The 53,975-nt window shown below is 56.4% G+C and carries 65 protein-coding genes (1 of these 65 cut by a window edge); 26 read left to right on the plus strand and 39 right to left on the minus strand.

All coding sequences use genetic code 11. The annotated features are described in order from the left end of the window. Positions 1 to 53: 53 nt before the first annotated feature. The 7 genes from ACR0K5_RS11050 to rplO form a co-directional block, all read right to left on the minus strand. Complete coding sequence (locus ACR0K5_RS11050; RefSeq protein ID WP_117870179.1) at positions 54 to 1,070, minus strand: DNA-directed RNA polymerase subunit alpha; 1,017 nt, start codon at positions 1,068 to 1,070, stop codon at positions 54 to 56. 115 nt (positions 1,071 to 1,185) lie between these two features. Beyond that, positions 1,186 to 1,575, minus strand: a complete 390-nt coding sequence (gene rpsK / locus ACR0K5_RS11055; protein WP_008757289.1) for a 30S ribosomal protein S11 — start codon at positions 1,573 to 1,575, stop codon at positions 1,186 to 1,188. Positions 1,576 to 1,590: 15 nt separating this feature from the next. Beyond that, entirely contained in the window at positions 1,591 to 1,959 is a 369-nt protein-coding gene (gene rpsM / locus ACR0K5_RS11060; RefSeq protein WP_008757392.1) for a 30S ribosomal protein S13, read from the minus strand. Between the two features lie 240 nt (positions 1,960 to 2,199). Then, positions 2,200 to 3,312 carry a glycosyltransferase family 87 protein gene (locus ACR0K5_RS11065; protein ID WP_480629729.1) on the minus strand — a complete coding sequence of 371 codons (1,113 nt, stop codon included), beginning with the start codon at positions 3,310 to 3,312 and terminating at the stop codon, positions 2,200 to 2,202. Positions 3,313 to 3,540: 228 nt separating this feature from the next. Further along, positions 3,541 to 4,185: an adenylate kinase gene (locus ACR0K5_RS11070; RefSeq protein ID WP_480629730.1), complete on the minus strand. Its 645-nt coding sequence runs from the start codon at positions 4,183 to 4,185 to the stop codon at positions 3,541 to 3,543. Then, positions 4,182 to 5,546: a preprotein translocase subunit SecY gene (gene secY, locus ACR0K5_RS11075; protein WP_480629731.1), complete on the minus strand. Its 1,365-nt coding sequence runs from the start codon at positions 5,544 to 5,546 to the stop codon at positions 4,182 to 4,184. The genes ACR0K5_RS11070 and secY overlap by 4 nt, the downstream gene beginning before the upstream one ends. A 109-nt stretch (positions 5,547 to 5,655) precedes the next feature. Beyond that, the gene (gene rplO, locus ACR0K5_RS11080; RefSeq protein WP_480629732.1) at positions 5,656 to 6,129 is read right to left on the minus strand and encodes a 50S ribosomal protein L15; all 474 of its coding nucleotides are present in this window, start codon (positions 6,127 to 6,129) and stop codon (positions 5,656 to 5,658) included. Positions 6,130 to 6,446: 317 nt separating this feature from the next. On the opposite strand from rplO, the gene ACR0K5_RS11085 reads away from it, so the two are divergent. From ACR0K5_RS11085 to rplP, 7 genes are all read left to right on the plus strand, one after another. Next, positions 6,447 to 7,481 carry a fatty acid desaturase gene (locus ACR0K5_RS11085; protein WP_480629733.1) on the plus strand — a complete coding sequence of 345 codons (1,035 nt, stop codon included), beginning with the start codon at positions 6,447 to 6,449 and terminating at the stop codon, positions 7,479 to 7,481. A 313-nt stretch (positions 7,482 to 7,794) separates the two neighbouring features. Further along, complete coding sequence (locus ACR0K5_RS11090; RefSeq protein WP_480629734.1) at positions 7,795 to 8,883, plus strand: hypothetical protein; 1,089 nt, start codon at positions 7,795 to 7,797, stop codon at positions 8,881 to 8,883. 213 nt (positions 8,884 to 9,096) lie between these two features. Next, on the plus strand, positions 9,097 to 9,939 hold the full coding sequence (rplB, locus tag ACR0K5_RS11095; RefSeq protein WP_170356688.1) for a 50S ribosomal protein L2: 843 nt from the start codon (positions 9,097 to 9,099) through the stop codon (positions 9,937 to 9,939). A gap of 3 nt (positions 9,940 to 9,942) precedes the next feature. Continuing rightward, entirely contained in the window at positions 9,943 to 10,221 is a 279-nt protein-coding gene (rpsS, locus tag ACR0K5_RS11100) for a 30S ribosomal protein S19 (RefSeq protein ID WP_010437056.1), read from the plus strand. Between the two features lie 3 nt (positions 10,222 to 10,224). Continuing rightward, positions 10,225 to 10,605, plus strand: coding sequence for a 50S ribosomal protein L22 (gene rplV, locus ACR0K5_RS11105; protein ID WP_039538267.1), 381 nt, complete (start codon positions 10,225 to 10,227; stop codon positions 10,603 to 10,605). After that, the gene (gene rpsC / locus ACR0K5_RS11110; protein ID WP_117872244.1) at positions 10,605 to 11,315 is read left to right on the plus strand and encodes a 30S ribosomal protein S3; all 711 of its coding nucleotides are present in this window, start codon (positions 10,605 to 10,607) and stop codon (positions 11,313 to 11,315) included. The genes rplV and rpsC overlap by 1 nt, the downstream gene beginning before the upstream one ends. Before the next feature lie 12 nt (positions 11,316 to 11,327). Beyond that, complete coding sequence (gene rplP / locus ACR0K5_RS11115) at positions 11,328 to 11,741, plus strand: 50S ribosomal protein L16 (RefSeq protein ID WP_117872242.1); 414 nt, start codon at positions 11,328 to 11,330, stop codon at positions 11,739 to 11,741. A 74-nt stretch (positions 11,742 to 11,815) separates the two neighbouring features. Here the strand turns inward: rplP and ACR0K5_RS11120 are convergent, their stop codons facing one another. After that, the gene (locus tag ACR0K5_RS11120) at positions 11,816 to 12,361 is read right to left on the minus strand and encodes a peptidoglycan-binding domain-containing protein (protein ID WP_480629735.1); all 546 of its coding nucleotides are present in this window, start codon (positions 12,359 to 12,361) and stop codon (positions 11,816 to 11,818) included. Between the two features lie 146 nt (positions 12,362 to 12,507). On the opposite strand from ACR0K5_RS11120, the gene ACR0K5_RS11125 reads away from it, so the two are divergent. Then, entirely contained in the window at positions 12,508 to 13,128 is a 621-nt protein-coding gene (locus ACR0K5_RS11125; protein WP_480629736.1) for a 2OG-Fe(II) oxygenase family protein, read from the plus strand. An 84-nt stretch (positions 13,129 to 13,212) separates the two neighbouring features. On the opposite strand, the gene ACR0K5_RS11130 is transcribed toward ACR0K5_RS11125, so the two are convergent. Beyond that, a complete protein-coding gene (locus ACR0K5_RS11130; RefSeq protein WP_480629737.1) occupies positions 13,213 to 13,467 on the minus strand; it encodes a hypothetical protein in 255 nt (84 codons plus the stop codon). Between the two features lie 447 nt (positions 13,468 to 13,914). On the opposite strand from ACR0K5_RS11130, the gene rpmC reads away from it, so the two are divergent. From rpmC to ACR0K5_RS11190, 12 genes are all read left to right on the plus strand, one after another. Beyond that, entirely contained in the window at positions 13,915 to 14,121 is a 207-nt protein-coding gene (rpmC, locus tag ACR0K5_RS11135) for a 50S ribosomal protein L29 (protein ID WP_010437082.1), read from the plus strand. A 4-nt stretch (positions 14,122 to 14,125) separates the two neighbouring features. Continuing rightward, positions 14,126 to 14,356 (plus strand): 30S ribosomal protein S17, encoded by a 231-nt coding sequence (rpsQ, locus tag ACR0K5_RS11140; RefSeq protein WP_039538279.1) that lies wholly within the window; start codon positions 14,126 to 14,128, stop codon positions 14,354 to 14,356. A gap of 75 nt (positions 14,357 to 14,431) precedes the next feature. After that, on the plus strand, positions 14,432 to 14,800 hold the full coding sequence (gene rplN / locus ACR0K5_RS11145; RefSeq protein ID WP_008757934.1) for a 50S ribosomal protein L14: 369 nt from the start codon (positions 14,432 to 14,434) through the stop codon (positions 14,798 to 14,800). Positions 14,801 to 14,802: 2 nt separating this feature from the next. Continuing rightward, entirely contained in the window at positions 14,803 to 15,114 is a 312-nt protein-coding gene (rplX, locus tag ACR0K5_RS11150) for a 50S ribosomal protein L24 (protein WP_170456139.1), read from the plus strand. Then, the gene (rplE, locus tag ACR0K5_RS11155; RefSeq protein ID WP_170555198.1) at positions 15,107 to 15,667 is read left to right on the plus strand and encodes a 50S ribosomal protein L5; all 561 of its coding nucleotides are present in this window, start codon (positions 15,107 to 15,109) and stop codon (positions 15,665 to 15,667) included. The genes rplX and rplE overlap by 8 nt, the downstream gene beginning before the upstream one ends. A 19-nt stretch (positions 15,668 to 15,686) precedes the next feature. After that, on the plus strand, positions 15,687 to 15,992 hold the full coding sequence (rpsN, locus tag ACR0K5_RS11160; protein WP_010437098.1) for a 30S ribosomal protein S14: 306 nt from the start codon (positions 15,687 to 15,689) through the stop codon (positions 15,990 to 15,992). 13 nt (positions 15,993 to 16,005) lie between these two features. Beyond that, complete coding sequence (gene rpsH / locus ACR0K5_RS11165; RefSeq protein WP_010437099.1) at positions 16,006 to 16,398, plus strand: 30S ribosomal protein S8; 393 nt, start codon at positions 16,006 to 16,008, stop codon at positions 16,396 to 16,398. Positions 16,399 to 16,409: 11 nt separating this feature from the next. Then, positions 16,410 to 16,943 carry a 50S ribosomal protein L6 gene (rplF, locus tag ACR0K5_RS11170; protein WP_170467582.1) on the plus strand — a complete coding sequence of 178 codons (534 nt, stop codon included), beginning with the start codon at positions 16,410 to 16,412 and terminating at the stop codon, positions 16,941 to 16,943. 11 nt (positions 16,944 to 16,954) lie between these two features. Further along, positions 16,955 to 17,314, plus strand: a complete 360-nt coding sequence (gene rplR / locus ACR0K5_RS11175) for a 50S ribosomal protein L18 (protein WP_170356678.1) — start codon at positions 16,955 to 16,957, stop codon at positions 17,312 to 17,314. Positions 17,315 to 17,428: 114 nt separating this feature from the next. Further along, a complete protein-coding gene (rpsE, locus tag ACR0K5_RS11180) occupies positions 17,429 to 17,998 on the plus strand; it encodes a 30S ribosomal protein S5 (protein WP_039538294.1) in 570 nt (189 codons plus the stop codon). Positions 17,999 to 18,010: 12 nt separating this feature from the next. Beyond that, on the plus strand, positions 18,011 to 18,199 hold the full coding sequence (gene rpmD / locus ACR0K5_RS11185; RefSeq protein ID WP_050605831.1) for a 50S ribosomal protein L30: 189 nt from the start codon (positions 18,011 to 18,013) through the stop codon (positions 18,197 to 18,199). Positions 18,200 to 18,315: 116 nt separating this feature from the next. Beyond that, positions 18,316 to 18,699 (plus strand): hypothetical protein, encoded by a 384-nt coding sequence (locus tag ACR0K5_RS11190; RefSeq protein ID WP_480629738.1) that lies wholly within the window; start codon positions 18,316 to 18,318, stop codon positions 18,697 to 18,699. Positions 18,700 to 18,832: 133 nt separating this feature from the next. Here ACR0K5_RS11190 and ACR0K5_RS11195 read toward each other — a convergent pair whose 3' ends face one another. Further along, positions 18,833 to 19,264 carry a MarR family winged helix-turn-helix transcriptional regulator gene (locus ACR0K5_RS11195; protein WP_480629739.1) on the minus strand — a complete coding sequence of 144 codons (432 nt, stop codon included), beginning with the start codon at positions 19,262 to 19,264 and terminating at the stop codon, positions 18,833 to 18,835. Positions 19,265 to 19,339: 75 nt separating this feature from the next. Between ACR0K5_RS11195 and ACR0K5_RS11200 the strand changes: the two genes are divergently transcribed. From ACR0K5_RS11200 to ACR0K5_RS11210, 3 genes are all read left to right on the plus strand, one after another. Beyond that, positions 19,340 to 19,708, plus strand: a complete 369-nt coding sequence (locus ACR0K5_RS11200) for an antibiotic biosynthesis monooxygenase family protein (protein WP_480629740.1) — start codon at positions 19,340 to 19,342, stop codon at positions 19,706 to 19,708. Between the two features lie 21 nt (positions 19,709 to 19,729). Next, positions 19,730 to 20,179, plus strand: coding sequence for a hypothetical protein (locus ACR0K5_RS11205; RefSeq protein ID WP_480629741.1), 450 nt, complete (start codon positions 19,730 to 19,732; stop codon positions 20,177 to 20,179). 179 nt (positions 20,180 to 20,358) lie between these two features. Beyond that, positions 20,359 to 20,571, plus strand: a complete 213-nt coding sequence (locus ACR0K5_RS11210) for a DUF1127 domain-containing protein (protein ID WP_480629742.1) — start codon at positions 20,359 to 20,361, stop codon at positions 20,569 to 20,571. A 551-nt stretch (positions 20,572 to 21,122) separates the two neighbouring features. Here ACR0K5_RS11210 and ACR0K5_RS11215 read toward each other — a convergent pair. The 9 genes from ACR0K5_RS11215 to rpsL form a co-directional block, all read right to left on the minus strand. Continuing rightward, on the minus strand, positions 21,123 to 21,419 hold the full coding sequence (locus tag ACR0K5_RS11215; RefSeq protein ID WP_008757532.1) for a 50S ribosomal protein L23: 297 nt from the start codon (positions 21,417 to 21,419) through the stop codon (positions 21,123 to 21,125). Then, on the minus strand, positions 21,416 to 22,033 hold the full coding sequence (gene rplD, locus ACR0K5_RS11220; RefSeq protein ID WP_010437039.1) for a 50S ribosomal protein L4: 618 nt from the start codon (positions 22,031 to 22,033) through the stop codon (positions 21,416 to 21,418). The genes ACR0K5_RS11215 and rplD overlap by 4 nt, the downstream gene beginning before the upstream one ends. Then, the gene (gene rplC / locus ACR0K5_RS11225) at positions 22,030 to 22,755 is read right to left on the minus strand and encodes a 50S ribosomal protein L3 (protein ID WP_170334115.1); all 726 of its coding nucleotides are present in this window, start codon (positions 22,753 to 22,755) and stop codon (positions 22,030 to 22,032) included. Before rplC ends, rplD begins: the two co-directional genes overlap by 4 nt. Positions 22,756 to 22,773: 18 nt before the next feature. After that, the gene (gene rpsJ, locus ACR0K5_RS11230) at positions 22,774 to 23,088 is read right to left on the minus strand and encodes a 30S ribosomal protein S10 (RefSeq protein ID WP_008756422.1); all 315 of its coding nucleotides are present in this window, start codon (positions 23,086 to 23,088) and stop codon (positions 22,774 to 22,776) included. Positions 23,089 to 23,317: 229 nt separating this feature from the next. Then, on the minus strand, positions 23,318 to 24,001 hold the full coding sequence (locus tag ACR0K5_RS11235; RefSeq protein ID WP_480629743.1) for a hypothetical protein: 684 nt from the start codon (positions 23,999 to 24,001) through the stop codon (positions 23,318 to 23,320). Between the two features lie 187 nt (positions 24,002 to 24,188). Beyond that, on the minus strand, positions 24,189 to 25,364 hold the full coding sequence (gene tuf / locus ACR0K5_RS11240) for an elongation factor Tu (RefSeq protein ID WP_480629502.1): 1,176 nt from the start codon (positions 25,362 to 25,364) through the stop codon (positions 24,189 to 24,191). A gap of 60 nt (positions 25,365 to 25,424) precedes the next feature. Beyond that, positions 25,425 to 27,542, minus strand: coding sequence for an elongation factor G (gene fusA, locus ACR0K5_RS11245; RefSeq protein ID WP_480629744.1), 2,118 nt, complete (start codon positions 27,540 to 27,542; stop codon positions 25,425 to 25,427). A gap of 18 nt (positions 27,543 to 27,560) precedes the next feature. Beyond that, positions 27,561 to 28,031, minus strand: coding sequence for a 30S ribosomal protein S7 (gene rpsG / locus ACR0K5_RS11250; protein WP_010441203.1), 471 nt, complete (start codon positions 28,029 to 28,031; stop codon positions 27,561 to 27,563). 15 nt (positions 28,032 to 28,046) lie between these two features. Then, positions 28,047 to 28,418 (minus strand): 30S ribosomal protein S12, encoded by a 372-nt coding sequence (gene rpsL, locus ACR0K5_RS11255; protein ID WP_005621086.1) that lies wholly within the window; start codon positions 28,416 to 28,418, stop codon positions 28,047 to 28,049. Positions 28,419 to 28,807: 389 nt separating this feature from the next. On the opposite strand from rpsL, the gene ACR0K5_RS11260 reads away from it, so the two are divergent. Beyond that, the gene (locus ACR0K5_RS11260) at positions 28,808 to 29,614 is read left to right on the plus strand and encodes a putative rhamnosyl transferase (RefSeq protein WP_480629745.1); all 807 of its coding nucleotides are present in this window, start codon (positions 28,808 to 28,810) and stop codon (positions 29,612 to 29,614) included. A gap of 4 nt (positions 29,615 to 29,618) precedes the next feature. Beyond that, entirely contained in the window at positions 29,619 to 30,425 is an 807-nt protein-coding gene (locus ACR0K5_RS11265) for a putative rhamnosyl transferase (protein ID WP_480629797.1), read from the plus strand. Here the strand turns inward: ACR0K5_RS11265 and ACR0K5_RS11270 are convergent. The 10 genes from ACR0K5_RS11270 to rplK form a co-directional block, all read right to left on the minus strand. Then, entirely contained in the window at positions 30,410 to 31,279 is an 870-nt protein-coding gene (locus ACR0K5_RS11270) for a DMT family transporter (RefSeq protein WP_480629746.1), read from the minus strand. The two genes, ACR0K5_RS11265 and ACR0K5_RS11270, sit on opposite strands and share 16 nt — an antisense overlap. Positions 31,280 to 31,367: 88 nt before the next feature. Beyond that, positions 31,368 to 31,850, minus strand: a complete 483-nt coding sequence (locus ACR0K5_RS11275) for a hypothetical protein (protein WP_480629747.1) — start codon at positions 31,848 to 31,850, stop codon at positions 31,368 to 31,370. A 190-nt stretch (positions 31,851 to 32,040) separates the two neighbouring features. Further along, positions 32,041 to 36,282, minus strand: a complete 4,242-nt coding sequence (rpoC, locus tag ACR0K5_RS11280) for a DNA-directed RNA polymerase subunit beta' (RefSeq protein WP_480629748.1) — start codon at positions 36,280 to 36,282, stop codon at positions 32,041 to 32,043. After that, on the minus strand, positions 36,282 to 36,590 hold the full coding sequence (locus ACR0K5_RS11285; protein ID WP_480629749.1) for a hypothetical protein: 309 nt from the start codon (positions 36,588 to 36,590) through the stop codon (positions 36,282 to 36,284). Before ACR0K5_RS11285 ends, rpoC begins: the two co-directional genes overlap by 1 nt. Beyond that, a complete protein-coding gene (gene rpoB / locus ACR0K5_RS11290; protein ID WP_480629750.1) occupies positions 36,587 to 40,723 on the minus strand; it encodes a DNA-directed RNA polymerase subunit beta in 4,137 nt (1,378 codons plus the stop codon). The genes ACR0K5_RS11285 and rpoB overlap by 4 nt, the downstream gene beginning before the upstream one ends. A gap of 250 nt (positions 40,724 to 40,973) precedes the next feature. Continuing rightward, positions 40,974 to 41,348, minus strand: a complete 375-nt coding sequence (rplL, locus tag ACR0K5_RS11295) for a 50S ribosomal protein L7/L12 (protein WP_170446876.1) — start codon at positions 41,346 to 41,348, stop codon at positions 40,974 to 40,976. A 79-nt stretch (positions 41,349 to 41,427) separates the two neighbouring features. Next, positions 41,428 to 41,946: a 50S ribosomal protein L10 gene (rplJ, locus tag ACR0K5_RS11300; protein ID WP_010441181.1), complete on the minus strand. Its 519-nt coding sequence runs from the start codon at positions 41,944 to 41,946 to the stop codon at positions 41,428 to 41,430. A 381-nt stretch (positions 41,947 to 42,327) separates the two neighbouring features. Next, a complete protein-coding gene (locus tag ACR0K5_RS11305; protein WP_480629751.1) occupies positions 42,328 to 43,314 on the minus strand; it encodes a sulfotransferase in 987 nt (328 codons plus the stop codon). A 183-nt stretch (positions 43,315 to 43,497) separates the two neighbouring features. Next, positions 43,498 to 44,196, minus strand: a complete 699-nt coding sequence (gene rplA / locus ACR0K5_RS11310; protein WP_480629752.1) for a 50S ribosomal protein L1 — start codon at positions 44,194 to 44,196, stop codon at positions 43,498 to 43,500. Between the two features lies 1 nt (position 44,197). Then, positions 44,198 to 44,647, minus strand: coding sequence for a 50S ribosomal protein L11 (gene rplK, locus ACR0K5_RS11315; RefSeq protein WP_010440985.1), 450 nt, complete (start codon positions 44,645 to 44,647; stop codon positions 44,198 to 44,200). 389 nt (positions 44,648 to 45,036) lie between these two features. On the opposite strand from rplK, the gene ACR0K5_RS11320 reads away from it, so the two are divergent. Then, positions 45,037 to 46,263 (plus strand): peptidoglycan-binding domain-containing protein, encoded by a 1,227-nt coding sequence (locus ACR0K5_RS11320; RefSeq protein ID WP_480629753.1) that lies wholly within the window; start codon positions 45,037 to 45,039, stop codon positions 46,261 to 46,263. A 95-nt stretch (positions 46,264 to 46,358) separates the two neighbouring features. On the opposite strand, the gene nusG is transcribed toward ACR0K5_RS11320, so the two are convergent. The 10 genes from nusG to ccoN all read right to left on the minus strand — a co-directional run. Then, complete coding sequence (gene nusG / locus ACR0K5_RS11325) at positions 46,359 to 46,892, minus strand: transcription termination/antitermination protein NusG (protein ID WP_117872965.1); 534 nt, start codon at positions 46,890 to 46,892, stop codon at positions 46,359 to 46,361. Between the two features lie 200 nt (positions 46,893 to 47,092). Next, a complete protein-coding gene (gene secE / locus ACR0K5_RS11330) occupies positions 47,093 to 47,290 on the minus strand; it encodes a preprotein translocase subunit SecE (protein ID WP_480629754.1) in 198 nt (65 codons plus the stop codon). Between the two features lie 99 nt (positions 47,291 to 47,389). Then, entirely contained in the window at positions 47,390 to 47,548 is a 159-nt protein-coding gene (gene ccoS / locus ACR0K5_RS11335) for a cbb3-type cytochrome oxidase assembly protein CcoS (protein ID WP_170417043.1), read from the minus strand. Positions 47,549 to 47,553: 5 nt separating this feature from the next. Continuing rightward, a complete protein-coding gene (locus ACR0K5_RS11340) occupies positions 47,554 to 49,731 on the minus strand; it encodes a heavy metal translocating P-type ATPase (RefSeq protein WP_480629755.1) in 2,178 nt (725 codons plus the stop codon). A 3-nt stretch (positions 49,732 to 49,734) separates the two neighbouring features. Then, positions 49,735 to 50,193 (minus strand): FixH family protein, encoded by a 459-nt coding sequence (locus tag ACR0K5_RS11345; RefSeq protein WP_480629756.1) that lies wholly within the window; start codon positions 50,191 to 50,193, stop codon positions 49,735 to 49,737. A gap of 2 nt (positions 50,194 to 50,195) precedes the next feature. Then, entirely contained in the window at positions 50,196 to 51,623 is a 1,428-nt protein-coding gene (ccoG, locus tag ACR0K5_RS11350) for a cytochrome c oxidase accessory protein CcoG (protein ID WP_480629757.1), read from the minus strand. A 421-nt stretch (positions 51,624 to 52,044) separates the two neighbouring features. Continuing rightward, a complete protein-coding gene (gene ccoP, locus ACR0K5_RS11355; protein WP_480629758.1) occupies positions 52,045 to 52,908 on the minus strand; it encodes a cytochrome-c oxidase, cbb3-type subunit III in 864 nt (287 codons plus the stop codon). Then, positions 52,905 to 53,090: a CcoQ/FixQ family Cbb3-type cytochrome c oxidase assembly chaperone gene (locus ACR0K5_RS11360; RefSeq protein WP_050605006.1), complete on the minus strand. Its 186-nt coding sequence runs from the start codon at positions 53,088 to 53,090 to the stop codon at positions 52,905 to 52,907. The genes ccoP and ACR0K5_RS11360 overlap by 4 nt, the downstream gene beginning before the upstream one ends. Positions 53,091 to 53,102: 12 nt before the next feature. Further along, a complete protein-coding gene (ccoO, locus tag ACR0K5_RS11365; RefSeq protein WP_480629759.1) occupies positions 53,103 to 53,831 on the minus strand; it encodes a cytochrome-c oxidase, cbb3-type subunit II in 729 nt (242 codons plus the stop codon). A 14-nt stretch (positions 53,832 to 53,845) separates the two neighbouring features. Next, positions 53,846 to 53,975 carry the 3' portion of a cytochrome-c oxidase, cbb3-type subunit I gene (gene ccoN / locus ACR0K5_RS11370; protein ID WP_480629798.1) on the minus strand. It continues 1,478 nt past the right edge of the window, so only the last 130 of its 1,608 coding nucleotides appear in the window; the start codon falls outside the window, past its right edge — the gene reads right to left on this strand; the stop codon is at positions 53,846 to 53,848.

Consider the following 53,975-nt stretch of genomic DNA (forward strand, 5'->3'; position numbering starts at 1 on the left):
GGGCGGAAGTGCCCATATAGTCCCCGGCAGCCCGGGCATTTGGGAAGACGCGCTTAGAACGCGTCTTCGAATTTCTTGGCCAGATCTTCGATGTTGTCGGGCGGCCAGTCCTCGACATCCATGCCGAGGTGCAGACCCATGCCGGACAGCACTTCCTTGATCTCGTTCAGCGACTTGCGGCCGAAGTTTGGAGTGCGCAGCATCTCGGCTTCGGTTTTCTGGATCAGATCGCCGATGTAAACGATGTTGTCGTTCTTCAGGCAGTTTGCCGAACGGACCGACAGTTCCAGCTCGTCCACTTTCTTCAGCAGCAGCGGGTTGAACTCCAGACCATCGTCTTCGTCCTGACGGCTTGCCGATTCCGGTTCGTCGAAGTTGACGAAGATCGACAGCTGATCCTGCAGGATGCGCGCGGCAAAAGCCAGCGCGTCTTCCGGCGTGATCGAACCATCGGTTTCGATCTTCAGAGTCAGCTTGTCGTAGTCCAGAACCTGACCTTCGCGGGTCGGCTGAACGTCATAAGCGACCTTTTTGACCGGCGAATAGATCGCGTCGATCGGGATCAGGCCGATAGGCGCATCTTCCGGCTTGTTCTTTTCAGCCGAGACATAGCCCTTGCCGGTGTTGACGGTCAGTTCCATGAACAGGTCAGCGCCATCGTCCAGGTGACAGATGACGTGATCGCGGTTCAGAACCTCGATACCAGCGCTTTCGCTGATGTCGCCCGCAGTGACGACCGCGGGGCCTTTCGCATTGATCGACAGGCGCTTGGGGCCTTCGACTTCCATGCGCAAGGCAACCTGCTTGAGGTTCAGGATGATGTCGGTGACGTCTTCACGCACGCCTGCTACGCTCGAAAACTCGTGCAGGACGTTGTCAATCTGGACGCTGGTGATGGCCGCACCTTGCAGCGAGCTCATCAGGACGCGGCGCAGGGCGTTGCCCAGCGTCAGACCAAAGCCACGCTCCAGCGGTTCGGCAACCAGGGTCGCCTGACGCGCAGGATCATTGCCCGGCTTGGCTTCCAGCTGGGTCGGCTTGATCAATTCTGCCCAATTCTTGTGGATCATGTAATCCCTCCATTCCTGTCCGCGCCCCATGACCAACAAGGTGCAGACGCCCGAGGTTCAAAATGACGTGCTGGGGCCGTGCGAAAACACTGGCCCCAGCTCAATTCAAAATCGCTTAGACGCGGCGGCGCTTCGGCGGGCGGCAGCCGTTGTGAGCAATCGGTGTCACGTCACGGATCGACGTGATGTTGAAGCCCACTGCAGCCAGCGCACGCAGAGCCGATTCACGGCCCGAACCGGGACCCTGAACTTCGACTTCCAGCGTCTTGACGCCGTGTTCCTGCGCCTTCTTGCCTGCATCTTCTGCAGCCATCTGAGCGGCGTAGGGAGTCGATTTCCGCGATCCCTTGAAGCCCATGGTACCGGCAGACGACCACGAGATGGCGTTGCCCTGTACGTCCGAGATCAGGATCTTGGTGTTGTTGAAGGTCGAGTTCACATGGGCAACGCCCGATGCGATGTTCTTGCGCTCTTTGCGCTTAACGCGAGTCTTGTCACGTGCCATCAGTCAGACCCTCCCTTATTTCTTCTTACCAGCGATGGCCTTTGCGGGGCCTTTGCGGGTACGAGCGTTGGTGTGGGTGCGCTGACCGCGAACCGGCAGGTTGCGGCGGTGACGCAGACCGCGATAGCAGCCCAGGTCCATCAGGCGCTTGACGTTCATCTGAACTTCACGACGCAGGTCACCTTCAACGGTGAAGTTTGCGTCGATGTGTTCACGAATGGCCAGAACTTCGGCGTCGGACAGCTCGTTGACGCGACGGTGCGCTTCAATGCCCACGGCTTCGCAGATCGCTTTGGCCGAAGTGTTGCCGATTCCGGTGATATATGTGAGGGCGATAGGTACCCGTTTGGCAGTCGGGATGTTTACGCCGGCAATACGTGCCACGTGTCACTTTCCTTTTCGTTGCGGTTCCGTAACTCCAGAACCTTTTTTCACAACGCTTGACCGTGGCAGTGAGGCCAGTGGGTCCAGCATTTTGCGAGGTGATAATCACGTACCGGGCGAATCCTGCACGCAATTGTGATTCCCATAGGGATGTGGGTCGATATGGGCTTTTCTGGACAACGTCAAGCCTATATCTGACCGGCCGTTGTTTGGTTGGCTGCCAGCAGGCGCTCTTGCCATTCAAATCTCTGCTTCGGTGGCGCCCCGTCTCTCACTTTTTGACCTCGCCATCTGATACAGGATGAAGAGCAATATGATTGGAGCAAGCTGAAGTTTGAAGAGCGCTGCCACCAGAGGAGCCAACCATGCCAACGTCCATGCAACGGCGATCATCGGCATTTCTCTTTGCCTAAGCCGTTCAGGAAAAATGCCACGACCGCTTTCAAACCATAGCGCCACCGCAAATTGAAGCATGACGAAATCGTAAACGAAGCTGTATGGCAAAATCACTAAAGTCCCGGTGACAAGCCATAACGCCCAGTCATGAAGATGCCCGTCTTTGCCCGGCCAACACAAAACTAACAGAAGTACCGCGGCCAAAGCGATCAGGACGTGAAGAAGATATGAAGAAGAGAGCGGCAGATCCAAATTGCGTCCCTGCATGAAGCCGCTTGGCACCATCCACTCGATCGCGCCTTTCCAATTCTCAATCACAAAAACCTGCTGTTTCGAGGTTACGTCAAAAAACAGAACCCACGGCTCCACCCCGTAGGCAAACAGAGTGAACGAAATCGCCAAACCCAAAAAGACAGCGCCCCAGATCATGGTTTTGATCTGACCTTGCCCAACAAGCATCGGCACGACACACACACCCAAATGAGGCTTCACGGCAAGGATGGCCCATCCAAGGCCCGCTGCCACAGCTTTGCGCCTAAGAGTGAGCCCAAGCGCCATCATCATCAAAGAAGACAAGATGAAACCGTTTTGACCTGCCAAAAAGTTCAATAGTCCTGCGGGTGACAAATAGATGAACACGCCCCAATACCAGCTGAGTCCCAACGTTCGTACGGCAGCAAAGACCATTGCCAGCCCCAGAATGCACCAGACCGTATACGCCGCAAAATATGAGAAGTGACTGAGAAGCTGCGAAAGCGGCCACAATAGCGGTGGATAGGACCAGCTATGAATCGGATAATCCGGGCCATGCAGCGCCTTGATTTCGGCCCAGTACTCTTCTGCTTGGTACAGAACCTCCCATCGACCGCCCGAAATCAGAAGACCACCCGTGTGAGTATTCAGAAAATCGCGCCCGATAAGCTGCCCGGAAAAGTCGTACCCGCCATTGGTCGCCATGAAATACGCACATAACAGGAAAACAGAAATCACACTTGTAAGGACGAAGATCAGGTATCGTTTGATCCAGTTCATCTCGGTTTGGTCCGTTTCAATTCGGTAAGGATACATCAAAAGACACATACCTGCATATCAGGTGGTGTCGTAAAGCTATAATTTTAATGAAAAAGCCCCTCGATGAAGATCAAGGGGCTTCAATTTCGTACATCAGGTGAGAACAGATGTCATCTATTTGAGGACAGACGCTATCGCTCCCTGAACCTCTTCGATCTCGCCCAGACCGTTGATCTTGGTCAGCTTACCTTTGGCATAATAATAGCCAATCAACGGTGAGGTTTTCTTGTAATACTCCATCAGACGGGTCTTGAGGCTTTCCTCATTGTCATCCGCGCGGCGCTTGAAGTCATTTTCCTTGCCGCAATTGGTGCACTTGCTGTCTGTCGGAATCGGTTTGGTGATGTCGTTGTAAACTTCACCGCAACCACCGCAGGTCGACCGGGCTGTTATGCGCTGGACGAGTGCCGCGTCATCGACTTCCATCTCGATCACGGCATCCAGGGTTTCACCCGTGCTGTCCAGCAGGTCGCCCAGAGCATCCGCTTGTGCCAGCGTGCGCGGGAAGCCGTCAAAGATGAACCCACCCTCGGCTCCGGCTTCCAACTTTTCACGGATCAGACCAATCACGATCTCATCAGTGACCAGTTCGCCCTTGGCCATCACTTCGGCGACACGGTTGCCCATTTCTGTGCCACTGTCCTTGGCTTCGCGCAGCATGTCTCCGGTGCTCAGCTGCACCATGCCGCGTGTCTCGACCAGATGGCGCGCTTGCGTGCCCTTGCCCGCCCCCGGCGGGCCCAAAAGAATGATGTTCATCGACGAGCGGGCCCCTTCCTGCCGCGTTTCTTTCCCTTGCCACGCAGTTGAGACTTTTCAATAAGCCCTTCGTATTGATGCGCCAGCAAGTGGCTCTGGACCTGTTGGATCGTGTCCATGGTCACAGAAACGATAATCAGAACCGACGTACCGCCGAAATAGAACGGAATGGCAAACTGGTTCCGCAATATCTCGGGCAGCAGACAGACCAGTGCCAGATAGGCCGAACCGAGAACCAGTACGCGGTTAACCACATACTCCAGGTACTCAGCGGTCTTTTTACCCGGGCGGATACCCGGCACAAAACCATTCTGCTTTTTCAGATTGTCTGCCACATCATCCGGTTTGAACGACACGTTGAACGTATAGAAATAAGCGAAGAACACGATCATCGAGGCGAAGAACAGCAGGTAAAGCGGCTGTCCCGGACCAAAGTTGGCCAACAGCCACGACATGATCGGCCCGTTGGCAGCACCGGACGAGAAGGTCGAGATCGTCACCGGCAGCAGCAGCAACGAGCTTGCAAAGATCGCGGGAATAACGCCTGCCGGGTTCACTTTGACCGGCAGATGGCTGGAGCCACCTTCGTAGATCTTCATACCGGCCTGACGGCGCGGGTATTGGATGTGGATCTTGCGCAGCGCGCGTTCCATGAAGACCACGAAGGTGATCACGGCGATCACCATGATGATCACACCAACGATAACGGCAGGGCTGATCGCTCCTGAACGGCCAGACGCAAAGAATTGCGCCAGTGCAGCCGGAACCTCGGCGATGATGCCAACAAAGATGATCAGAGAAATACCGTTGCCGATGCCGCGCGCGGTGATCTGTTCACCCAGCCACATCAGGAACATGGTGCCGCCAACCAGCGTGATCATGGTCGACATGCGGAAATAGAGACCAGGGTCGGTCGCCAGATCACCCGATTCCAATGAAACGGCCAAACCATAAGCCTGAACAGTGGCCAGCGCCACGGTGCCGAACCGGGTGTATTGGTTGATTTTCTTACGGCCCTGCTCGCCCTCTTTCTTGAGCTGTTCGAGCGCCGGAACCATCGATGTCAGCAGCTGCACGATGATCGAGGCGGAAATATAGGGCATGATACCGAGGGCAAAGATACCCATCCGTCCCAGCGCCCCGCCGGTGAACATCGAAACCATGCCGCCGATGCCCTGCCCCGCCTGCTCCATGAACTCGCGCAAGGCTGCACCGTCGATCCCAGGCACCGGAATGAAGGTGCCCAGACGATAGACGATCAGCAAACCCAGCGTGAACAGGATGCGGTTGCGCAGATCGGTGGCTTTGCCCAAAGCAGCCCAGCTTGTATTGGCTGCCATTTGTTCTGCTGCTGATACCATAAATCGGTCTCTCTTATGCAAACGCCGCCCGGAACCGTTTTCCGGCTCGGACGGCGTCTTGGAAAACTCTGAAGTCTATGTAAGCGGGTCTTCGCCCGCTCACAAGCGCTTACTCTGCCGCAGCAGCTTTTGTGACTTTCAGTGAACCGCCCGCTTTTTCAACCGCTTCAACAGCAGCTTTCGAAGCACCGGTGACTTCCAGGTTCACTTTCGTGCTGATTTCACCTTTGGCCAGAACGCGGATACCGTCCAGCTTGCGGCGCACCAGACCGGACGCAACCAGAGCGTCCTCGGTGATCGCAGCCTTGGCGTCCAATTTACCGGCTTCGACGAATTTCTGGATCAGGCCCAGGTTGATAACGGCGAATTCCTTGCGGTTCGGCTTGCTGAAGCCGCGCTTGGGAAGACGCTGGTACAATGGCATCTGACCGCCTTCGTAGCCATTGATGGCCACACCCGAGCGAGATTTTTGGCCTTTGATACCACGGCCACCCATTTTACCTTTGCCGGAACCCGGACCACGGCCAACGCGGGTGCGTTTAGGTGCTGCGCCGGGATTGTCGCGCAATTCGTTCAGTTTCATGTCGCTTCTCCTAAGCCGGATATGACCCCGAAGCGTGATGGGCCAAACACGGCATTTCTTGGTTTTGATTCTCGTGGCAGAAAGCCACCGCAGGCGTATAGGCCCGATGACCGCACTTGACAAGCCTGTAGATTGCCATCTGCTCTGAGATACCTACAAAGGGTCCGGGACCAGATTTCCAAAGTGATACCCAAAGGGCACCCCATCGGCCTCTAACCGAAATTTGACCACGAAATGCAGCGACTTTAACAAATACCCCTTGCCATGCCGGGGTGGTAGTCTATCCGGTTGCCTGCAAACACTAGACTGGCAGGCGTATGACTGAACCCTCTCTCTCGCTCCGGGCAAAGCCGGAGAAAACCGCCGCACGTGACTGGGTAACAACGCTTGCCAAATATCGCGAACCGGACCAATTGCGCAGCTCCTTCGAGCTGGGTGTCAGTATTATCCCCTTCTTCGCGCTATGGGCTTTGTCCTGGATGTCGCTGTCGGTCAGTTATTGGCTGGCATTTGCGATTTCAGTTCTCAACGCCGCCTTTCTTTTGCGCCTGTTTGCCATCCAACATGATTGCGGGCACGGGGCGTTCTTCAAGAACCGGACAGTCAGCGACTGGATCGGGCGGGGAATCGGAGTTCTGACGCTGACACCTTATGACGTCTGGCGCCGCACGCATTCCACACATCACAACAGTTCAGGCAATCTGGGCAAGCGCGGGATGGGTGATATACACACCCTGACTGTGGCCGAGTATCAGGCGAAAAGCCCGATGAGCCGCTTCTGGTACCGTGTTTACCGGAATCCGATCACCCTGTTTGTGTTTGGCCCCGGCTACCTGTTCCTGTTTCAGAACCGCCTTCCACTGGGTCTTACTGACAGCGTCAGGTTCTGGGTCAGCGCTATGGCGACCAATCTTGCAATTCTGGTTGCGCTTGTGGCCATCTACTATTTTGGCGGCCTGATGCCGATGTTGCTGATCTTTCTGCCCTCAACCCTGATTGCCGCAACGGCCGGAGTTTGGCTGTTCTACGTCCAGCACCAGTTCGAGGACACACATTGGGACTCCGATGAGAACTGGCAACTGCACGAAGCGGCGCTGCACGGAAGCTCCCATTATATATTGCCGTCAGTGCTGCAGTGGTTCACGGCCAATATCGGCATCCACCACGTGCATCACCTGTACAGCCGTATCCCGTTCTACCGTCTGACCGAAGTGCTGCGCGATCATGATGAGCTGGCAAACAGCAACCGGATGACCATCCGCGAAAGCCTCGCCAACGCGCGGCTGCACCTGTGGGATGAAAAGAGCCGCAGGTTGTTGTCCTTTGCCGAGGCCAAGGCGCTGTATGGGTAGGGGATACCCCGCTCCCTGTTCCGACCTGCCCGTACAACGCGATGAGCCGCGCCAGCGACTGCCCGCCGGGACGGGTAGTCGCCTGAGCGGCAGCCTCCGGATTTCTCTCGCGCTTGGTTACGTAGAGGTTTGGATGTAAAAAACCAAATGTAACCCTGGAAGAGGGTAACACCATCGACGTGAGCACCGGTCTCTGATCAGGCCCGTCTTTAGAAAGCAATAAAGGCACCCTCGAAAGCGAGGTTTTTTTGTCTAGGGGTTCTGCTAGGAAACTAGTGTTTCTGAGAATGCAGGCCTAATGCGGAGAAATATTTTGAAGTCTGTTTGTTCAGTTTTTCTGATTTTGATATCAGGTTTGGTTAACAGTGCATTCGCGCAGGAAAATCTGCCGAACTTTGCGTCTCGAAACGAACTTTCAATTGCAGCGAACGAGGCCGCCGCGTTTGCGTCACTTCTGGAAGAACAACTGTTTAGTAGAATCCCGATCGCCGAGGGTTGGACGTGCGAAAGGAGTTCTCAAAATGAAGAGTTTGATGTCCCCTTACTCCGCGCAGTACCCGCTGTTTTCCTGAAGTGCAGCAAAAGCCACGAGGTTGTTTCGGTAAATTTCATTCTCGAAACTGCTCATGCTGAGCTACTCTGCAATTCTGTTGATTTGAAGAAAGCGGAGATAACCGACGGGCGCGTTAAGCCGGACCTTTTTCGTTTTTTTGAGACCGACTCTTGGAGTTTGATGCGCGCTTCGGTGGATTTACGCGGGTGCTCTCAGAATGCCCTTGCTTTTTCGGTAAACGGTTCGCGCAGCCAAAGCTCCATAGACGCGACGTTCGAGTTTATTGACGAGTACGGCCAAGCAATACTTGGTATGACGATTGATGATCTCATCAGTTCTGAAACTTACGCGCAGCACCAAGATGTCACGCGCAGACTTGTTGCGTTGCTGAAAGCGCAATCCGAAGCACTGGCCGCCATTATCCCATCGCAAGTAATGAATGGGACAAATCATGTTCGGCTAACGCCATCTGATTTTATACCATGGCAAGTGTTTCCGTTGGCAATTGAGCTGGGGTCCAGCCCGTCGGCGCGTACGACACTTGATGTTGAAGGTTGCAGAGTTTTGATTGTCTTGTCTGCTGGAGAAAGGACTATTCGAGAAGCAAAGTGGATTGAATCTGGGGGGGCAGACGGGCGAAAAACCGGCTCATATGTACGACGAAAAACTGAGAGATTCGTTGGTAGAGAACATGTAGAAGGAACCGGTATCGAAGTTCTTGTGGATGGCAGGGTATTGGTGAGGGTTCTTCTTTCAGGGGGCGATGCTTGTGAGAACAATCCCGATATTGTAGGTGAACTTTTTGAAGAAATTTCCAAAAGTGATTTTAGCTCGTTTGGTGTTGATTGAACGACAATCTATCTTGCTCGGGTTTGCTCATAAACCCTATAGACACCCACCCCCAACCCTGTTACACGCTCCCAATCTTGCGGCCTCGGATTCGTTCCGGGGCCTCTGATATTTGTAACCGGGGACCTTCGGGGCCCTATACCCTTGGCACCTACGGGGGCCTATCACATAGCGGGGAAACCCCCTGCACTTGCTAAACGGAAGACAGAAAGCATGGCACTTAAGTCGTACAAGCCGACGACGCCGGGCCAGCGCGGGCTGGTGCTGATCGACCGTTCGGAGCTTTGGAAAGGACGTCCGGTCAAGTCTCTCACTGAGGGTTTGACCAAATCGGGCGGCCGGAACAACACCGGACGGATCACTTCACGCCGCCGCGGCGGTGGCGCAAAGCGTCTCTACCGGATCGTTGACTTCAAACGGAATAAATTTGATGTCGCGGCAACCGTCGAACGGATCGAATATGACCCGAACCGGACCGCATTCATCGCACTGGTAAAATACGAAGACGGCGAGCAGGCATATATCCTGGCTCCGCAGCGTCTGGCTGTTGGTGACAAAGTCATCGCGTCGGCAAAAGCTGACATCAAGCCGGGCAATGCAATGCCGTTCTCGGGCATGCCAATCGGTACCATCGTCCACAACATCGAGATGAAGCCTGGTAAAGGCGGTCAGATCGCACGTGCGGCCGGTACTTACGCTCAGTTCGTTGGTCGCGATGGCGGCTACGCTCAGATCCGTCTGAGCTCGGGCGAGCTGCGCATGGTCCGTCAGGAATGCATGGCCACCGTCGGTGCCGTGTCCAACCCCGACAACTCGAACCAGAACCTCGGTAAAGCCGGTCGTATGCGCCACAAAGGCGTTCGTCCGTCGGTTCGTGGTGTTGCAATGAACCCGATCGATCACCCGCACGGTGGTGGTGAAGGTCGTACCTCGGGTGGCCGTACGCCGGTTACGCCGTGGGGTAAGGACACCAAGGGTAAGCGTACCCGCAACAAGAACAAAGCGTCCCAGAAGCTGATCATCCGCTCGCGGCACGCCAAGAAGAAGGGACGTTAATCTATGTCTCGCTCTGTTTGGAAGGGTCCTTTCGTCGATGCTTACGTGCTGAAAAAAGCCGAAGCAGCGCGCGAGTCGGGCCGCAACGAAGTCATCAAAATCTGGTCGCGTCGTTCCACCATTCTGCCCCAGTTCGTGGGTCTGACCTTTGGTGTGTACAACGGCCATAAACATATCCCCGTCAACGTCTCGGAAGACATGATCGGTCAGAAGTTCGGTGAATACTCGCCGACCCGTACCTATTATGGCCACGCCGCTGACAAAAAAGCGAAGCGGAAGTAAGTCATGGGCAAGGAAAAGAACCCCCGCCGCGTGGCTGAAAACGAAGCAATGGCGAAAACGCGCATGCTTCGCACCAGCCCGCAGAAACTGAACCTGGTTGCGCAAATGATCCGCGGCAAGAAAGTCGAGAAGGCTCTGACCGACCTGACTTTCTCGAACAAGCGTGTCGCGCAGGACGTCAAGAAGTGCCTGCAGTCCGCAATCGCGAACGCCGAAAACAATCACAACCTGGACGTTGACGAACTGATCGTCGCCGAAGCATGGGTTGGCAAGAACCTGGTCATGAAGCGCGGTCGTCCGCGTGCCCGTGGCCGTTTCGGCAAGATCATGAAGCCGTTCTCGGAGATCACCATCAAGGTGCGTCAAGTTGAGGAGCAAGCCTAATGGGACATAAAGTCAATCCGATCGGCATGCGCCTTCAGGTCAACCGCACCTGGGACAGCCGCTGGTACGCTGACACCAAGGATTACGGTGATCTTCTGCTGGAAGACATCAAGATCCGTGAGTTCATCCAGAAAGAGTGCAAGCAGGCCGGTGTTGCCCGTGTGATCATCGAGCGTCCGCACAAGAAGTGCCGCGTCACGATCCATACAGCACGCCCCGGTGTCATCATCGGCAAGAAAGGTGCAGACATTGAAGTTCTGCGCAAAAAGCTTGCTGGCATGACCGACAGCGAACTGCACCTGAACATCGTCGAAGTGCGCAAGCCTGAGCTTGACGCGCAGCTGGTTGCCGAGTCCATCGCTCAGCAGCTGGAGCGTCGTGTTTCGTTCCGTCGCGCGATGAAGCGCTCGGTTCAGAACGCCATGCGCATGGGCGCCCTGGGTATCCGGGTGAACGTCGCTGGTCGTCTGGGCGGTGCCGAAATCGCACGGACCGAGTGGTACCGCGAAGGCCGCGTGCCTCTGCACACCCTGCGTGCCGACATCGATTACGCACATGCCGAAGCGATGACTCCTTACGGGATCATCGGGATCAAGGTCTGGATCTTCAAAGGTGAGATCATGGAGCACGATCCGCAGGCACGTGACCGTAAAGCACAGGAACTCCAGGACGGCCCTGCACCTCGTGGTGCTGGTGGCGGTCGTCGCTAAGGAGGGAAAGATATGCTTCAACCAAAGCGTACAAAATTCCGCAAGATGCACAAAGGCCGGATCAAGGGCGAAGCCAAAGGCGGCTCTGATCTGAACTTTGGCACCTACGGTCTGAAAGCTCTGCAGCCTGAGCGCGTCACCGCGCGTCAGATCGAAGCTGCACGTCGTGCCATGACCCGTCACATGAAACGTCAGGGTCGTGTCTGGATCCGTATCTTCCCCGACACTCCGGTCACTGCAAAGCCGATCGAAGTTCGTATGGGTAAAGGTAAGGGTTCGGTGGACCGCTGGGTTTGCAAGGTCAAGCCTGGTCGCGTGATGTTCGAGATCGACGGCGTCAATGACGACATCGCACGCGAGGCCCTGCGCCTGGCAGCGATGAAGCTGCCGATCAAGACTCGCGTCGTAGTTCGCGAAGACTGGTAAGCGATCCGGGGGCACCCCCGTTCGTGACAAAATTGACCCCCGTCGGGTAACCGGCGGGGGTTTTTCGTTGCTTGTTAAGAGAACCATCCTTTGACTTTGCCCCAAACGGATTTCTCGTCCGGAACATCTACGGCGGTTCCGGCGACAGCTTCGCTGCCCTGGACTTCAGGAAGAGGCTCGCCTTCGAAATGCGCTTCATCCGGCTGAACGGCAGCCTTCCGGACCGTTTCGACGGTCATCTCGGTAAAACCACTCAACTTGGCCAGCGTCTCCGGGCCGGCCAACCCGTCAGCATCAAGACCGATTGAAGATTGAAACTCTTTGACGGCGACGGCTGTTCCTGCACCGAAAATCCCGTCGGCGCCAATTCCAAGGCCTTCCTGTAACTTCTTTACCGCCGCTCCGCGCGAGCCTTGGCGCAACAGCACCAGTTCGTGCAAACCAAGAGCGGTAAAGGTGTCAGGCCCCGCAATGCCATCTACGGCCAGTCCTGCAGATTGCTGAAAGTCCCTAACGGCTTGTTCCGTTCCCGACCCGAATATTCCGTCGGCACCAATTCCAAGCTTTTCCTGCAACCGTTTTACGGGCGCGCCCGTCAGACCCTTTTTCAAAATGGACATCTAGTTTCTCTCACCTTTCAACCCGGAGCTTTCGCGCCCCGCAAAAGAACTAACAGATGACCTGCTTCCGCCCGAAGGGGAAAGATTTTGAAATGAAAACCTACCCGCTCTCGCATCCGGAAATAAGCTGAGGTAAGACAACGCCCATGCCACAGATTGAATCGCTTTTCGTCACCCGCCTCTACCGTGCCTCTCTGTCCGAGTTCGATCCCAGGATCGACGCGGAAGAGCTGGAAAACTCATGCCTTGTCATCGCCGAAGATGACGAGGCCGGACAGGGCTGGTGCGAAGAAAACGGCTATCCCGGCTATACCAGCTATGCCTCGCTGACCGACCTGCCCTGGCGGTTCCCGATCTTCGCCGATCTGGTCAAGGCGCTGGATCAACACGTCGCTGCTTTTGCGAAGGATCTTGAATTTGATCTGGGTGAAGGCGAACTTAAGCTGGAAGACCTGTGGATCAACATCTTGCCCGAGGGTGGGATGCATTCCAGCCACCTGCACCCGCACAGCGTGATCTCGGGGACCACCTATGTCGCGATGCCCGAAGGGGCGAGCGCGTTGAAGCTGGAAGACCCCCGTTCAGGCCGCATGATGGCTGCGCCGACGCGAATCAAGGACGGGCGACGCGATTTGCAACCGTTCATCTATATGAAGCCACAGGTTGGTGACGTCCTGCTGTGGGAAAGTTGGCTGCGCCATGAGGTACCGATGAACATGGCTGAGGACGAACGGATTTCGGTTAGCTTTAATTATAAGTGGGAGTGATCCCGGGTCTGCGAAGCGGCAATCGCTCCGGTGGAGCGATTGAGGGGCGAACGGGCGGAGCCCAACAGCAAAGAAGTCGCGTTGCTATTTTGCGCTGACCCGCGCGCGAAACTTGGGAAACCCAATGCAATTTCCATTCACAGAGCCGGATCTATAGGCACCATTTTTGAATTTGAGATCAAATTTCATCACGCTTCCCGATGAGCAGCTGCCGTGTTTGGATATTGTAGCATCGAATTGAAGCCGATCATCCGTGACCTTTCTGACTTTGATCCCTTCCGGTGTTATGCCATGAGCGGTAAGCACCTGCGGTGTGTTGTTGTTGACCGCAATATCCATCTGCCATGGTCGGCTGGAGTTGATCGTCAAGGTCCATTTGCCGTCGGGGGCGGCTATGGCACCGGATGCAGACATCAGGGCCACGAATGTGAATGCTGCTAATGTGGAACTTTGCATAAAACACCTCACTTATTAATGGTCGCAAAAATCACAGACCGATGTTAAGTCGGCAAACCTGCTGTGGGAAACACTTATTATTTTCGCTTCTGACTTCGCCAAGTTTCCGAGGTTCATTCCAGAGACCAAAGTGTTTTGATGCTGGTTTAATTCACCACTGAAAACGGTATGGAAACTTTCCCTTGCCACCCACCCCCTAAACCCTTATACGGCGGCATCCTGCGTGTCCCCCGGCTGAGTCGGGGGATTCGTATGTCTATCATTCATCCACCAGGTCAAAGGTGACCCGTGTACGGGGCCTTCTGGTGTTTTGAGCAAAGGAAAAAGGCGATGAACGCCCAAGAACTGCGTGACAAGACCCCGGACCAGCTCCGCGAGGAACTGGCCAACCTGAAGAAAGAAAGCTTTAACCTGCGCTTTCAACAGGCAACCGGTCAGCTGGAAAATACAGCTGGTATCAAAGCGGCCCGCCGCAATGCTGCCCGCGTCAAAACCATTCTGAACGAAAAGGCCGCTGCTGCGGCATCGGAGGAGTAATCCTATGCCCAAGCGTATCCTGTCCGGAATCGTAACCAGCGACGCCAACGAGCAGACCGTGACTGTTTCGGTTGAACGCCGTTTCAAGCACCCGCTGCTGCACAAAACCGTTCGTAAGTCCAAGAAATACCGGGCTCACGACGAAAAGAACGCCTTCAAGGTCGGCGACACCGTACGCATCATCGAATGCGCGCCGAAATCGAAGACGAAACGTTGGGAAGTTCTGGAAGCGTAAGCTTCCGGGATTTTTCATTTGTCGAAACCCTGGGGGATCTAACGAGACCAGCCCCCACAGGTCGGGAGAAACCACATGATCCAGATGCAGACCAATCTGGATGTCGCTGACAACTCCGGCGCACGCCGAGTTCAGTGCATCAAGGTCCTGGGTGGTTCCAAGCGTAAATACGCCTCCGTCGGCGACATCATTGTCGTCTCGGTGAAGGAAGCCATCCCGCGCGGCCGCGTAAAGAAAGGTGACGTCCGCAAGGCCGTCGTCGTACGCACCGCCAAGGAAGTCCGTCGCGAAGACGGCACCGCGATCCGTTTCGATCGCAACGCCGCCGTCATCCTGAACAACAACAACGAGCCCGTAGGTACCCGTATCTTTGGCCCCGTTGTTCGCGAACTGCGCGGCAAGAACTTCATGAAAATCATCTCGCTGGCTCCGGAGGTGCTGTAATCATGGCTGCTAAACTCCGCAAAGGCGACAAGGTCGTCGTGCTGGCCGGCAAGGACAAGGGCAAAGAGGGAACCATTTCCTCGGTTGACCCGAAAGCCGGTAAAGCTGTTGTCGATGGCATCAACATCGCCATCCGCCACACCCGTCAGTCGCAAAACTCGCAAGGTGGTCGCCTGCCTCAGGCAAACCCGATCGAGCTGTCGAATCTGGCACTGCTGGACAAGAACGGCAAAGCAACCCGCGTTGGCTTCCGCATGGAAGGTGACAAGAAGGTCCGCTTCGCCAAGACCACAGGGGACGTGATCGATGCTTGATAACGCAACCTACACCCCGCGTCTGAAAGCTCAGTACGCCGAAACCATCCGTGCCGCTCTGAAAGAAGAGTTCGGCTACAAGAACGACATGCAGCTGCCCAAGCTGGAAAAAATCGTTCTGAACATCGGTTGTGGTGCTGAAGCCGTCAAAGACTCGAAGAAAGCGAAAGCTGCCGTCGAGGATCTGACTGCGATTGCCGGTCAAAAGGCCGTTGCAACCAAGGCGAAGAAGTCGATCGCGGGTTTCCGCGTCCGTGAAGACATGCCGCTGGGCGCGAAAGTGACCCTGCGCGGTGACCGGATGTACGAATTCCTGGATCGTCTGATCACCATCGCGCTGCCGCGCGTTCGTGACTTCCGCGGTGTGAAGCCTTCTTTCGATGGTCAGGGCAACTTTGCCATGGGCATGAAAGAGCACATCGTGTTCCCGGAAATCGACTTCGACAAGGTCGACGAGGTCTGGGGCCTGGATATCGTAATTGCCACCACAGCGAAAACCGACGCTGAAGCGAAGAGCCTGTTGAAAGCATTCAACATGCCGTTCAACGCGTAAGCGCCGGGAGGATTGAGACATGGCTAAGAAAGCAATGATCGAACGCGAGAAGAAGCGCGAACGCCTGGTGGCCAAATATGCCGCAAAGCGTGCCGAGCTGAAAGAAATCGCGAATGACGAGAGCAAGCCGATGGAAGAGCGCTTCAAAGCGCGTCTGAAACTGGCGAAACTGCCGCGCAACAGCTCGGCAACCCGTCTGCACAACCGTTGTCAGCTGACCGGTCGTCCTCACGCTTACTACCGTAAGCTGAAGGTCAGCCGTATCGCGCTGCGCGAGCTGGGTTCTGCTGGTCAGATCCCCGGCATGGTGAAATCGAGCTGGTAAGGGAGACATAGATATGAACGATCCTATCGGCGATATGCTCACCCGTATCCGCAACGCGCAAATGCGCGGCAAGTCCACCGTTTCCACCCCGGCTTCCAAGCTGCGCGGTTGGGTTCTGGACGTGCTGGCGGACGAAGGTTACATCCGTGGCTATGAGGCGACGACCGGCGAAAACGGTCATCCGGCCATCGAAATCAGCCTGAAATACTACGAAGGCACCCCTGTCATTCGCGAACTGAAGCGGGTCTCGAAGCCCGGTCGTCGTGTATACATGGGCGTCAATGACATTCCGCAGGTCCGTCAGGGTCTGGGTGTGTCGATTGTCAGCACTCCGAAAGGTGTGATGTCGGACGCAAACGCTCGCTCCAACAATGTTGGTGGCGAAGTGCTCTGCACCGTCTTCTAAGGAGGTCTGCAATGTCTCGTATTGGTAAAAAACCGGTCGAGCTGCCCAGCGGCGTTACCGCCTCTGTGTCTGGCCAGACCATCGAAGTCAAAGGTCCGAAAGGCACCCGCAGCTTCACCGCCACCGACGACGTGACGCTGTCGGTTGAAGACAACGTGGTCAAGATCGACCCCCGTGGCATGTCCAAGCGTGCCCGCCAGCAGTGGGGCATGAGCCGCACCATGGTTGCCAATCTGGTAACAGGTGTGACCACAGGCTTCAAAAAAGAGCTGGAGATCCAGGGTGTTGGTTACCGGGCACAGATGCAGGGCAACACCCTGAAGCTGAACCTGGGCTACAGCCACGATGTTGATTTCACTGCTCCGGAAGGTGTCACCATCACCGCGCCGAAGCAGACCGAGATCGTTGTGGAAGGTATCGACCAGCAGCTGGTGGGCGAAACTGCGGCCAAAATCCGCGAGTGGCGCCGTCCCGAGCCGTACAAAGGCAAGGGCATCCGCTATAAGGGCGAGTTCATCTTCCGCAAGGAAGGCAAGAAGAAGTAAGGACGCAAACAATGGCAAACAGCAAAAGAACCCTGTTTCTGAAGCGCCGCCTGCGCGTTCGGAACAAACTTCGCAAAGTCAACGCGGGCCGTGTACGCCTGTCGGTTCACCGTTCGAACAAGAACATCAGCGTTCAGCTGATCGACGACGTTCGTGGCGTGACCCTGGCTGCAGCCTCGACCCTGGAAAAAGATCTGGGTGTTGTTGGCAAGAACAACGTCGAAGCGGCCACCAAAGTGGGCGCGGCCATCGCCGAGCGTGCCAAGAAGGCAGGCGTCGAAGAGGCCTATTTCGATCGTGGTGGCTTCCTGTTCCACGGCAAGGTGAAGGCAGTTGCCGACGCCGCGCGTGAAGGTGGTCTGAAGATCTAAGACCTGCGGGCGGGTTTCGATCCGCCCCGATGATCCGGGGGCCTCGGCAATGCCGAGGCTCACTTGGATTGAACAAACGGCGCCGAGTGCGCCACTTTTGAAAGGGATGCCAAGATGGCAGAACGTGAAAACCGCCGGGGCCGTGGTCGTGACCGCGACGAAGCACCGGAATTCGCAGATCGTCTGGTTGCGATCAACCGTGTGTCGAAAACCGTAAAAGGTGGTAAGCGCTTTGGCTTCGCCGCTCTGGTGGTTGTCGGCGATCAGAAAGGCCGCGTCGGCTTTGGCAAAGGTAAAGCGAAAGAAGTACCTGAAGCCATCCGTAAGGCGACCGAACAAGCCAAGCGTCAGATGATCCGCGTGCAGCTGCGCGAAGGTCGTACCCTGCACCACGACATCGAAGGCCGTCACGGCGCCGGTAAAGTGGTTATGCGCACCGCACCTGAAGGTACTGGTATCATCGCTGGTGGTCCGATGCGTGCCGTGTTCGAAATGCTGGGCGTTAAGGACGTTGTGTCCAAGTCGCTGGGCTCGCAGAACCCGTACAACATGATCCGCGCCACCATCAACGGCCTGCAGAAAGAGCAGAGCCCGCGTTCGGTTGCCGCACGTCGTGGCAAAAAGGTTGCCGACATCCTGCCCAAGCGGGACGAAGCACCGGCTGCTGCTGAAGCAGAAGCATAAGGAGAGCGACCCATGGCAAAAACCATCGTCGTCAAGCAGATCGGTTCTCCGATCCGCCGCCCCGCTGAACAGCGCGCAACCCTGATCGGCCTGGGCCTGAACAAGATGCACAAAACCCGTGAGCTGGAAGATACTCCTTCGGTCCGCGGCATGATCCGCAAGATCCCGCATCTGGTAGAGATCGTCGAAGAGCGCGGCTAAGCGCGAAATCTTCGAAGAAGTCGAAACGCCTCCGATATACTCGGGGGCGTTTTTTCTTGTCTAACAGCGCAATTTAAGTATCGTTCTGATCCATTGTGTTTAACGAGTGAGTAAAGATGAAACTGTTTCTAACCACACTTTGCGCCACGGCTATTGGCTTCTCCGCACATGCAGCGTGCCCGAACAAGGCTCCAAAACTCTCGAAAAGCTATTTCTCAGATGGGGATCAAAAGGTGAATGCGGCGTGGCTGCAAAAGAACCTTGGGGGTCGCAAAGTTGTATACACCGGCAAAGATACTGAAACATATTTCGCCGATGGGTCCTATTCCTACAAAAGGAACGGACAAACGTGGAAAGCGAGTACTTACAAATTCTATGACAATGGAATGCGGTGTATCGGCTACCAAAAACCGCGATTTGATCTTTATGTTGTGAACGACGGCAAACTGGTTTTGGTAAACGAGCAAAAAGAGCGCTACGTCGGCCAAATACGAAAATAGGAATTCTCGGCAACATGCAGGGTAAGACAACAGTCTTGTGCGGCTGAGTGCACGTAATAAGGAAATGGGACTCCCTGGACAAAGTCGGGGATGTCAAGATTCGCTTAGCAGTGTTAAGGCCCCTTTAGGGCACCTAAACCGAACGCATTTTGTTGATTACCAATCGCATGGAATTCATGAATTGCGTACGCTCAGCTTCGTTCAATACCTGTAGCGCATCAGTATTCACGTTCTGAGCGGCTTCATAGGCGCTGTCTCGAAGTGCAGCGGCCTTCTCGGTCAACCAGATCAATTGCGCTCTGGCGTCAGCGGGATTCTTTGTTCTTTTGATCAAGCCGTCGCGCTCCATTCGGTTGAGCGTGTTGGCCAGGGTCGCCTGTTCGACATCGATTTTGCCCAGCAGATCTTTTTGCGTCACACCGTCTTTGAGCCAAAGCTCCAGCAAGATCGGGAATTGCCCAACGACGATGCCCATAGGCGCTATGCGCTGCTGCAACTCTTTGGCAAACAATCGCGCCATGTGATTGACCAGGTATCCGGCCGAGTTCTCTTTTTCGAAATCCATGTTTGAGATTTACACTTGAATAGTATGCTATGCAATATTATATAGCTTGCTATATTCTTAACGGCAGGAATCGAAATGGAACATATCGAAGAGTTGGACACGATCGTTACACTGGCCGACCAAATGCAGACCAAAGAAGGACCGGTGGTACTGATCAACCTATTCACGGTGAACACAGAAGACGAAGAGGCGCTGCTGAAGGCCTGGTCGCATGATGCGGATTTCATGAAATCCCAGCCGGGGTACATTTCGACCCAGCTCCATCAGGGGATCGCGGGCAGTTCGACCTTTGTGAACTACGCGATTTGGCAGGACGTTCAAAGCTTTCGCGACGCGTTCACTCATCCAGAGTTTCAGCGCCGGGTCGCGGACTATCCGGCAAGCGCGGTGGCCAGGCCACACCTTTTTAGAAAGCTCGCAGTCGAAAACCATTGCGTCGCCTAAACCGAAACCCGGAGTAGCCACATGTTAAGAGCAATTCACCCCGTCGCCGGAGTCATCGGATTTCTTACAATCCTCGTATTCTGGACATCCACCTTGTACAGCGAGTTGTTTGCAACCCATGCAACCGTAGCTGCGGTAAAATCCATGATCGTCAGTGGCCTATTTGTCCTGGTACCAGCGATGGTGATTGTCGGTGCTTCCGGCATGTCCCTTGGGCGTCGCCGCAAAGATGCGCCGGCGCTGGCCAAGAAGAAACGGATGCCGATCATAGCGTTGAACGGGCTCCTCATCCTCGTTCCTGCCGCCATTTACCTGAACGCAAAAGCAAATGCGGGATCTTTTGACACCAGTTTCTATGTTGTGCAGGTCGTCGAACTGATTGCAGGCGCAACCAATCTGACACTGATGGGGCTTAGTATACGTGACGGTCGGGCGATGACTGCGCGAACAAGACGTGCACGGCAGAACTGAAAGCTGCAATTGATAGCGATGGAATGGCGACCTGCAAAGCTATTCAATAGATGCATATCGGCTAGACCAAAAGTTCCGTTGTTAGCGATACCAAACACACCTATCTCAGCCTTGTCCAAACAAGGAACACACAAGGAAACGTCGGGGAATTCGCCCTGATAAGAGAAAGGAACATAGAAATGGCAACCGCAACACTGACACACACCGGCTTCAATTTCGGCACCCGGATCGCGGACATGATCGCACGGATCAAGACGGCGCGAGCACGTGCCGCTGAGTATCAGCGCACCTATTCCGAGTTGCAGCACCTGAGCAACCGCGAGCTGGATGACATTGGCATCCGCCGTTGCGACATCGCGGACATTGCGCACAAGCACGTTTACTGCTCGTAACCGCAAAAACCTGCGAACCAACTCCAAGGCGCCATCCGGCGCCTTTTCGGTTTTCCGCGACATATTCCGGCTCGTCACGCAAGGCTCTCAGGGGCTGCCTGAGGGCTAAGACATATGCGGGCCACCCTTCCCAGACTTTACCATTCCGTCTCCCTGCATGGCTAAATTCGCCCTCACAGCCCATCTAGCCCATCTGAAGACACAATGTGGCCTTGCTGTTCGCTGGAAACACTTCGAAGAAGCGTTCTCGACCAAAACACAGGCAGCGCCAATCAGACTTCCTTAACGCATATCAATAGGGAATTGCGCGCGCCCTGTAACTCGACTCGGAGCACGGAATGTTGCAGGTCACCTGGAGGGCTTGTTCCATCCTTCTACGGCCGTTCTAACGCCTCTCAAAGGCAGCGCAGACCCGTCCCTTGCCTAACAGTCCAGACATTCCCCACTTGAATCGTCCTGGGCAGCATTCGACTGAGCTCCAACGCCTGAAACGAAATCGACCCCGGCGGAGTTAACCGCCGGGGCCGTAAATAGTCGCAGTAAGCGCCCGATCAGAGACCGGTGCTTACGTCGATGGTGTTACCCTCTTCCAGGGTCACATATGCTTTTTTGACGTCTTTCCGACGGCCCAGCTGTCCGCGGAACCGCTTGACCTTGCCTTTGGTCACGGTGGTGTTCACCGCTTTGACCTTTACACCAAACAGCGCCTCAACGGCCTCTTTGATCTGCGGCTTGTTGCTGTCGATCGCCACTTCAAAGACAACCGCGCCGTTTTCGGACGCCATGGTCGACTTTTCGGTGATGATCGGCTTGCGGATCACGTCGTAGTGTTCTGCCTTCGCGCTCATTTCAGACGAGCCTCCAGTGCTTCGACAGCCGCTTTGGTGAGCACCAGAGTGTCACGCTTGAGGATGTCATAGACGTTTGCGCCCATCGACGGCAGGATATCCAGCCCTTCGATGTTCTTGGACGCTTTCAGGAACCCTTCGTTCACGGTCGCGCCGTCGATGACCAGAGCGCGTTTCCAGCCCAGGTTTGCAACCTGTTTGGCCAGAGCGGCGGTCTTGCCTTCGGCTTCGGCGTTCTCGATCACGACCAGTTCACCTGCCTTGGCTTTGGCCGACAGAGCGTGGCGCAGGCCAAGCTTGCGGAACTTCTTCGGCAGGTCATGACCATGCGAACGCACGACGGGGCCTTTGTAGATACCACCACCACGGAAGATCGGCGCGTTGCGGTCACCATGGCGTGCGCCACCGGTGCCCTTCTGGCGATAGATCTTCTTGGTCGAGTAGCTGGTTTCCGAGCGGGTCTTCACCTTGTGGGTGCCGGCCTGCGCGTTGTTGCGCTGCCAACGGACCACACGGTGCAGGATGTCCGCGCGCGGCTCGAGGCCGAACAGGTCTGCATCCAGCTCGATGTTGCCGGCTTTGCCGCCGTCCAGTTTGATTACATCAAGTTTCATGCTTCACCACCTTCCGCGGGAGCTTCTTCCGCAGGTGCTTCGGTTGCAGCCGATTTCACAGCAGCCGGGAAAGGCAGGCCTTCCGGTGCTTTCTTCTTGACGGCGTCCTTGACGGTGACCCAGCCCGATTTCGGTCCGGGAACGGCGCCTTTGATGAAGACCAGACCACGGTCGGCGTCGGTTTTGACGACTTCCAGGTTCTGGGTGGTAACACGGGCAGCACCCATGTGACCGGCCATCTTCTTGCCTTTGAAAACCTTGCCCGGGTCCTGACACTGACCAGTCGAACCGTGCGAACGGTGGCTGATCGAAACACCGTGCGAGGCGCGCAGACCACCGAAGTTGTGACGCTTCATCGCACCGGCAAAGCCTTTACCGATCGAGGTGCCCGAAACGTCAACTTTCTGACCTTCCAGGAAGTGTTCTGCCGAAATCTCGGCGCCCACATCGATCAGACCATCTTCGGAGACGCGGAACTCGGCCAGCTTACGCTTGGGCTCAACCTTTGCAGCGGCATAGTGACCGCGCATGGCCTTCGAGGTGCGTTTTGCCTTGGCAGCACCGGCGCCCAGCTGAACGGCGGTGTAGCCGTCTTTGTCAGCGGTGCGCTGTGCAACAACCTGCAGGTTGTCCAGGTGAAGAACAGTCACAGGGATCTGCTTGCCGTCTTCCATGAACAGGCGGGTCATGCCAACTTTTTTTGCGATAATACCAGAGCGCATAATCTATACCCTCCGATCTTACGACTGCAGCTTGATCTCGACGTCCACACCAGCAGCGAGGTCGAGCTTCATCAGCGCGTCAACGGTCTGGGGGGTCGGATCAACGATGTCGAGCAGACGCTTGTGCGTACGGATCTCGAACTGGTCGCGGGATTTCTTGTCAACGTGAGGGCCACGGAGAACCGTGAACTTCTCAATCTTGTTCGGCAGCGGGATCGGGCCGCGCACGTTCGCGCCGGTCCGCTTGGCAGTGTTGACGATCTCTTGCGTGCTGGCATCCAGAACGCGATAGTCAAATGCCTTCAGCCGAATACGGATGTTTTGGCTTTGCATATTAACAGCCTTTTATCAGGCGTTGAGGTTGAGAGGAGGACAGACGCGCATCGCCAACCCTCTTCGAACCCAAAAGGCGGGAATCACCCCGCCTTGATGTTCTTAGTGAGAACTCGCGCGTATTAGTGGGGTTGGTGGGGTTTGGCAAGGGGTTTGTTGGATGGAACGCCTTAGATCGCGCCATCCTATGCAGCACACTGCAATCCAGCGCTTGAAGAACGGCTTAAGCTTACGACGATAACCCGTCCGCACAGAAACTTTTATCCACTCCGACCAAGTATCCACGCACTGATTGTACTGCGTTTTTTTCCATCTGATCCGTGATATCCAAACACAGTGCAATACCGACTGTAAGCTCAGCGACTTCTTGGAAATACTTGTCCAGTTGATCCATCGGCGGCGGATTATAGATGCGAGTCAGAACTATCACCCGAGGATCTAGGGGGTAGCGTGCCCTCAGCCCGAAATACTCATAAGTTTCCGAACTTCGCTCTGCAGTACACCCCAATGAATACTGTATTGGCGAAGAATTTGGCGTGAGATGCAAAAGCCTGAATCCGCTGCCCTCGCCCGTATTCACTGTATATCCCGGTAGCCTCAAGTGCTCTGGCACGGGCTTTGGGTTGGTGTACCATCCACCGGGGCCAGTCGGCGACATTAGAAAATCCGAATCCTGATTAAGCTGTTTAACATGGATTACCGTATGGTCCAAAATTGGCATTCCCATCAGCATTTCGTTCAACCAATCAAGCCTGTTGATCGGAAGAAAGTTCGTGTCGGTGTCCCACCCCCAATAGTCTTCACCGGCGTAGAATGTGCGAGTATTCAACTGAACGACAAAATCCTCTTCAGCTTGCAGCGCCGAAGCACCTGGTAAGACCACAGAAAAAACAAAGAGAATTCTTAAAATCATGAGCGGCAATCTTCTTTAAGTTGTTTCGAGGCACAGTCGGCATTCGAAACACGAAATGCAAGTAACATGACACTTCACAGAAAAGGCCGCCCCGATGTGGGACGGCCTTCTTTAGTTCGACGGTGTGGGCTCTCATTGCTCCTGCGGAGCAACTGCCGCCCACCGCTAACAACGTCTTGCGACGTTGTTATTCAACAATCTTCGACACGACGCCGGCGCCGACGGTGCGGCCGCCTTCGCGGATGGCGAAGCGCAGGCCCTGCTCCATCGCGATCGGTGCGATCAGCTCAACGCCGAACGACACGTTGTCGCCGGGCATGACCATCTCGGTGCCTTCGGCCAGGGTCACGGTGCCGGTCACGTCAGTTGTACGGAAGTAGAACTGCGGACGGTAGTTCGCGAAGAACGGGGTGTGACGGCCGCCTTCTTCCTTGGTCAGGATATAGGCTTCGGCTTCGAACTTGGTGTGCGGTGTAACCGAACCCGGCTTACACAGAACCTGGCCACGCTCAACGCCGTCACGGTCAACACCACGCAGCAGCGCGCCGATGTTGTCGCCCGCTTCACCGCGGTCCAGCAGCTTGCGGAACATTTCAACGCCGGTGCAGGTGGTTTTCGAAGTGTCGCGGATGCCGACGATTTCAATCTCGTCGCCAACGTTGATCACGCCACGCTCGACACGACCGGTCACAACGGTACCACGGCCCGAGATCGAGAACACGTCTTCGATCGGCATCAGGAACGGCTGGTCAACAGCGCGCTCAGGCGTGTCGATGTACTCATCAACAGCCGCCATCAGTTCCTTGATTTTCTCTTCGCCGATTTCCGGGTTGTTGCCTTCCATCGCGGCCAGAGCCGACCCTGCGATGATCGGAATATCGTCGCCGGGATATTCATACGAAGACAGCAGCTCGCGGATTTCCATTTCCACCAGTTCCAGCAGCTCTTCGTCGTCAACCTGGTCAACTTTGTTCATGAACACGACCATCTTCGGGATGCCAACCTGGCGGCCCAGCAGGATGTGCTCGCGCGTCTGCGGCATCGGGCCGTCAGCGGCGTTCACAACCAGGATCGCGCCGTCCATCTGGGCAGCACCGGTGATCATGTTCTTGACGTAGTCGGCGTGGCCGGGGCAGTCGACATGCGCATAGTGGCGGTTGTCGGTCTCGTATTCCACGTGGGCGGTCGAGATGGTGATGCCACGTGCTTTTTCTTCAGGCGCGCCGTCAATCTGGTCATACGCTTTGAAGTCACCGAAATACTTGGTGATTGCTGCGGTCAGCGTCGTTTTACCATGGTCAACGTGGCCAATCGTGCCGATGTTGACGTGCGGTTTTGTACGCTCAAACTTTTCCTTTGCCATGATGGCCTCCTTTTTCGGTAATGAAGGGAGCCCCTGACCGGAGCTCCCTCAAATCTTCGCTTATGCGTATTTCGCCTGAATCTCGTCCGAGATGTTCTGCGGAACCGGATCGTAGTGGTCGAACTGCATGGTGAACTGGGCACGGCCCGACGACATCGAACGCAGAGTGTTGATGTAGCCGAACATGTTCGCCAGCGGGACGAACGCGTCGATCGCGATCGCGTTGCCGCGCGGCTCTTGTCCAGACACCTGGCCACGACGCGAGGTCAGGTCACCGATGATACCGCCGGTGTATTCTTCCGGGGTGATCACTTCGACCTTCATGATCGGTTCCAGCAGCTTCGCGCCAGCTTTGCGCATGCCTTCACGCATACACATACGGGCTGCGATTTCGAACGCCAGAACGCTCGAGTCAACGTCGTGGAACTTACCGTCCAGCAGAGCAACCTTGAAGTCGATCACGGGGAAGCCAGCCAGAGGGCCGCTGTCCATGACGGACTGGATGCCTTTCTCAACACCCGGGATGTATTCCTTCGGAACGGCACCACCAACGATGCGGGACTCAAAGGAATAACCTTCGCCTGGCTCGGTCGGAGTGATCTCGAGCTTGACCTCACCGAACTGACCCGAACCACCCGACTGTTTCTTGTGGGTGTAGGTGTGCTCGACCGGCATCGAGATGGTTTCACGATAGGCCACCTGCGGAGCACCGATGTTCGCTTCAACCTTGAACTCACGCTTCAGACGGTCAACCAGGATGTCCAGGTGAAGTTCGCCCATGCCCTTCATGATGGTCTGACCCGATTCCAGGTCAGTTTCCACACGGAAGGACGGGTCTTCGGCGGCCAGACGGGCCAGACCCTGGGACATTTTCTCTTGGTCGCCCTTGGTTTTGGGCTCTACCGCGATCTCGATCACCGGATCGGGGAAGGTCATGGTTTCCAGAACCACCGGATCCTTCGCGTCGCACAGAGTGTCACCGGTGGTGGTGTCTTTCAGACCCGCCAGCGCGATGATGTCGCCTGCAAACGCTTCTTCGATCTCTTCCCGGTTGTTCGAGTGCATCATCATCATACGACCGATGCGCTCTTTCTTACCTTTGGTCGAGTTCAGGATCGAGTCACCCTTGTTCATGGTGCCCGAGTAGATCCGGGTGAAGGTCAGCGAACCAACGAAGGGGTCGTTCATGATTTTGAACGCCAGACCCGAGAAGGCCATGTTGTCGTCGGCACGACGCGCAATGTCACGAACTTCGTCTTCGTCGCCGGGTTTGAAGCCCATGTAATCAACAACGTCCAGCGGGCTGGGCAGATAGTCGATCACAGCGTTGAGCAGCGGCTGAACACCTTTGTTCTTGAACGCAGAACCACCCAGAACCGGAACGAACGCGATTTCCAGAGTGCCTTTGCGCAGCAGTTTGCGCAGGGTCGGAACGTCGGGCTCATTGCCTTCCAGGTATTCCATCATTGCGTCGTCGTCCATTTCGACGGCCGCTTCGATCATCTTGCCGCGCCATTCGTCAGCCATGTCTTTCAGGCTGTCGCGGATCGGTGCTTTGACCCAGCTTGCGCCCAGGTCTTCGCCCTGCCACAGCCATTCTTCCATGGTGACCAGATCAACAAGACCTTCCAGCTCGGATTCTGCGCCGATCGGAATACCAACCGGAACAGCACGAGCACCGGTGCGGTCTTCGATCATGCGAACGCAGTTGAAGAAGTCTGCGCCGATCTTGTCCATCTTGTTGACGAAAACCATGCGCGGAACCTTGTAGCGGTCAGCCTGACGCCACACGGTTTCGGTCTGAGGCTCAACACCGGCGTTTGCGTCCAAAACGCAAACAGCACCGTCGAGAACCGCCAGCGAACGCTCAACTTCGATGGTGAAGTCAACGTGGCCGGGGGTGTCGATGATGTTCAGGCGGTGCTTGGGCGAGTCAGCAGTCTGACCGTCTTCGGTGCGTTCCCAGAAAGTGGTGGTCGCAGCCGAAGTGATGGTGATACCGCGTTCCTGCTCCTGCTCCATCCAGTCCATGGTGGCTGCACCATCGTGCACCTCACCGATGTTGTGGGATTTGCCGGTGTAATACAGGATGCGTTCCGAGCAGGTGGTCTTACCTGCGTCGATATGCGCCATGATACCGAAGTTACGGTAATGGTTGAGTGTATATTCGCGTGCCATTTTGATAAGCCTCTGGAATTACCAACGGTAGTGGCTGAAGGCTTTGTTCGCCTCGGCCATCTTGTGGGTGTCTTCGCGCTTCTTCACGGCGGTACCACGGGACTGTACAGCGTCCAGCAGTTCGCCGGCAAGGCGCTCTTCCATGGTGTTTTCGTTGCGGCCACGCGCAGCGGTGATCAGCCAGCGGATGGCCAGTGCTTCGCGGCGCTCGGGGCGCACTTCGACCGGAACCTGATAGGTTGCACCACCAACCCGGCGCGAGCGAACCTCGACCGACGGTTTGATGTTGTCGAGAGCTTCGTGGAACACTTCGACAGGAGCGCGTTTTACCTTGTTCTCAACGCGGTCAAACGCGTTGTAAACGATGCGCTCTGCGACCGACTTCTTGCCGTCGATCATCAGGTTGTTCATGAATTTGGTCAGTACCTTATCGCCAAACTTGGCGTCAGGCAGGACTTCGCGTTTTTCGGCGGCGTGACGACGTGACATATCAGCCTCTCCTTCTTACTTGGGACGCTTCGCGCCGTATTTCGAACGACGCTGCTTACGGTCTTTGACGCCCTGAGTATCCAGAACACCGCGCAGGATGTGGTAACGCACACCGGGAAGGTCTTTTACACGGCCGCCACGGATCAGAACAACCGAGTGTTCCTGCAGGTTGTGGCTTTCACCGGGGATGTACGAGATGACCTCGAACCCGTTGGTCAGGCGCACCTTGGCAACCTTACGCATAGCCGAGTTCGGCTTCTTCGGTGTGGTGGTGTACACGCGGGTGCAGACGCCGCGTTTCTGCGGGCACTGCTCCAGGTGCATGGACTTCGAGCGTTTTACTTTAGGCTGCCGCGGTTTGCGGATCAGCTGTTGAATAGTTGGCATTCCGGTTCTTTCCCCGTTTTGCAACACACATGACATGCACGCGGGCTGCGTGCGGCTAAATTCGCTGCGCTCATGCGTCCACAAGCGCAAAACCCACGAGCGCTCCCATTCCGAGGTGAACGTCGCGGTTGTTTCTCAGAGGGCGCGAACTGCAAAATTGTCCGGGCCTTGACCAGTTCATTACTGGAATCGGCTACGGGGCGGCCCCCGGCACCGAGATGACGCGCGTAATAGGGGGAGTCGGCCCAAGTGTCAACAGCACTGTGCCGACGGCTTCAGGCGGGCATGATTTGGGGCGTAACGGATTGCCTCAAGAAACGCCATACCCCTGTTGCGACCAACTCATGGCGGGGGCATAGTTGCGTTGAGTACCCGCCGATGGATGACAGATGCAAGTAATTGGCCTGTGCCGCTTTTCATATCCCGCGATTGGCGGCTTTCGGCTGAGCCACGAAACAATCGAAAACCAAAGGCGAATTCTTTACGCCGATGACAGGCTGGAAGAACGCTTTCGCCTGTTTGAAGCCATCACCCTGCCCGGCTTTCGCACCCAGACAGACGAGGCTTTTGAGCTTTTGGTCTTAACAGGAACCTGCCTGCCCAGGGCCTATGCGGAACGGTTGCGGGATCTAACCGCCGGGATCAAACAAATCCGTATCATCGAAAAAGACCCTGCAGGTCATAAATGTATTATACGAGAGGTGATGAACACTGCACGTACCGATCCGCGCCAGCCCTGCGTACAGTTTCGACATGATGACGACGACGCCGTTTCTGTTGATTTCATCGAAAGCCTTCGCGCTGCCGTTCACGAGAATGCGGGACTGATGCAGCAAAGCGAGTCTGTCGGCATAGACTTTAACCAAGGTTACATCGCCCGACGCGAAGCCCGCGGAATTCAGGCTGCTCAGGTCTATCGGTCGCTGCTGGGCGTTGGCTTGGGTATGTATGTTCAAGGAAGCAGCAGGCGGACTATCTTTGACCGGCTGCACAACAGGTTAGCCCGGTTCATGCCCGTGGTCAGCTATCCCGACGCGCCGATGTGGGTTCGAATGCTGCATGAGTTCAATGATTCCGACCACGCGCGCAGGGATACACGTGAATTATTGCCTTTTACGCCAAAGCAGGCGGAAGATTTGCGGGTGCGGTTCTCGATTGATCCGGGCACCTTCCAAGTTACACATGTTGCGAACTGAGCAGATGCAGGTCATTGGTCTATGCCGGTTTTCCTATCCCGCAATCGGCGGGTTTCAGACGACACACGAATCTGTCGAAGAAAGACGGCAGTTTCTGTACCGAAACGACAGGTTGGAAGAGCGGTTTCGCTTGTTCGAAACCATCGCCCTGCCGGGTTTCAGAAAACAATCCGACGAAGATTTTCAATTGCTTGTCGTGGTCGGCGACTGCCTGCCCAAACCGGCATTCTCCCGCCTTCACGATCTGACGGCCGACCTGAAACAGGTTCAAATTGTTACGAAGCCTCCGGGGCGACACAGAAAAGTCATGCAGGACGTCCTGAACTTGGCTCGAGTCAATCCGGATCAGCCCTGCTTGCAATTTCGCCATGATGACGATGATGCTGTATCTGTGAATTTCGTTGAACGGTTGCGAGGATGCGTTGGGGATTGCGCCGAGTTGTTTCAAAACCGTGCCCTGGTCGGCATTGATTTTAATTGCGGTTACCTGGCCAGAGCCGATGCCGAAGGTATTCAGGCCGCCCGTGTGTATCGGCCATTAATGACTGCCGGTCTAGGAATGTATGTTCGGGGCGGCACCCAGAAATCGATCATGAATTTCACCCACAACAAGATCAACAGAGCTATGCCTGTTGTCACTCGCCCGGACACGCCGATGTGGGTGCGGGGCCTGAACCGGTTTAATGACTCACCGCGCACCAGAAACACCAATGTCGAACTAGACCCTCTTACGCTACGGCAAACGGAGGAGTTCTTGTCTCAATTCGCCATAGATCAAGCCGTCGTCAAACGGGTTCACGCGGTGCCCTGACGTGCGCGTTCGCGGAACAACGTGAACAGTCCGGCGCCCACAATCAGCGAAGCACCCAGCATTGTCAGGGTATCGGGCCATTCCTCGAATACTGCCCAGCCAAGCCCAAGTGCCCAGATGAGGCTGGAATACCGAAACGGCGCGACAAATCCGACATCCCCCTGACGCATGACCATAACACTGAACAGATACCCCATCAGAACAAACACCGCAGCGGCTGCAACCAGAGAGCCGGCCAAGGTCGAGACCGGAACCCACCCTTCGAACACCGATGCAATCGCCGCCGCCAGAGCAATCGACCCTGATGTCGCAAGTGTCACAACCATGGACGGCACATCCGCCGACATTCGTCGGGTAACGAGGTCCCGAACCGTAATCGAGGCGACAGCAATCAAAGCATAAACTGAGTACATGCTGAACCCGTCCGGGCCAGGTCGAACGATCAGAACCATACCGACAAATCCGACGGCAATTGCCAGGATGCGCCGCCAACCAATGTGCTCGGAAAAGAACAATGCCGCCCCAAGGGTTACTGTCAATGGCAGCGCTTGCAAAATGGCCGTCACATTAGCAAGGGGCATGTTCTTTAGGGCGGTCAGGAAGAAGAAGGTCGCTGACAGCTCGGTCAGACTGCGCAACGCAATGAGCCATTTGTCGTGACGAGAAAAGTTCAGGTGCAGCGCGCCCAGATATCGGGCAAGCATGAAAACCAGAATGACGGCCAAAAATCCCCGCATGGCCACCAGTTGAAACAAGGGCAGCTCTTGCAAGGCTACCTTGACCAACGTGTCATTCAGGGTAAACGCTGCCATGCTGCCCATCATCAGCAAAGCGCCTTTGGTATTCGGGGTCATATTGCCGGCACTCCGGTCTGGGCGATGCCCCTAATAGGCAGAGATCGCGGAAAAGATGTCAATATCGCGTTAACTGTTTGACTGACCGTTATCCGAAGGGAATGATGGTGCCGAACCAGTTCAGGCTGGAAGGCTCGGTTATGTCCTGGACATATTCCACCCAATCTTCTCCGTATACATGCTCGAAAAACGCAGGGTATTTCCACACGAGATTGTGATAGGTCAGGATGGTTAAAAACGCGCCAAGCGTCAGCGAGCTGGCGAACTCTCGCATTTTGCCTTTCAGAAAGAGCATCACCATCACACCGGCCACGCCCGCAAGGCCCAGACTGACGAAGTCCTGTGTATCAACTTGGCTGTGGCCGGGAACTCCGATTGATTGATACTGAATGTAGCGGGTCAGGAAGATAGCCAGAATACCCAGTAAAAAAGCCCCCAGAAACGAACCGGGATAGGCCAGACGTTGCCAGATACTCTCGGTTCTGGGCGGGGGCTCATTGCGTTTAACCTCTTCCGAGCGCTGTTTGATCCGCGCAACGCGATCCTCGAAGGAATTGTTTTCGGTGCCCATGGGTCAGCCCAAAATCATAAGAAAATAACATAGCAGAGCTAATTGACAGCTTGTGGAACCGCAAGCATCGACACTCAGATCGAAGCCCGCATTCTGGCCGCCCAGATCAGGCTACCCCTCCCCGTCGTCAGCAACAAAAAAAAAGACCCCGCGAAATCGCGGGGCCTTCCGTGTCTTCTGGATCAGGTGATTACTCGCGGCTTTCTGGTGTTTCCACCAGAACGTCCAGCTCGTCTCCGACCATGTCATCGTCGAGGATCGGAGCAGCCAGCGCAGCGGCGGCTTCGGCCTCTTCCCGGCGGGCTTCGATCACCACGTTGTCACGCGACTGCGCGATGTGACGAACAGACTGAGTTGCGCCACCGGTACCGGCAGGGATCAGACGGCCAACGATGACGTTCTCTTTCAGACCAACCAGTTTGTCTTTCTTGCCCTGAACCGAAGCTTCGGTCAGCACACGAGTGGTTTCCTGGAACGACGCCGCCGAGATGAACGAACGCGTCTGCAGCGAGGCTTTGGTGATCCCCAAGAGGATCGGCTCGCCCAGTGCCGGACGACCGCCGCGTGCGATGGTCTTCTCGTTGGCCGCGTCGAACTCCTGCTTGTCGACATGCTCGCCTTTCAGCAGGGTGGTGTCGCCTGAATCCAGGATCTCCCACTTCTGCAGCATCTGGCGCACGATGACCTCGATATGCTTGTCGTTGATCTTCACGCCCTGCAGACGATAGACGTCCTGCACCTCGTCGATCATGTAATCCGCCAGCGCTTCGACACCCATGATGGACAGGATGTCATGCGGAGCCGGGTTACCATCCATCAGGTATTCACCCTTCTGGATGAAGTCCCCTTCGGCGACTGGGATGTGCTTGCCCTTGGGCACCATGTACTCGATGGTCTCCATGGACTCGTCAGCCGGTTCGATGCTGATGCGGCGCTTGTTCTTGTAGTCGCGGCCAAAACGCACGTAACCATCGGCTTCTGCGATGATCGCGTGATCTTTCGGACGACGGGCCTCGAACAGTTCGGCAACACGCGGCAGACCACCGGTGATGTCCTTGGTCTTGGCGCCTTCACGCGGGATACGCGCAACAACGTCACCGGCTTCAACCTGCTGACCGTCTTCGACCGACAGGATCGCATCCACCGACATCGGATAGTGAACCGGGTTGCCCGCATCGTTGCGGACAGGCTCGCCATCTTCACCGACCAGAATGATCTCGGGCTTCAGGTCGCTGCCTTTGGGGGCCGCGCGCCAGTCGATCACGATCTTCTGGGTCATACCGGTTGCTTCGTCGGTCTCGTCGCGGACAGCAAGGCCCGAAACCAGGTCGACATATTTGGCGGTACCGGCTTTCTCGGCGATGATCGGCAGGGTGTAAGGATCCCATTCGAACAGCTTGTCACCACGGGCCACCTTGGTGCCGTCCTTGACGAACAGCTTGGAGCCGTAACCCAGCTTGTGGCTGGCACGCTCTTCACCGTGCTCGTCCTTGATCACCAGCTTCATGTTCCGGCCCATGACCAGGCTTTCGCCTGCGGCATTCACCAAAATCTGCGGGTTCTCAAACGAAACGACACCTTCTTGGCTGGCTTCCTGGAACGACTGCTGACCACCTTGTGCAACACCACCGATGTGGAAAGTCCGCATGGTCAGCTGCGTGCCCGGTTCACCGATGGACTGCGCGGCGATGATGCCGACAGCTTCACCCGTGTTCACCATGGTACCGCGCGCGAGGTCACGACCGTAGCAGGTTGCACAGACGCCTTCCTCGGACTCACAGGTCAGAGGCGAACGGATGCGCATCGAAGCAACACCGGCCTCATCGATCGTGTCGGCCATACGTTCGTCGATCAGTTGACCTGCTGCGACCAGAACTTCATCCGTACCCGGACGCAGAACGTCATCGGCAGACACACGGCCCAGCACACGTTCCGCCAGCGAGGCAACAACCTCACCATCGTTCACGGCTGCTTCGGCAGTGATCGCACGCTCGGTGCCACAGTCGATCTCACGAACGATACAGTCTTGCGCCACGTCCACCAGACGGCGGGTCAGGTAACCCGAGTTCGCCGTCTTAAGAGCGGTATCCGACAGACCCTTACGGGCACCGTGGGTCGAGTTGAAGTACTCGAGAACGGTCAGACCTTCTTTAAAGTTCGAGATGATCGGCGTTTCGATGATGTCACCGTTCGGTTTGGCCATCAGGCCACGCATACCGCCCAGCTGTTTCATCTGAGTGACCGAGCCACGCGCACCGGAGTGGGCCATCATGTAGACCGAGTTCGGTTCCTGTTCGGAACCGTCCGCCGCCCGATCCGATGATGAGATTGTACTCATCATCGCCTCGGTGACGCGGTCGTTACACTTCGACCAGGCATCGACAACTTTGTTGTACTTTTCGCCCTGAGTGATCAGACCGTCCATGTACTGCTGTTCAAAATCCTTCACCTGACTGCGGGTATCATCAACGATACCCCACTTGTCATCCGGAATGACCATGTCGTCCTTACCGAACGAGATGCCTGCCTTGAACGCCTCTTTGAAGCCCATCGACATGATCTGGTCGCAGAAGATAACCGACTCTTTCTGACCGCAGTAACGGTAGACGGTGTCGATCACCTGCTGCACTTCTTTCTTCCGCAGCAGACGGTTGACCAGCTCGAACGGCGCCTTGTTGTTCATCGGCAGCAGAGCACCCAGGCGCAGACGGCCCGGAGTGGTCTCATAACGCTTCTGAACTTCGTTGCCTTCGTCGTCGATCTGCGTGATCCGCGCGGTGATCTTGGTGTGCAGATGCACTTCACCCGCGTCCAGCGCGTGCTGAACTTCTTCGATCGAGCCGAATACCTTGCCTTCGCCCGGCATGCCTTCGCGTTCCAGGGTCACATAGTAGAGACCCAGGATCATATCCTGCGACGGAACAATGATCGGCGCGCCGTTTGCTGGCGACAGAACGTTGTTCGTCGACATCATCAGAACACGCGCTTCCAGCTGCGCCTCAAGGCTCAGCGGGACGTGAACAGCCATCTGGTCACCGTCGAAGTCAGCGTTAAAGGCCGAACAGACCAGCGGGTGCAGCTGAATGGCTTTACCTTCGATCAGGACCGGCTCGAACGCCTGAATGCCAAGACGGTGCAGCGTTGGCGCACGGTTCAGCATGACAGGGTGTTCGCGGATCACCTCGTCGAGGATATCCCACACTTCGGGACGCTCTTTCTCGACCAGTTTCTTCGCCTGCTTAACAGTCGAAGACAGACCCTTGGCTTCAAGGCGCGAGTAGATGAACGGCTTGAACAGTTCCAGCGCCATCTTCTTGGGCAGACCACACTGGTGCAGCTTGAGTTCAGGACCGGTCACGATGACCGAACGGCCAGAGAAGTCGACGCGCTTACCCAGAAGGTTCTGACGGAAGCGACCCTGCTTACCTTTCAGCATGTCAGACAGCGATTTCAGCGGACGCTTGTTGGCGCCGGTGATCACGCGGCCACGACGGCCGTTGTCGAACAGAGCGTCAACGGATTCCTGCAGCATCCGCTTTTCGTTGCGGACGATGATGTCAGGCGCGCGCAGTTCGATCAGACGCTTCAGACGGTTGTTCCGGTTGATGACGCGGCGATACAGATCGTTCAGATCCGAAGTCGCAAAACGACCACCATCCAGCGGAACCAGCGGACGCAGTTCCGGCGGAATGACCGGGATCACGGTCATCACCATCCACTCGGGCCGGTTGCCCGACTCGAGGAAGCTCTCGACAACCTTCAGACGCTTGATGATCTTCTTGGGCTTCAGTTCGCCGGTCGCTTCGGCCAGATCAGCGCGCAGCTGCTCGGCTTCGGCTTCCAGATCGATCTGGGCCAGCATCTCACGGATGGCTTCGGCACCGATATTCGCGGTGAACGCGTCCATGCCATAGGCATCCTGCGCGTCCATGTACTCTTCTTCGGTCAGCATCTGGCCGTAGGTCAGATCGGTCAGACCGGGCTCGATAACGACATAGTTTTCAAAGTATAGAACACGTTCCAGATCACGCAGCGTCATGTCCAGCATCAAACCGATGCGGGACGGCAGCGATTTCAGGAACCAGATATGCGCAACAGGCGCGGCCAGTTCAATGTGGCCCATACGCTCACGCCGGACTTTCTGCAGGGTGACTTCCACACCGCATTTCTCGCAGACAACGCCGCGATACTTCATCCGCTTATACTTGCCGCACAGACATTCGTAATCTTTGATCGGTCCAAAGATACGCGCGCAGAACAGGCCGTCACGTTCAGGCTTGAACGTCCGGTAGTTGATGGTTTCGGGTTTCTTGATCTCGCCATAGGACCAAGACAGGATCCGCTCGGGCGACGCCAGCGAGACCTTGATCTCGTCGAAAACCTTAGGGGGCGTCAGCGGGTTGAACGGGTTGTTGGTGATTTCCTGGTTCATCAGGTATCCTTTCCAGGCTCATCGCACGAGAACGTCACGTGCAGTCCAGTGCCAATGTATGCATACGTATGGGTGAAGCGGTTCAGTTCAGATTGTGTTGCACAGATTGCCGAAGCGACTTCGAAGCCATCCCATTTTGATGTTTCGTAGATCGCCATACGGCCATCGACACTCTCATTGTGATCAACCAACAGGTTCACTTCCATCGAAGTTGAGCCCGCGGCTTTTCCGGCAAAGAAGCTTGCAGCTCCTACAACCAAAATCACCGCGGTGCTCACGATCACTTTGAGAGCACGCATCTGCGTCACTCATCCACCTCCGCATCCAGGAGTTCCATATTCAGGCCGAGGCCACGGACTTCTTTCACCAGAACGTTGAACGATTCCGGTACGCCCGCTTCAAAGTTATCCTCGCCCTTGACGATCGACTCATAGACCTTGGTCCGGCCGGCGACGTCATCCGATTTCACGGTGAGCATCTCCTGCAGGGTGTAGGCGGCGCCGTAAGCTTCCAGAGCCCAGACTTCCATCTCACCAAAGCGCTGACCACCGAACTGCGCCTTACCACCCAGCGGCTGCTGGGTCACCAGGCTGTACGGCCCGGTCGAACGCGCGTGGATCTTGTCGTCCACAAGGTGGTGCAGTTTCAGCAGGTACTTGATTCCTACGGTCACCGGACGTGCGAATTGCTCACCGGTACGACCGTCGAACAGAACCGACTGACCGCTTTCCGAGAAGCCCGCACGCACCAGCGCGTCGTTGACGTCAGCCTCTTTGGCACCGTCGAAGACCGGGGTTGCGATCGGAACACCGCGGGTCACATTGCCCGCGGCCTCGATCAGGCCGTCCTCGTCCAGACCGGTGATGCCTTCTTCGTAGACATCTTCGCCATAGGCCAGCTTCATCGCTTCGCGAACCGGGGTCAGGTCGCCGGAACGGCGGTATTCACCCAGTGCGTCGTCGATATTCAGACCCAGACCGCGTGCGGCCCAACCCATGTGGGTTTCAAGGATCTGACCAACGTTCATACGCGAAGGCACACCCAGCGGGTTCAGACAGAAGTCAACCGGCGTACCATCGGCCAGGAACGGCATGTCTTCCATCGGAACAACCTTGGAGATCACACCTTTGTTCCCGTGACGACCGGCCATCTTGTCGCCCGGCTGCAGCTTGCGCTTCACGGCGATGAAGACTTTGACCATCTTCATCACACCCGGGGGCAGATCGTCGCCACGACGAACTTTCTCGACCTTGTCTTCAAAACGGGCGTCCAGAGCACGCTTTTGCACTTCGTATTGCTCGTTCAGAGCCTCTACGATCTGTGCGTCCTGCTCACCTTCCAGCGCCAGCTGCCACCACTGACCACGGGTCAGGGTTTCCAGCAGCTCCTCGGTGATCACCGACCCTGCCTTGACGCCTTTCGGGCCTTTGACAGCGGTTTTACCCAGGATCAGGCCTTGCAGACGCGCATAGATGTTGCGGTCCAGGATCGCCAGCTCGTCGTCCCGGTCACGGGCCAGACGTTCGACTTCCTCACGCTCGATCTGCAGCGCACGCTCGTCTTTCTCGACGCCGTGACGGTTGAAGACACGGACCTCGACGACCGTACCGTAATCGCCCGGCTTCACGCGCAGCGAGGTGTCGCGCACGTCAGATGCTTTTTCGCCAAAGATGGCGCGCAGCAGCTTTTCTTCCGGGGTCATCGGGCTTTCGCCCTTCGGAGTGATCTTGCCGACCAGAATATCGCCCGGCTCAACATCCGCACCGATGTAAACGATGCCGGCCTCGTCGAGGTTGCGCAGCGCTTCTTCACCGACGTTCGGAATGTCGCGGGTGATCTCTTCCGGGCCCAGCTTGGTGTCACGGGCGGCGACTTCAAACTCCTCGATATGAACCGAGGTGAAGACGTCATCACGCGCGATACGTTCCGAGATCAGGATCGAGTCTTCGTAGTTGTAACCGTTCCACGGCATGAACGCGACGACCACGTTCTTACCCAGAGCCAGTTCACCCATATCGGTCGACGGACCGTCGGCAATGACCTCGCCCTTCTGGACGGTGTCACCCACCTTGATCAGCGGACGTTGGTTGATGCAGGTGTTCTGGTTCGAACGCTGGAACTTGCGCAGACGATAGATGTCAACGCCAGCGTCGCCCAGTTCCAGATCTTCGGTGGCGCGGATAACGATACGCTGGGCATCGACCTGGTCGATGATACCAGCGCGTTTCGCCTGAATCGCAGCGCCCGAGTCGATCGCAACCTTTTCTTCGATCCCGGTACCGACCAGCGGCGCTTCGGCGCGTAGCAGCGGAACCGCCTGACGTTGCATGTTCGAGCCCATCAGAGCGCGGTTGGCGTCGTCATTTTCAAGGAACGGGATCAGCGACGCAGCTACTGATACCAGCTGTTTCGGAGATACGTCGATCAGGTCCACATTCTCACGCGGGGCGAGAGTGTAGTCACCGGCCTGACGGGTCGAAACCAGATCGTTGATGAACTTGCCATCGGCATCCAGAGTCGCGTTCGCCTGCGCCACGGTGTGGCGCATTTCCTCGGTCGCGGACATGTAGTGGACCTCGTCGGTCACCTCGGCGTCTTTGACAACGCGGTAGGGTGTTTCGATGAAGCCATACTTATTCACGCGGGCGAAGGTGGCCAGCGAGTTGATCAGACCGATGTTCGGGCCTTCCGGCGTTTCAATCGGACACATCCGGCCATAGTGGGTCGGGTGTACGTCGCGCACCTCAAAGCCCGCACGCTCACGCGTCAGACCACCGGGGCCAAGCGCCGAGAGGCGGCGTTTGTGGGTGACTTCCGACAGCGGGTTGGTCTGGTCCATGAACTGCGACAGCTGCGACGAGCCGAAGAATTCGCGAACAGCAGCCGCAGCCGGTTTCGCGTTGATCAGATCCTGCGGCATGACGGTGTCGATCTCAACCGACGACATACGCTCTTTGATCGCGCGCTCCATGCGCAGCAGACCGACGCGGTACTGGTTTTCCATCAGTTCGCCGACCGAACGCACACGACGGTTGCCGAGGTGGTCGATATCGTCCACGTCGCCTTTGCCGTCACGCAGTTCCACCAACGCCTTGATGCAGGCCACGATGTCTTCGCGACGCAGAGTGCGCAGGGTGTCAGGCGCATCCAGAGCCAGACGCATGTTCATCTTCACGCGACCAACGGCGGACAGGTCATAACGCTCGCTGTCGAAGAACAGCGTGTCGAACAGGGCCGACGCAGCCTCGACGGTGGGCGGCTCACCTGGACGCATCACACGATAGATGTCCATCAGCGCGCTTTCACGGTTCAGGTTCTTGTCCTGAGCCATGGTGTTGCGCATGTAGGGGCCGACATTGACGTTGTCGATGTCCAGAACCGGGATGTCGGTGATACCCGCATCGATCAGTTCTTTCACGGTGCCACCAATCAGGTCGCCGTCTTTGTCGTATTCCAGCGTCAACTCATCACCGGCTTCGACATAGATCGCGCCGTTTTCTTCGTTGATCATGTCTTTGGCGACAAACTTTCCAACGATATGATCGAACGGAACCAGCAGGTCGGTGACGGTGCCTTCGTCGATCAATTTCTTGACCGCGCGCGGCGTGACTTTTTTGCCTGCTTCAGCAATCACTTCACCGGATTTGGCGTCAACCAGATCATAGGTCGGACGGGTACCACGCACACGTTCAGGGAAGAACGGGGTAACCCAGCCCTTCTTCTTGTCCAGCTTGTAGGACACGGTGTTGTAATACGCGTCCATGATCGCTTCCTGGTCCAGACCCAGAGCATAAAGCAGGGTGGTCACAGGCAGTTTGCGACGGCGGTCGATACGGGCAAATACGATGTCTTTGGCGTCGAACTCAAAGTCCAGCCAGCTGCCGCGATACGGGATGATGCGGCAGGCAAACAGCAGCTTGCCCGAGGAATGGGTCTTACCCTTGTCGTGGTCAAAGAAAACACCGGGCGAACGGTGCATCTGGGATACGATCACGCGCTCGGTGCCGTTCACGACAAAGGTACCGTTCGGCGTCATCAAAGGCATGTCGCCCATGAAGACATCCTGTTCCTTGATGTCTTTTACCGATTTTGCGCCGGTGTCCTCATCGACATCAAACACGATCAGACGCAGGGTAACCTTCAGCGGCGCGCTGTAGGTCATATCGCGCTGCATGCACTCTTCGACGTCGTATTTCGGCTTTTCCAGATCGTATTTCACGAACTCCAGAACGGAAGTTTCGTTGAAATCCTTGATCGGGAAAACCGATTGGAACACGCCTTTGATGCCTTCGCCGTCAGTGGGCTGCTCTGCATCGCCGGAGCGCAGGAAAAGATCATAAGAAGATTTTTGGACCTCAATAAGGTTCGGCATTTCCAGCACTTCGCGGATTTTGCCGTAATATTTACGAAGACGTTTCTGGCCAAGGAACGTTTGAGCCATGTCAGATGTCACCTTTCGATGTTCTCAGCGGGCAAAGACACCGTCGGGCCCCGGCATCTTGCACAATCGAGACAACACGTCCGGATCAATTCATGGCCACCGTCCCGAAGGCGGCCTCCCGATCCGAAAACCGTGTCTTAGAAAACGCCCCACATGTTGAGGCCCTTTCTAAGACAGGTTCGGCTGGACCCGGATTTCTCCGGACCCAGCCAAATTTTTCGGCGCATCTGCGATGCACCTGAGACTAAGCTTAGGCCAGCTCGACTTCGGCGCCAGCTGCTTCCAGCTTGGCTTTGACGTCTTCTGCTTCTGCTTTGTCCACGCCTTCTTTGATCTTGCCGCCGGCTTCGACCAGTTCCTTGGCTTCTTTCAGGCCCAGACCGGTGATGCCGCGAACTTCTTTGATCACGTTGATTTTCGAAGCGCCGGCGTTCTTCAGAACGACGTCGAATTCGGTTTTTTCTTCCTCAGCTGCGCCACCGGCGTCGCCACCGGCTGCGACCATTACGGCGCCGCCAGCTGCGGGCTCGATGCCGTATTCGTCTTTGAGGATGGTTTTCAGTTCTTGTGCTTCCAGCAGGGTCAGACCCACGATGCTTTCTGCGAGTGCTTTCAGATCAGCCATTTTATCAGCTCTTTCCGTTTACAGTGTGTGTTCCAACGTCAGGGCAAGTGCCCCACGCAGATCATTCAGTGCCAACCGCTTACGCAGCTTCCGCCTTCTCTTCGATGGTGGAAAGGATGCTTGCGATGTTGCTTGCAGGTGCGCCAATCGCGCCGGCGATGTTCGAAGCAGGTGCGCCAATGCAGCCCACGATCGAAGCAATAAGCTCCTCGCGAGACGGCATTTTCGAAACTGTTTCGACGCCTTTGCGGTCCAGAGCGTTCTCACCCATTGCACCGCCAAGAATCTCAAAATTCTTGTTATCCTTGGCGAAGTCCTCGGCCACCTTGGCTGCTGCCACGGGGTCCTCGGAATAGGTCAGAACGGTCATCCCTGTCAGCAGGTCGGCCATGCTTTCACACGGCTTACCCTCGAGGGCGATTTTGGCGAGCCTGTTCTTGGCAACACGCACAGCACCACCCGCGTCACGAGCACGTGCGCGAAGGTCCTGCATCTCGGCAACTGTCAGACCGGCGTAGTGCGAAACCACTACGACGCCAGAGCTTTCGAAGATTTGGCCGAGTTCCTCGACCACTTTCTCTTTCTGGGCTCTATCCACAGTTCTCTCCAAGTTTGGGGCAATATCTCACCCCGGCTCATATTTGCCGCGGTCGAAACCCCGGCGTTCAGGTCCGTTGTTACGGGATTGGCCAAAATGCGCCCGAGGGTGGGACCCTCAGAATTCTTTGGTCTTACCCGTCTCAGGCAGGGAATTAAGGGGCCGAATGGACCCACCCACCGTCTTGGACGAAACAAAATAAAGCGCACGACGAATCGCACGCTTTATTTCGTAGCCTTATTTAGGGCAGATAGCCCGGGTTTCCAAGGGGTAAATTACAGCTCAACTATCCAACAATTGCTTTGGTGTTTAACCCATGAATTGCGTTTCCCGATCAGCCGATGCAAACGGGCAATCATTAACTGACGTTCGCTGACAAAATTACTTTAGTGACCCTTCATGTCGTTCACGCCACAGAGCAACTTCCTCCGGCATCTCCTTTGCAAGGAAATCGTACTGATCCGAAAGCGTACTATACAACTGAGCACGAAGTTCGGTGGGAAACTGCATTTTCTCACCCTCAAATACCGGACTGGGCGCCTCGTATGACCCAGACGGGCCCTCCACACCGACCCAACTGCAAAGTTCATCAAGAAATGGTTTGGGCGCTGAAGTAACTTTCTCGTAGCTTACAAGTTTGAATGCATTTTGATCTGTTTTTGCACGCCATCTTGGAAGGTTTCGCGCGTAATTCGAGTAGTCCAAGACTAGCTCCCACGGCACACCCTTGCAGCCAATGGTCATATCTTCAGGTGCAACCGAGATCTGCCCGAAAGAGAGCAACATACGCAAGCTCGACCAAGTTCGGTCAACAGGGTCGCGGGCAATTGCAAGAACTTTCAGATGCGGGTTTACGTCAAAAGCGTGGTCGATCCCCGCGTCTGACAAGTTGAAATAACTTGGGCATACATCAGCACGGCATTGCCAGCTTTCTGCGTGTTCGAATATTTGCCGATACCAGAATTCACCTGTATTGGGCTCGGCAACATGCAAAGCTTCCTTGAGCCACCTCAGGTCATTTTCCGTCACATCCGACCCCAAATTGGCGCAATGCTGCACAACTCTCAGCATCTGCTCCCTGCGGTGATCGGCTGCGTAGTCCGCAACGGATGAATCGAAGAGTTCGGAAAAATAATGGATCTCTTTAACTGGCGGAAGAAAGAACCCGTGATGCTGCCGAAAGGCCGCGTCCAGCCAAGTTGTCGCCGCCTTCTGGGCGCCAACACACAACAAATCCGGACACTGATCTGCCTTGTTCGTGGAAGCAGAGCAGGCAACCTGAACTTGCCCAAACGTCTCCGGCCTCTTTGCGGCAGGGTGAAGGAAAGATCTTAACCGCTGAATTAGCTGACTTTGTCTTACGCTCATAAAACACGTCCTCCATTACCAAAAGGCAGAACACTTGGCGGATCAGGCCTCCACTCGACTGATCGTGGCAGGGGCTCTATCGAGTCCAAACAGACGAACTCGCGAACGCGCCTGATTTGGTGAAAAAAATCCCGAGCAATTCGTATTGCCCGGGATTACTGTTCAACAGTCTCAAGCCTGAGCTTATTCGCCCGAAGCTTCCGCTACATCCAGCGTCACGCCTGGGCCCATGGTCGAGCTCAGCGCGATTTTCTTCATGTATGTGCCTTTGGCGCCCGACGGCTTGGCCTTGGCAACGGCCGAGACAAACGCGCGGACGTTTTCGACCAGCTTGGCTTCGTCAAACGACGCTTTGCCAACACCGGCGTGCACAACGCCGCCTTTTTCCGCCTTGAACTGAACTTCACCACCCTTGGCTGCTTCCACGGCCGCTTTCACGTCCATGGTCACAGTGCCAACCTTGGGGTTCGGCATCAGGTTGCGGGGGCCCAGAACTTTACCCAAACGGCCAACGATCGGCATCATGTCAGGGGTTGCAATGCAGCGATCGAATTCGATGGTGCCGCCCTGAATGGTTTCCATCAGGTCTTCTGCGCCAACGATATCTGCACCTGCTTCTTTTGCTTCGTCAGCTTTCGGGCCACGAGCGAACACAGCAACGCGCATCGCTTTGCCGGTGCCATTCGGCAGGCCGACAACGCCACGAACCATCTGGTCCGCGTGACGGGTGTCAACGCCCAGGTTCAGAGCGATTTCGATGGTCTCGTCGAATTTCGAGGTTGCGTTGCCTTTTACCAGAGCAACAGCATCTTCAACCGACAGGTTTTCCTTGCCGGCGACAGCTTCGCGCGCAGCGCGGGTACGTTTACCGAGTTTTGCCATCTTACTTCACCTCGATGCCCATGGAGCGGGCCGAGCCCAGGATGATCTGCATTGCGCCTTCGACGTCGTTGGCGTTCAGATCTTTCATTTTGGCTTCGGCGATTTCGCGAACCTGTTTCGAGGTTACGGTTGCCACGGTCTCACGACCTGGATTTTCCGCACCACGAGGACGGTTACGCTTACCAACCGGCTTCAGACCAGCTGCTTTTTTCAGGTAGTAAGACGCGGGCGGCGTCTTGATGTCCATGGTGAAGGACTTGTCCTGATAGTAGGTGATCACGGTCGGGCACGGAGCGCCGGGCTCCATGTCTGCTGTCTTGGCGTTGAACGCCTTACAGAATTCCATGATGTTGATGCCGCGCTGACCCAGCGCCGGACCAACTGGCGGCGACGGGTTCGCCTGACCTGCAGGAACCTGCAGTTTCATTGTACCAGCAAGCTTCTTGGCCATTTGGTTTTCCTTTCAACTCGGTTGGGGCGCGCCCCAACCTGATTATGTTGCGTGGTTCGATCCGGGATCGCGATCCCAGTAACCTCCCACGAGAGAATCTCGCCCGAAGACGATAGAGGCGGCATTTATAGGGGATCAGGAGGGATGACAAGTGGTTGGCATCCCAATCCGGAGATATCGAATCGAATCTCAGGAGGTTTCTCGCCGCCTAAAGGAATGAGGATCATCAACGGTGCAGTGATCGATGTCTCTAACAATTTAATAAGACGGCAAAAACCAACGAAAGGCCGCTCATCAGTCGGGATAATGGCGCTTGCATCACTACAAAGCACAGGGCTGTGCTATACTCCGTCAATAAATAAAGCAGTGAATTTTGGTGGAGGTTAATTATGATAATTCGTTTGATCTTAACTCTTGTCATCGCTTTTTCTCTTGCTGGGACCGCGCCTCAGACAGCGCGGGCGGACGCGGGTGAGTTCCTCGGTGGTGCCGTCGTCGGTGGGATTGTTGGTTACGCGATCGGCAAGGACCAACAGAAGAAAAAGTCACAGAGAACGACGACCACAACAAATCGGACTTATCGGTCAGGCATCCCATCGACCACTCAGGGCGCGCAAACCCAAACCGCGCTTAATTATTTCGGCTACAATGCGGGACGGGTCGATGGTCAGGTTGGCCGCGGCACCCGATCCGCGATCGAACGCTATCAGGCTTCGATGGGTTATCCTGTAAATGGCTATGACTTTCAGCCCTATCAGTACGACTTTCTGATGCAGGCCTACTATTGGGCGACAAGCGGTGGACAGACGGCGACTCAACTCTCGGGCCAACCGCTTTTGATGGCGTATCGTCGTCAGGTACACACGGGCTCTGCCCTGGCTGCGGCCCCTCAGGCCCCGGCACAAGCTGTCCCGGTGCAACCTGTTCCGGTTACGACGCCGCAAGAACCCGAGACCACTGAAACAACATCTGCCAGCCTGCCGAGCCTGTTTGCCGGTGGCACCGGAGGCCCGTCTCTGGCCAATCGCTGCAGCGGGGTCATGCTGCAAACTTCGACCAATGGCGGCTACACGACTCTGGCGAACATGTCCGACCCCGACTTTGCACTCAGCGAGCAGTTCTGCCTTGCGCGGAGCTATGCGATGGCGCGCGGCGAAGATCTGATGCAGGACATCCAGGGGCTGACGCCGGATCAGGTTAGCGCCCAATGCGATTCATATGGTGAAATGGTGGCACCACAAGTTGACGCTCTGTCCATCAACTCAAAGACAGAGGCTGAAACCCAGATGCGCAAGCTGGCGCTGGACTCCGGACTTAGCCCCGAAGATCTAGCCGCGACCAGCAAGGTCTGCTTGGCAATTGGATACCGCCAGGACAACATGGATGCCGCAGTTGGATCTGCTCTGATGCTGGTCGCAATGGGTGAACCCGCCTACGGAGAGTTGATTGGCCACCACCTGCGTGAAGGCTTCGGCGTGCAGGAGCGCCGCGACCTTGCGATGCAGTGGTATGACGCGAGCCTTTCGGCACTCGACGCCGGATCGCAGGCTGTCTTCCTGCCGTCCCAGACCGACCGCCCGCAACTCTTGCGAGCGGCCATGGTTCAGGCGCAATAAATCGATCCACGAAACGCTGACAACGTCCATATTAGAAAACAAAACGCCGCGTTGCCCGTAGCAGCGCGGCGCTTCAGATCTCGCGAGGAGTTACCCTAGCCCTGCTTGGTAACCTGCGTAAAGTCCAACTCGACCGGAGTTTCCCGGCCAAAGATCGAGACCGAGACCTTCAGCTTCTGGTTCTCGTCGTCCACGCCTTCGACCATTCCGTCGAAATCCTCGAACGGGCCGTCGTTGACTTTGACTTTCTCGCCCACTTCGAACGAGATCATCAGTTTCGGCGCTTCTTCACCTTCCTGAACGCGGTTGAGGATCTGGTTGACCTCGGCGTCGCGCATTGGCATCGGGCGGCCTTGCGGGCCTAGGAAGCCGGTGACGCGGTTGATCGAGTTGATCAGGTGATAGCCCTGATCGGACATTTCCATATGCACCAGAACATAGCCGGGCATGAAACGGCGTTCGGTCGTGACCTTCTTGCCCCGGCGCACTTCGATCACCTCTTCGGTGGGCACCAGCACTTCGTCGATATCATCCTCAAGGCCCTGCTCGGCCACCGACGTGCGGATCTGCTCTGCGATCTTCTTTTCGAAATTCGAAAGAACGCTGACCGAGTACCACCGTTTCGCCATGAACCTGTCGTCCTTGTTTGTCTTCGGGGCATTCTGTTTGCCGAACACGCCCGTCATTAAAATCCTGTCACGCCATCCGGAATAAAAAGCGGCGCGCAGCCCGAATCGCCACACGCCCATTCCGAATAATACCGTGTCACCTACTCTGACATTGCGCGCTGCGCAAGGGGGCAGCGGTGTTTCCGCCCCTCCTAACCGGTCTAGCCGAAGGCACCTAGGATCAGCTGAAGGCCACCGCGAATCCCCAGATCGACCAAAGCAAAGAAGACAGCTGTCAGCGCCGCCATGATGAAGACCATAACCGTGGTCAACAGCACCTCGCGCCGGGTCGGCCAGACGACCTTGGAGACTTCGGCACGGACTTGCTGAATGAACTGGATCGGGTTGATGGTGGCCATTTGGCGTATTCTCTCTGCTAGCGGATGGGCCGGACATAGCCGGGCATTGCGGCAATTTCAAGGGCAGTTGGATCAACTCTGCCTATGTGGTGTGTTTGTTCAGGGTTTGGGTTTGTCATCCCATTCGTCGCTCAGGATGCGGCGCGCGTCGCCTTCGGGGTCTTCGTACTGGTTCGAACGAACTGTATAGATAAAGGCAACCAGACCAACGCCCCCCAAAAACAGGGAAATCGGGATCAGATAGGCAAGCACTTCCATCCGGATCACCTCAGCCGCAATGCGTTTAGCGACACGGTAATCGACGAGGTCGACATCGCCAAGGCCGCAATCAGCGGTGTCGCCAGTCCGATTACGGCCAACGGAACGGCGATCACATTATAAACCGTCGCGATCTGGAAGTTCTCGCGAATACGCCTGGTGGCTTTGACAGCCGTGTCGCACGCATCTGCAATGGGCGAAAGATCATTGCCCAACAGCACGATATCCGACGCAACGCGTGCCGCATCCAGTGCAGAGGCCGGAGAGATCGACACATGCGCCGCCGCCAGAGCAGCTGTATCGTTCAACCCATCGCCTACCATCAAAACGTTGTGGCCCTGATCGCTGAGTTCCTGAATACGCTTTGCCTTGTCCTGCGGCAAAGCCTCGGCAATCCAATCCGTGATTCCCAGCTTTTCTGCCAATGCGCGCACAGCTCCAGGCGAGTCCCCTGAAATCAGAAGCACATTCTTGCCCGAAGCACGCAGCGCCTCGACCGCCTCTGCTGCCCCGGGGCGCAACGCGTCCGAGAAGCGGAATGCCAAAGGCGCGTCATTGCCGATCGCCAGCCAAGCCGAGGTTTCGGCACCTTGGTTCGCGCCGACCCAGGCCGCCCGACCCAAACGAACACGCTGACCATGGAATTCCCCTTCAGTGCCATAGCCGGGCACTTCGGTAACGCCTCGTACGTTTGCTGGCTTGATCCCGGCCGCGCGCGCCGCTTTCACCAATGACACGGACAAGGGATGCGCGGAGGCCTCGGCCAGCGCAAGAGCAACCTCGACCTTGGCGCGTGTGTGATCTCCCAGATTGACCAGCTCCGGCGCGCCGGATGTCAGGGTGCCAGTTTTGTCGAACACGACTGTGTCAGCCTCGGATAGCCGCTCCAGCGCTGTTGCGTGTTTGATCAGCATTCCCTTGCGGAACAATCGGCCCGACGCGGCAGTCGTCACCGCCGGAACAGCCAATCCCAGCGCACAGGGGCAGGTGATGATCAGAACAGCTGCCGCAATGTTCAGTGCTGTACGCAGATCACCGGAATAGATGTACCACCCGACAAAACTGAGCGCAGACAGGATGTGCACACCGGGCGCATAAAGCTTGGCAGCTTTGTCCGCCAGCGAGGTGTAACGGGATCGGCCAGATTCAGCGATAGCCACCAGATCAGCCATGCGGTGCAAGGACGTATCCTCGCCCACAGCCGTCGCCTGAATGGTCAACGGCCCGGTCAGGTTTACTTCGCCCGCACTGACGGTTTGTCCGGCTTCAGCAAAGACAGGCACTGTTTCACCTGTCAGAAGGGATCGATCCAGTTCGGACTGGCCCGACACGATCTGACCGTCCACTGGCATACGCCCACCCGGTCGCACAAGGATCAGATCTCCGGCACGCAAGTCGGCAACGGCAATCTCTTCTTCAACTCCACCAACAACCCGAATGGCGCGGGGAACTTCCAAAGCGGTCAATTCTTCGGCCGCAGATCGTGCAGCGGCACGGGTGCGGTAGTCCAGATACCGACCGGCCAGAAGAAAGAAGGTCAGTGTCAAAGCCGCATCGAAATAGGCGTGCTCGCCACTCAAAGCAGTTTCCCAGAGCGACGTGACCAATGCCAGCAGGATCGCCAGCACAATCGGCACATCCATGTTCAGCCGCCGCACGCACAATGCGCTCCAGGCATTGGCAAAGAAGGGCTGGGCCGAGAAGGCAATGGCGGGCAACGCAATCGCGGCTGAGATCCAGTGGAACATGTCGCGCGTTGCATCGGTTGCGCCAGACCAGACAGACACCGACAGCAGCATCACATTCATGGATGCAAACCCGGCAACTGCGAGGCGCATCAGCAGATCCCGCCCGGCTTTGTCCGTCTGCGTGGCTGACAAGGCACCGGGATCGAGCTCATGGGCTTCAAAACCTGCCCTCTCAAGCACAGGGATCAGATCGGCCGCACGGGTTTCCGGTGCAGCTTTGATCATTGCGCGTTTAAGCGTCAGGTTCACCCGAGCGTCTTCGACACCGGGATGCGCGTTCAGTTCACGTTCGACCGTCGCGATACAAGCCGAACAATGAATGCCCGGCAGTGATAAAGCAATCTGCACATCTTCCGGTATGGGCCGGGCGGGTTCCGCCGGGGCGGCAAGGCAGCCCGGGCAGGCTGCTGTACCGGAAGAAAGCTGAGCCGTCATAGCTTACCCCTTCACGTACAGCGGAACACGTTGCGAAAATTCGGCACCACTCCCGTCACGCGCGACCAAGCGGATGTTCCAGTTTCCCTTACCCAGCGTGGCAGGCGTGGCATAGGCGGTGCCGTCGAACGTAAAATCTGGCGCGAAATCGTCGCGCACATGAGTTGCCCGGCCAACAACCGCCTGCAATTCGCTCACGTGAATCGGTGCGCCGCTTTCGTCAGTGATGTGCAGGATCAGAAGACCACCTTTGGTTTCCGCCCGAACAGTCCAGCCCAGCGCCTGCTGTTCTTTCAGGCGATCATTGAATTCCTGGCTTGCGACGTAAGAATTCTTCACCTCCAACCCGGGAAAAGTCTGGACAGCCTTGTATGCAAGCACAAGGTTCACCGCGATAATCACGCCAAAAGCACCAACAAACACTGCCAAGGCGTGCTTTCCGGTGAATTTACGTTCGGCCATGATCAGTTTCCTCGTCCGTTAAACGTGGTGTCCTTGTAGGCGCGTTCACCGCTGCTGAGGTCTTCAACCCAGATCCGCACTGGTGTCGTATTTGCCGCCGACGGGCCAGCATCGCGGGACGCTACGATGTAGACACGGGTCAATTGTGCCGTATCCGCCGTAACATTCACAGTATCGATCACGGTTCCTTCAATTTCCAGCCGCATTGCCGGATCGCCTGCCAAAGACAATTTGAACAGACGGTCCTCACCATGCTTGTTGCGCAGACGCACGTCATAGGTATTGCGGATGGTGCCGTCTGACAGGGTGACAAACGTTGGGTTACGTACCGGTGCAACGGTCAAATCGATATCGGACCGGATGAACAATGCAAACATCAACCCGACCCCGACCAGCGCCCAAAGGGACGTGTACATGATCGTACGTGGCCTCAGAATGTGCTTCCAGACGTTCTTGGCGGGTTGACCAGATCGTTCATGCGCTTCATCGCTTAGCGCCATGTAGTCAATCAGTCCGCGCGGTTTGCCGATCTTGGCCATCATATCGTCACAGGCATCGATACACAGGGCGCAAGTGATACATTCTAACTGCTGACCATCCCGGATATCGATGCCGACCGGGCAGACGTTCACGCAGGCCATGCAATCGATGCAATCCCCCAACTCGGAATCTGCCGTGCGCTTGCCCTTGCCGCGCGGCTCACCCCGCCATTCGCGATAGCCGACAACCAGCGTATCCTCATCCATCATTGCCGCCTGAATGCGCGGCCACGGACACGCGTAAATGCAGATCTGCTCGCGGGCGAACCCGCCAAAGAAGAATGTCGTACCCGTCAGAATCAGCACCGTCGTGTAGGCAACCGGATGCGCGTTGCCCGTCACAAGATCACGGGCCAGCGTCGGCGCGTCCGCGAAGTAAAACACCCAGGCACCGCCCGTCGCCAAACCGATCAGAAACCACACGGCCCATTTTGTTACCCGCAAACGAGCCTTGCGAAAATCGAGCTTTTCCTGACGGTGCAGACGCAGACGGGCGTTTCGGTCACCTTCGATCCACCGTTCGACCAGAATGAACAGGTCCGTCCAGACCGTTTGCGGGCAAGCATAGCCGCACCACACACGGCCCAGAGCTGACGTAAACAGAAACAGGCCCAGCCCCGCCATGATCAGCAGACCGGCGACAAAGTAGAACTCATGCGGCCAGATCTCGATCCAGAAGAAATAGAAGCGCCGATTTGCCAAATCCAGAAGAACAGCTTGATCCGGCAGGCTGGGGCCGCGATCCCATCTGATCCAGGGCGTCACGTAGTAGATACCCAGTGTCACGATCAGGATGATCCATTTCAGGTTTCGAAACGGCCCCGACACACGTCTTGGAAAGATCGGTTCACGCGCGGCGTAAAGGCTGGGGGCGGGATCGGAATCGCTCACTGGCTGGCTCCACAAATGGATCTTCTGAAAGCGTCTTGTTCCAGATCATGCATGGATGAACTTTGACATGGGTCAAAACGCGCATCGGGCAAACATCTTTTGCAATTCGGTCCGTCTTGTGCGCGCTGGAAATGACGTGTTGTGCCCGATTTATTGCCTATTTTAGCAGAAAAACCTCTTACGGTGCGCTACTAACTACATCGTCCATACGTCGTTCTTCTTATCCCGACCAATTGTCGCAGCCTGAGACTAGAGCCACCCAAACGCATCAGAACAGACTTCGTTGCGCGAAACTTAATGGTAATACAACGGGAATGTAGAGTAGAAAAAAGCACCGGCTGTTCAGGAAACGCGCGAACAGATGGAACAGCCGGTGCTACAGCCTTCGGGCGGCGAACCGCCCGAAGGTGCTCTCTAGGTCTTACTGGCCACCACCCAACTGGTGGACATAGGCGGATACCGCACGGATCTGCGCCTCGGTCAGGCGGGTATCCCAGTTCGGCATGACACCAAAGCGGCTGTTGGTCACTGTTTCGGTCAGAGCCTCTTCGCTGCCTCCATAAAGCCAGATTGCGTCCGTCAGGTTCGGCGCCCCCTGGAAGACGTCGCCTGTACCGTCGTCGCCGTGGCAGGCCGCGCAGTTGTCTTCGAAGACAACTTTGCCTGCCTCAGCCGCCGCATCGTCGGTCTGGGCGTTGCTCAGCGACATGACGTACTGCACCACTTGCGTGATTTCATCATGCTCGAGGATTTCACCGAAGGCAGGCATCTCGGAATAGCGCGCATCGTCGCTTTCTTCGTTCCGGATACCGTAGCTGACCGTGTAGACGATATCTTCCATCGTACCACCCCAGAGCCAGGCGTCATCCAGCAGGTTCGGGAAACCAGGCGCGCCCTGCGCACCGGACCCGTGGCACTGTGCGCACCAGGTGCGGAATACGGCACCACCAGAATTCACAGCATATTGCTGAAGTTCAGCGTCCTTCGCGATGTCATTCAGCGGTGTTTCCACCAACTTGGCATTCCAGGGCGCATTCGCCTCTTCGAACGCGACCATCTCCTGCTGTACCAGTGCCCGTGAAGACCATCCCATGACGCCAGCGGTTGCTGATTGCACCAGCGGCCACGCAGGATACATGATCGTGTAGATCACGCCCCAGATAATAGTCACATAGAAGGTCCACAGCCACCAGCGCGGCATCGGATTGTCGAACTCTTCGATCCCGTCCCAGCTGTGCCCGGTAGTGTTCGGATCACCCGGCTGTTTTTCAGGTGTCTTGCTCATTGCCGCGCCTCCTTGGATGTGGCGGGTTTGTCTTGATGCCGGAAGGGGATGTTGGCGGTGTCCTTGTATTCTTTGCTGGCACCGGGACGGAAAACCCAGATGACGATGCCAACGAAGAAGGCGAACAACAACAGCAGCATCCAGCTATCCGCGAACTGCCTGAGAATTGTGTATTCTTCCATCACGATCCTCCTTTAGCGGCTTGCGTCCGGGGTGAAGGTCGAAAAGTCGACCAGCGTGCCCAGCATCTGCAGATAAGCAACCAGCGCATCAGCTTCGGTCAGCTCGGGCTGGCCGTCAAAGTTGCGCACATTGACCTTGTCGCCATAGCGCTCCAGCAAACCGTCATAGTCGCTGTCCGGATCGGCCTGCGCGCGGAAGTCAGCTTGCGCGTTCTCCAGCATCTCTTCGGTATAAGGCGTGCCGACCAGAGCATTGGCGGCCATCACATCTCCGATGTATTTGCCGTCAATCTTACGATGCTCGAGGAAGCCGTATTTTGGCATCACCGATTCCGGCACTACCGATTGCGGATCCCGAAGGTGGTCAACCTGCCATTGGTCCGAATAGCGGCCACCGACACGCGCCAGATCCGGTCCGGTACGTTTTGATCCCCACTGGAACGGGTGATCGTACATCGATTCCGCCGCCAGCGAGTAGTGACCATAGCGTTCGACCTCGTCCCGCATCGGGCGGATCATCTGGCTGTGGCAAGTGTAGCAGCCTTCGCGGATATAGATTTCACGCCCCGCCATCTCGAGAGGGGTGTAAGGGCGCATGCCCTCCACCTTCTCGATGGTGTTCTCAAGATAGAACAGCGGGGTGATCTGTACGAGGCCACCGATGGTTACGACCAGAAAGCTGAAGATCAGCAGGAGGGTCGCGTTGGTCTCGAGGATCTTATGTTTATCGAGAATTGCCATTGCTCCGGCCCTCCTTATTCAGCCGGGACCGCGACGGTCAGGCTGGCCTCTTTGGCCGGCGCTTTCCGCACAGTCATCCACAGGTTGTAGCACATGATCACAGCGCCAGCGACGAACAGGACACCGCCCAGCGCACGCACGACA

The sequence above is a fragment of the Ruegeria sp. AB9 genome (genome assembly GCF_056542585.1).

Excerpts from the sequence above, each read along its gene's own strand:
- ACR0K5_RS11190 (WP_480629738.1), top strand. The coding sequence starts at position 18,316 with ATGAAACTGTTTCTAACCACACTTTGCGCCACGGCTATTGGCTTCTCC.
- rplA (WP_480629752.1), bottom strand. The coding sequence starts at position 44,196 with ATGGCAAAACTCGGTAAACGTACCCGCGCTGCGCGCGAAGCTGTCGCC.
- rpsG (WP_010441203.1), bottom strand. The coding sequence starts at position 28,031 with ATGTCACGTCGTCACGCCGCCGAAAAACGCGAAGTCCTGCCTGACGCC.
- rpoC (WP_480629748.1), bottom strand. The coding sequence starts at position 36,282 with ATGAACCAGGAAATCACCAACAACCCGTTCAACCCGCTGACGCCCCCT.
- ACR0K5_RS11360 (WP_050605006.1), bottom strand. The coding sequence starts at position 53,090 with ATGGAAGAATACACAATTCTCAGGCAGTTCGCGGATAGCTGGATGCTG.
- ACR0K5_RS11195 (WP_480629739.1), bottom strand. The coding sequence starts at position 19,264 with ATGGATTTCGAAAAAGAGAACTCGGCCGGATACCTGGTCAATCACATG.
- ACR0K5_RS11125 (WP_480629736.1), top strand. The coding sequence starts at position 12,508 with ATGCCACAGATTGAATCGCTTTTCGTCACCCGCCTCTACCGTGCCTCT.
- rplX (WP_170456139.1), top strand. The coding sequence starts at position 14,803 with ATGGCTGCTAAACTCCGCAAAGGCGACAAGGTCGTCGTGCTGGCCGGC.
- tuf (WP_480629502.1), bottom strand. The coding sequence starts at position 25,364 with ATGGCAAAGGAAAAGTTTGAGCGTACAAAACCGCACGTCAACATCGGC.
- ACR0K5_RS11320 (WP_480629753.1), top strand. The coding sequence starts at position 45,037 with ATGATAATTCGTTTGATCTTAACTCTTGTCATCGCTTTTTCTCTTGCT.
- rplB (WP_170356688.1), top strand. The coding sequence starts at position 9,097 with ATGGCACTTAAGTCGTACAAGCCGACGACGCCGGGCCAGCGCGGGCTG.
- rplP (WP_117872242.1), top strand. The coding sequence starts at position 11,328 with ATGCTTCAACCAAAGCGTACAAAATTCCGCAAGATGCACAAAGGCCGG.
- ACR0K5_RS11215 (WP_008757532.1), bottom strand. The coding sequence starts at position 21,419 with ATGAGCGCGAAGGCAGAACACTACGACGTGATCCGCAAGCCGATCATC.
- fusA (WP_480629744.1), bottom strand. The coding sequence starts at position 27,542 with ATGGCACGCGAATATACACTCAACCATTACCGTAACTTCGGTATCATG.
- rplL (WP_170446876.1), bottom strand. The coding sequence starts at position 41,348 with ATGGCTGATCTGAAAGCACTCGCAGAAAGCATCGTGGGTCTGACCCTG.
- ACR0K5_RS11050 (WP_117870179.1), bottom strand. The coding sequence starts at position 1,070 with ATGATCCACAAGAATTGGGCAGAATTGATCAAGCCGACCCAGCTGGAA.
- ACR0K5_RS11260 (WP_480629745.1), top strand. The coding sequence starts at position 28,808 with ATGCAAGTAATTGGCCTGTGCCGCTTTTCATATCCCGCGATTGGCGGC.
- rpoB (WP_480629750.1), bottom strand. The coding sequence starts at position 40,723 with ATGGCTCAAACGTTCCTTGGCCAGAAACGTCTTCGTAAATATTACGGC.
- rpsL (WP_005621086.1), bottom strand. The coding sequence starts at position 28,418 with ATGCCAACTATTCAACAGCTGATCCGCAAACCGCGGCAGCCTAAAGTA.
- ACR0K5_RS11130 (WP_480629737.1), bottom strand. The coding sequence starts at position 13,467 with ATGGATATTGCGGTCAACAACAACACACCGCAGGTGCTTACCGCTCAT.
- ACR0K5_RS11340 (WP_480629755.1), bottom strand. The coding sequence starts at position 49,731 with ATGACGGCTCAGCTTTCTTCCGGTACAGCAGCCTGCCCGGGCTGCCTT.
- rpmD (WP_050605831.1), top strand. The coding sequence starts at position 18,011 with ATGGCAAAAACCATCGTCGTCAAGCAGATCGGTTCTCCGATCCGCCGC.
- ACR0K5_RS11085 (WP_480629733.1), top strand. The coding sequence starts at position 6,447 with ATGACTGAACCCTCTCTCTCGCTCCGGGCAAAGCCGGAGAAAACCGCC.
- ACR0K5_RS11275 (WP_480629747.1), bottom strand. The coding sequence starts at position 31,850 with ATGGGCACCGAAAACAATTCCTTCGAGGATCGCGTTGCGCGGATCAAA.
- ACR0K5_RS11270 (WP_480629746.1), bottom strand. The coding sequence starts at position 31,279 with ATGACCCCGAATACCAAAGGCGCTTTGCTGATGATGGGCAGCATGGCA.
- ccoO (WP_480629759.1), bottom strand. The coding sequence starts at position 53,831 with ATGGCAATTCTCGATAAACATAAGATCCTCGAGACCAACGCGACCCTC.
- ACR0K5_RS11235 (WP_480629743.1), bottom strand. The coding sequence starts at position 24,001 with ATGATTTTAAGAATTCTCTTTGTTTTTTCTGTGGTCTTACCAGGTGCT.
- ccoP (WP_480629758.1), bottom strand. The coding sequence starts at position 52,908 with ATGAGCAAGACACCTGAAAAACAGCCGGGTGATCCGAACACTACCGGG.
- rpsS (WP_010437056.1), top strand. The coding sequence starts at position 9,943 with ATGTCTCGCTCTGTTTGGAAGGGTCCTTTCGTCGATGCTTACGTGCTG.
- rplF (WP_170467582.1), top strand. The coding sequence starts at position 16,410 with ATGTCTCGTATTGGTAAAAAACCGGTCGAGCTGCCCAGCGGCGTTACC.
- ACR0K5_RS11070 (WP_480629730.1), bottom strand. The coding sequence starts at position 4,185 with ATGAACATCATTCTTTTGGGCCCGCCGGGGGCGGGCAAGGGCACGCAA.
- rpsE (WP_039538294.1), top strand. The coding sequence starts at position 17,429 with ATGGCAGAACGTGAAAACCGCCGGGGCCGTGGTCGTGACCGCGACGAA.
- rplK (WP_010440985.1), bottom strand. The coding sequence starts at position 44,647 with ATGGCCAAGAAGCTTGCTGGTACAATGAAACTGCAGGTTCCTGCAGGT.
- rpsC (WP_117872244.1), top strand. The coding sequence starts at position 10,605 with ATGGGACATAAAGTCAATCCGATCGGCATGCGCCTTCAGGTCAACCGC.
- rplN (WP_008757934.1), top strand. The coding sequence starts at position 14,432 with ATGATCCAGATGCAGACCAATCTGGATGTCGCTGACAACTCCGGCGCA.
- ACR0K5_RS11210 (WP_480629742.1), top strand. The coding sequence starts at position 20,359 with ATGGCAACCGCAACACTGACACACACCGGCTTCAATTTCGGCACCCGG.
- rplD (WP_010437039.1), bottom strand. The coding sequence starts at position 22,033 with ATGAAACTTGATGTAATCAAACTGGACGGCGGCAAAGCCGGCAACATC.
- rplR (WP_170356678.1), top strand. The coding sequence starts at position 16,955 with ATGGCAAACAGCAAAAGAACCCTGTTTCTGAAGCGCCGCCTGCGCGTT.
- rpsH (WP_010437099.1), top strand. The coding sequence starts at position 16,006 with ATGAACGATCCTATCGGCGATATGCTCACCCGTATCCGCAACGCGCAA.
- secY (WP_480629731.1), bottom strand. The coding sequence starts at position 5,546 with ATGGTATCAGCAGCAGAACAAATGGCAGCCAATACAAGCTGGGCTGCT.
- rplO (WP_480629732.1), bottom strand. The coding sequence starts at position 6,129 with ATGAAACTGAACGAATTGCGCGACAATCCCGGCGCAGCACCTAAACGC.
- rpsK (WP_008757289.1), bottom strand. The coding sequence starts at position 1,575 with ATGGCACGTGACAAGACTCGCGTTAAGCGCAAAGAGCGCAAGAACATC.
- nusG (WP_117872965.1), bottom strand. The coding sequence starts at position 46,892 with ATGGCGAAACGGTGGTACTCGGTCAGCGTTCTTTCGAATTTCGAAAAG.
- rplE (WP_170555198.1), top strand. The coding sequence starts at position 15,107 with ATGCTTGATAACGCAACCTACACCCCGCGTCTGAAAGCTCAGTACGCC.
- rpsJ (WP_008756422.1), bottom strand. The coding sequence starts at position 23,088 with ATGCAAAGCCAAAACATCCGTATTCGGCTGAAGGCATTTGACTATCGC.
- ACR0K5_RS11065 (WP_480629729.1), bottom strand. The coding sequence starts at position 3,312 with ATGGCGACCAATGGCGGGTACGACTTTTCCGGGCAGCTTATCGGGCGC.
- ACR0K5_RS11265 (WP_480629797.1), top strand. The coding sequence starts at position 29,619 with ATGCAGGTCATTGGTCTATGCCGGTTTTCCTATCCCGCAATCGGCGGG.
- rplV (WP_039538267.1), top strand. The coding sequence starts at position 10,225 with ATGGGCAAGGAAAAGAACCCCCGCCGCGTGGCTGAAAACGAAGCAATG.
- rpmC (WP_010437082.1), top strand. The coding sequence starts at position 13,915 with ATGAACGCCCAAGAACTGCGTGACAAGACCCCGGACCAGCTCCGCGAG.
- ACR0K5_RS11120 (WP_480629735.1), bottom strand. The coding sequence starts at position 12,361 with ATGTCCATTTTGAAAAAGGGTCTGACGGGCGCGCCCGTAAAACGGTTG.
- ccoS (WP_170417043.1), bottom strand. The coding sequence starts at position 47,548 with ATGGAAGTGCTTGCCTATCTGATCCCGATTTCCCTGTTTTTGGGGGGC.
- secE (WP_480629754.1), bottom strand. The coding sequence starts at position 47,290 with ATGGCCACCATCAACCCGATCCAGTTCATTCAGCAAGTCCGTGCCGAA.
- ACR0K5_RS11345 (WP_480629756.1), bottom strand. The coding sequence starts at position 50,193 with ATGGCCGAACGTAAATTCACCGGAAAGCACGCCTTGGCAGTGTTTGTT.
- ACR0K5_RS11205 (WP_480629741.1), top strand. The coding sequence starts at position 19,730 with ATGTTAAGAGCAATTCACCCCGTCGCCGGAGTCATCGGATTTCTTACA.
- rpsN (WP_010437098.1), top strand. The coding sequence starts at position 15,687 with ATGGCTAAGAAAGCAATGATCGAACGCGAGAAGAAGCGCGAACGCCTG.
- rplC (WP_170334115.1), bottom strand. The coding sequence starts at position 22,755 with ATGCGCTCTGGTATTATCGCAAAAAAAGTTGGCATGACCCGCCTGTTC.
- ACR0K5_RS11200 (WP_480629740.1), top strand. The coding sequence starts at position 19,340 with ATGGAACATATCGAAGAGTTGGACACGATCGTTACACTGGCCGACCAA.
- rpsQ (WP_039538279.1), top strand. The coding sequence starts at position 14,126 with ATGCCCAAGCGTATCCTGTCCGGAATCGTAACCAGCGACGCCAACGAG.
- ACR0K5_RS11305 (WP_480629751.1), bottom strand. The coding sequence starts at position 43,314 with ATGAGCGTAAGACAAAGTCAGCTAATTCAGCGGTTAAGATCTTTCCTT.